Source organism: Stenotrophomonas sp. 1278 (assembly GCF_029892765.1).
GTDB lineage: Bacteria > Pseudomonadota > Gammaproteobacteria > Xanthomonadales > Xanthomonadaceae > Stenotrophomonas > Stenotrophomonas indicatrix.
On record NZ_JARXWD010000032.1, the window covers coordinates 1 to 44,693 of the forward strand.

Annotated in this window: 35 protein-coding genes; 27 read left to right on the top strand and 8 right to left on the bottom strand. The window is 66.1% G+C overall.

Annotated features, from left to right (window positions below; genetic code table 11):
- Positions 1–197: 197 nt before the first annotated feature.
- The 4 genes from M2299_RS18740 to M2299_RS18755 all read left to right on the top strand — a co-directional run bounded on the left by M2299_RS18740 (position 198) and on the right by M2299_RS18755 (position 4,410).
- Positions 198–1,136 carry a nucleoside hydrolase gene (locus M2299_RS18740; RefSeq protein WP_280884809.1) on the top strand — a complete coding sequence of 313 codons (939 nt, stop codon included), beginning with the start codon at positions 198–200 and terminating at the stop codon, positions 1,134–1,136.
- Positions 1,137–1,223: 87 nt separating this feature from the next.
- Entirely contained in the window at positions 1,224–1,466 is a 243-nt protein-coding gene (locus M2299_RS18745; RefSeq protein WP_006389217.1) for a type B 50S ribosomal protein L31, read from the top strand.
- 296 nt (positions 1,467–1,762) lie between these two features.
- A complete protein-coding gene (locus M2299_RS18750) occupies positions 1,763–3,040 on the top strand; it encodes a citrate synthase (protein ID WP_223486568.1) in 1,278 nt (425 codons plus the stop codon).
- A 269-nt stretch (positions 3,041–3,309) separates the two neighbouring features.
- Positions 3,310–4,410 carry a hypothetical protein gene (locus M2299_RS18755; RefSeq protein ID WP_223486566.1) on the top strand — a complete coding sequence of 367 codons (1,101 nt, stop codon included), beginning with the start codon at positions 3,310–3,312 and terminating at the stop codon, positions 4,408–4,410.
- Between the two features lie 237 nt (positions 4,411–4,647).
- Here the strand turns inward: M2299_RS18755 and M2299_RS18760 are convergent, their stop codons facing one another.
- Positions 4,648–5,421, bottom strand: coding sequence for a helix-turn-helix transcriptional regulator (locus M2299_RS18760; RefSeq protein ID WP_140226626.1), 774 nt, complete (start codon positions 5,419–5,421; stop codon positions 4,648–4,650).
- Between the two features lie 92 nt (positions 5,422–5,513).
- Here M2299_RS18760 and M2299_RS18765 point away from each other — a divergent pair, with 92 nt between their 5' ends.
- The 7 genes from M2299_RS18765 (at position 5,514) to M2299_RS18795 (ending at position 17,524) form a co-directional block, all read left to right on the top strand.
- On the top strand, positions 5,514–6,281 hold the full coding sequence (locus M2299_RS18765; RefSeq protein WP_280884810.1) for an alpha/beta hydrolase: 768 nt from the start codon (positions 5,514–5,516) through the stop codon (positions 6,279–6,281).
- Positions 6,282–6,674: 393 nt separating this feature from the next.
- Complete coding sequence (locus tag M2299_RS18770; protein ID WP_025874221.1) at positions 6,675–7,181, top strand: CS1 type fimbrial major subunit; 507 nt, start codon at positions 6,675–6,677, stop codon at positions 7,179–7,181.
- Positions 7,182–7,230: 49 nt separating this feature from the next.
- A complete protein-coding gene (locus M2299_RS18775; RefSeq protein WP_280884811.1) occupies positions 7,231–9,954 on the top strand; it encodes a TcfC E-set like domain-containing protein in 2,724 nt (907 codons plus the stop codon).
- A 299-nt stretch (positions 9,955–10,253) separates the two neighbouring features.
- The gene (locus M2299_RS18780) at positions 10,254–11,084 is read left to right on the top strand and encodes a CfaE/CblD family pilus tip adhesin (RefSeq protein WP_345782466.1); all 831 of its coding nucleotides are present in this window, start codon (positions 10,254–10,256) and stop codon (positions 11,082–11,084) included.
- Positions 11,085–11,103: 19 nt separating this feature from the next.
- The gene (locus M2299_RS18785) at positions 11,104–11,802 is read left to right on the top strand and encodes a pilus assembly protein (RefSeq protein ID WP_280884813.1); all 699 of its coding nucleotides are present in this window, start codon (positions 11,104–11,106) and stop codon (positions 11,800–11,802) included.
- Positions 11,803–11,869: 67 nt separating this feature from the next.
- On the top strand, positions 11,870–16,717 hold the full coding sequence (locus M2299_RS18790) for an ESPR-type extended signal peptide-containing protein (protein WP_280884814.1): 4,848 nt from the start codon (positions 11,870–11,872) through the stop codon (positions 16,715–16,717).
- Between the two features lie 69 nt (positions 16,718–16,786).
- Positions 16,787–17,524, top strand: coding sequence for a hypothetical protein (locus M2299_RS18795; protein ID WP_025874226.1), 738 nt, complete (start codon positions 16,787–16,789; stop codon positions 17,522–17,524).
- Positions 17,525–17,585: 61 nt separating this feature from the next.
- Here M2299_RS18795 and M2299_RS18800 read toward each other — a convergent pair whose 3' ends face one another.
- On the bottom strand, positions 17,586–18,230 hold the full coding sequence (locus M2299_RS18800; protein ID WP_140227853.1) for a hypothetical protein: 645 nt from the start codon (positions 18,228–18,230) through the stop codon (positions 17,586–17,588).
- A 431-nt stretch (positions 18,231–18,661) separates the two neighbouring features.
- Positions 18,662–21,088 carry a penicillin-binding protein 1A gene (locus M2299_RS18805; RefSeq protein WP_099785260.1) on the bottom strand — a complete coding sequence of 809 codons (2,427 nt, stop codon included), beginning with the start codon at positions 21,086–21,088 and terminating at the stop codon, positions 18,662–18,664.
- 217 nt (positions 21,089–21,305) lie between these two features.
- On the opposite strand from M2299_RS18805, the gene M2299_RS18810 reads away from it, so the two are divergent.
- The 13 genes from M2299_RS18810 (at position 21,306) to tkt (ending at position 37,302) form a co-directional block, all read left to right on the top strand.
- Complete coding sequence (locus M2299_RS18810; protein ID WP_032951624.1) at positions 21,306–22,364, top strand: pilus assembly protein PilM; 1,059 nt, start codon at positions 21,306–21,308, stop codon at positions 22,362–22,364.
- Positions 22,364–23,260, top strand: a complete 897-nt coding sequence (locus M2299_RS18815) for a PilN domain-containing protein (RefSeq protein WP_280884815.1) — start codon at positions 22,364–22,366, stop codon at positions 23,258–23,260. Before M2299_RS18810 ends, M2299_RS18815 begins: the two co-directional genes overlap by 1 nt.
- Positions 23,257–23,913: a type 4a pilus biogenesis protein PilO gene (gene pilO / locus M2299_RS18820; protein WP_099785256.1), complete on the top strand. Its 657-nt coding sequence runs from the start codon at positions 23,257–23,259 to the stop codon at positions 23,911–23,913. Before M2299_RS18815 ends, pilO begins: the two co-directional genes overlap by 4 nt.
- 26 nt (positions 23,914–23,939) lie before the next feature.
- The gene (locus M2299_RS18825; protein WP_051501657.1) at positions 23,940–24,446 is read left to right on the top strand and encodes a pilus assembly protein PilP; all 507 of its coding nucleotides are present in this window, start codon (positions 23,940–23,942) and stop codon (positions 24,444–24,446) included.
- A 21-nt stretch (positions 24,447–24,467) separates the two neighbouring features.
- On the top strand, positions 24,468–26,447 hold the full coding sequence (locus M2299_RS18830) for a type IV pilus secretin PilQ family protein (RefSeq protein ID WP_105164580.1): 1,980 nt from the start codon (positions 24,468–24,470) through the stop codon (positions 26,445–26,447).
- A 275-nt stretch (positions 26,448–26,722) separates the two neighbouring features.
- Entirely contained in the window at positions 26,723–27,748 is a 1,026-nt protein-coding gene (locus M2299_RS18835; RefSeq protein WP_280884816.1) for a MoxR family ATPase, read from the top strand.
- An 8-nt stretch (positions 27,749–27,756) separates the two neighbouring features.
- Positions 27,757–28,686: a DUF58 domain-containing protein gene (locus M2299_RS18840; protein WP_025874235.1), complete on the top strand. Its 930-nt coding sequence runs from the start codon at positions 27,757–27,759 to the stop codon at positions 28,684–28,686.
- Positions 28,683–29,132 carry a DUF4381 family protein gene (locus M2299_RS18845; protein WP_099843503.1) on the top strand — a complete coding sequence of 150 codons (450 nt, stop codon included), beginning with the start codon at positions 28,683–28,685 and terminating at the stop codon, positions 29,130–29,132. Before M2299_RS18840 ends, M2299_RS18845 begins: the two co-directional genes overlap by 4 nt.
- Positions 29,129–30,133 (top strand): VWA domain-containing protein, encoded by a 1,005-nt coding sequence (locus tag M2299_RS18850; RefSeq protein ID WP_080150603.1) that lies wholly within the window; start codon positions 29,129–29,131, stop codon positions 30,131–30,133. The genes M2299_RS18845 and M2299_RS18850 overlap by 4 nt, the downstream gene beginning before the upstream one ends.
- Complete coding sequence (locus M2299_RS18855) at positions 30,130–32,013, top strand: tetratricopeptide repeat protein (RefSeq protein ID WP_280884817.1); 1,884 nt, start codon at positions 30,130–30,132, stop codon at positions 32,011–32,013. Before M2299_RS18850 ends, M2299_RS18855 begins: the two co-directional genes overlap by 4 nt.
- Positions 32,010–33,710 (top strand): BatD family protein, encoded by a 1,701-nt coding sequence (locus tag M2299_RS18860; RefSeq protein ID WP_280884818.1) that lies wholly within the window; start codon positions 32,010–32,012, stop codon positions 33,708–33,710. The genes M2299_RS18855 and M2299_RS18860 overlap by 4 nt, the downstream gene beginning before the upstream one ends.
- Before the next feature lie 57 nt (positions 33,711–33,767).
- Positions 33,768–35,102, top strand: coding sequence for a dicarboxylate/amino acid:cation symporter (locus M2299_RS18865; RefSeq protein WP_280884819.1), 1,335 nt, complete (start codon positions 33,768–33,770; stop codon positions 35,100–35,102).
- 202 nt (positions 35,103–35,304) lie between these two features.
- Positions 35,305–37,302, top strand: coding sequence for a transketolase (gene tkt / locus M2299_RS18870; RefSeq protein WP_032977193.1), 1,998 nt, complete (start codon positions 35,305–35,307; stop codon positions 37,300–37,302).
- Positions 37,303–37,412: 110 nt separating this feature from the next.
- Here the strand turns inward: tkt and M2299_RS18875 are convergent, their stop codons facing one another.
- The 3 genes from M2299_RS18875 to M2299_RS18885 all read right to left on the bottom strand — a co-directional run bounded on the left by M2299_RS18875 (position 37,413) and on the right by M2299_RS18885 (position 40,603).
- Positions 37,413–37,961: an NADAR family protein gene (locus M2299_RS18875; RefSeq protein WP_280884820.1), complete on the bottom strand. Its 549-nt coding sequence runs from the start codon at positions 37,959–37,961 to the stop codon at positions 37,413–37,415.
- Positions 37,962–38,060: 99 nt separating this feature from the next.
- Positions 38,061–40,013 (bottom strand): acetyl-CoA hydrolase/transferase C-terminal domain-containing protein, encoded by a 1,953-nt coding sequence (locus M2299_RS18880; protein ID WP_280884821.1) that lies wholly within the window; start codon positions 40,011–40,013, stop codon positions 38,061–38,063.
- A gap of 32 nt (positions 40,014–40,045) precedes the next feature.
- Positions 40,046–40,603 (bottom strand): flavin reductase family protein, encoded by a 558-nt coding sequence (locus tag M2299_RS18885; protein ID WP_223486546.1) that lies wholly within the window; start codon positions 40,601–40,603, stop codon positions 40,046–40,048.
- A gap of 117 nt (positions 40,604–40,720) precedes the next feature.
- On the opposite strand from M2299_RS18885, the gene M2299_RS18890 reads away from it, so the two are divergent.
- Genes M2299_RS18890 through M2299_RS18900 form a run of 3 tightly spaced genes read left to right on the top strand, consistent with a single transcriptional unit; the run spans position 40,721 to position 42,853 of the window.
- Positions 40,721–41,086, top strand: a complete 366-nt coding sequence (locus tag M2299_RS18890; RefSeq protein WP_032977188.1) for a BlaI/MecI/CopY family transcriptional regulator — start codon at positions 40,721–40,723, stop codon at positions 41,084–41,086.
- Complete coding sequence (locus tag M2299_RS18895) at positions 41,079–42,293, top strand: TonB family protein (protein WP_280884822.1); 1,215 nt, start codon at positions 41,079–41,081, stop codon at positions 42,291–42,293. Before M2299_RS18890 ends, M2299_RS18895 begins: the two co-directional genes overlap by 8 nt.
- Complete coding sequence (locus M2299_RS18900; protein ID WP_099843487.1) at positions 42,293–42,853, top strand: hypothetical protein; 561 nt, start codon at positions 42,293–42,295, stop codon at positions 42,851–42,853. Before M2299_RS18895 ends, M2299_RS18900 begins: the two co-directional genes overlap by 1 nt.
- A 41-nt stretch (positions 42,854–42,894) precedes the next feature.
- Here the strand turns inward: M2299_RS18900 and M2299_RS18905 are convergent, their stop codons facing one another.
- Positions 42,895–43,695 carry an MBL fold metallo-hydrolase gene (locus tag M2299_RS18905; RefSeq protein WP_033831871.1) on the bottom strand — a complete coding sequence of 267 codons (801 nt, stop codon included), beginning with the start codon at positions 43,693–43,695 and terminating at the stop codon, positions 42,895–42,897.
- Positions 43,696–43,705: 10 nt separating this feature from the next.
- Positions 43,706–44,524, bottom strand: coding sequence for a S1/P1 nuclease (locus M2299_RS18910; RefSeq protein WP_280884823.1), 819 nt, complete (start codon positions 44,522–44,524; stop codon positions 43,706–43,708).
- Positions 44,525–44,693 lie beyond the last annotated feature (169 nt).

Sequence of the window (44,693 nt, forward strand, 5' to 3'; positions counted from 1 at the left end):
CCGAGCTTACATGGACGTACTTGCAGCGTCCCCCGCAACCGGACCCACCCCGCCATCCCACGGAATGCCCGCTTTTGCCGTTGCCGTTGCCGTTGATTCGGCGGGTGCCGGGCGCAGCCCGGCCGAACCCGAACCCCCGTACTTGCAACGGTCATCATCCCGGTCCACACTTCGTTGCCGATCTGAAGACGGCAACGATGACCAAGAAGATCCCGCTGTTGATCGATACCGACCCCGGTGTCGACGACGCACTGGCCCTGCTGATGGCCTTCGCCGATGAACGGCATGACGTGGTCGCCCTGACCATCGCCGCCGGCAACGTAGGCCTGCAGTACACCGTCCGCAACGCCCTCAAGCTCTGCGACATCGTCGACCGCACCGACGTGCCGGTGTTCGCCGGCAGCCCCGATCCGCTGCTGCATCCATCCGTCGACGCCGCCCACGTGCATGGCCGCGATGGCTATGGCGATGTGGACCTGCCGCCGCCGAGCCGCCAGGCCGACGCCGAGCACGCCGCGCTGGCCATCCTGCGCCTGTCGCACCAGCATGCCGGCGAACTGATGCTGGTGATGCTCGGCCCGCTGACCAACCTGGCGCTGGCGCTGAAGCTCGATCCGACCCTGCCCCAGCGCATCAAGCGCATCGTGGTGATGGGCGGCGCAGTCACCTGCCACGGCAACATCACCCCCGCCGCCGAATTCAACATCGCCTTCGATCCGGAAGCCGCGCATGTGGTGTTCACCGCGTTCCCGCACTTGCTGGTGTCGGACTGGGAGGCCACCGTTGCCCACGGCCTGCCGTTGGCCGAAGCCGAGCAGTGGCTGGGTGCCGATTCCGATCGCGCGCGCTTCTACGAGCTGATCTCGCGCAAGACCCGTGGCCTGTCCGAAGACAGCAAGGGCGGCCGCTGGTATACCGCCGACGCGCTGGCCATGGCCTGGGCGCTGAACCCGGAAGGGCAGCTGCAGGTTGAATCGCGGCCGCTGAATGTGGAACTGAACGGCACGTTCAGCCGCGGCGCGACCATCGTCGACTGGAACCGCCAGACCGGCCAGCCGGACAACTGCGATCTGCTGATGGCCTACGATCAAGGGCGTTTCGAGGCCCTGGTACGCCAGGCCCTGGGTGCGGACTGAGGTCAGCCCCCTGCACTGGTTGCCCCGGGCGGCAACCAGTGCTTATAATGCCGCTCTTGACCACCAGCCCATTTACGGTGTGAGCCCATGAAGGCCGATATCCATCCGAACTACCGCGACGTCGTCTTCCATGACGTCACCTCCGATTTCAAGATCCTGACCCGCTCGACCATGAGCACGAAGGAAACCATCAAGTGGGAAGACGGCAACGACTACCCGCTGGTGAAGGTTGAAATTTCCTCGGCTTCGCATCCGTTCTACACGGGCAAGCACAAGGTCATCGACACCTCGGGCCGTATCGACAAGTTCCAGAAGCGCTACGCGCGCTGATACGTCGTACCCGGTTCGAACCGACGGCCGCGCTCTGCGCGGCCGTTTGTTTTTGTCCAGCGCCTACCCAACGGGCGTTTGGATGGACGGAACACTGCGTCCTTGTGACAACGCTTTTGCCGATCCCGGCCGCTCGCTGGCAGGGTGCCGGCTGCCTGTCGTCTACGACTTCTGTCTAGCGCCCGGCAAATGCTGCTGTGCGATAATGACCTGATCCCCGGCACAGGCCGAGGACGTCATTCACGTGCCTGACCAATGCGCTTGGGCAGGCGCCTTCCCATGAAGGAGCGCACACAGTGTCCGATCTTGATCAGGTCACGCTCAACGCCGGCGATAAGTCGGTCGTTCTGCCCGTCATCAAACCCACCCTCGGCAACGACTGCGTCGACATCGCGAAGCTGACCAAGGAAACGGGGTATTTCACCTACGATTCCGGTTTCACCGCGACGGCCAGCTGCAAGTCCGCCATCACCTACATCGACGGCGACAAGGGCGTGCTGCTGTATCGCGGCTACCCGATCGAGCAGCTGTCGGAAAAGTCGAGCTACGTCGAAGTGGCCTACCTGCTGATCAACGGCGAGCGCCCGAGCGCCGAGCAGCTGAAGGCCTTCACCGACGAGCTGGCTGCCGAAGCCAACGTCGATGAGTCGATCAACGCCCTGATCGGCAGCTTCGCCAAGGATGCCCATCCGATGGCCATCCTGACCGCCGCCATCGCGCAGCTGTCGGGCATCTACCACGCCTCGCTGGACCTGTCCGACGCCGAACAGCGCCGCCAGGCTGCCGTGCGCCTGATCGCCAAGGTGCCGACCCTGTCGGCGCTGATCTACCGCCACGGCAAGGGCCTGCCGGCCAACAAGCCGGACACCTCGCTGGACTACGTCAGCCGATTCCTGAAGCAGACCTTCGAGTCGGCTGATGGCAAGTACGAGCTGAACCAGGACGTGGTCAAGGCACTGGACCTGTTGTTCATCCTGCACGCCGACCACGAGCAGAACGCGTCGACCTCGACCGTGCGTCTGGTTGGTTCGACCGGTGCCAACCCGTATGCGTCGGTCGCCGCTGGCGTCACCGCGCTGTGGGGTCCGGCCCACGGCGGTGCCAACGAAGCCGTGCTGAAGATGCTGGAAGAGATCGGTTCGGCCGACAACGTCGAATCGGCAGTGCTCAAGGCCAAGGACAAGACCTCCGGCTTCCGCCTGATGGGCTTCGGCCACCGCGTGTACAAGAACTTCGACCCGCGCGCCAAGGTCATCGGCGAGATGACCGGCAAGGTGCTCAAGCAGCTGGGCGTGCAGGATCCGCTGCTGGACGTGGCCGTGAAGCTGGAGCAGGCCGCGCTGCAGGACGAGTACTTCGTCGCGCGCAAGCTGTACCCGAACGTCGATTTCTACAGCGGCATCATCTACAAGGCGCTGCAGATCCCGACCGAGATGTTCACCGTCATGTTCGCCCTGGGCCGTACCTCCGGCTGGGTCTCGCATTGGCTGGAACAGCAGGTCGACCCGGAAATGAAGATCGGCCGTCCGCGCCAGGTCTACACCGGCCACGACGTGCGCGACTACCAGGGCTGATCGCCTGCGGTAGGTTGTGCTGAAGACGCCCCGCGGTTGCGGGGCGTTTTTTTTGCTTCGCTTTTGGCAGATGCCAACCTTGGTTGGCAAGCTTTCGGCGCCCGCGACACATCATCCACGCATGGCGTGGATCTACTGCGCCCCGGCGCTTGGCACGATGTTCGCTGCGGCAAGACCGCGTGATTCAAGGGTCTCACCAGCTTCACAAGCGCTCGCGCAGCCTCAGGACGCCAGCTGCACCTGCAGCACTGATACGGAGCGTCCAACCCATGAGTACCCGTTTCGACCTGCCCGAGCGCGATCCACTCGGTCCTGACATCGCCACCGTGGTGGCCACTCCCGTCGTGCCACCGCCCAGCGAAAGCGCGGTGTCCTGGGGCGCCATTTTCGCCGGCGCCGTTGCGGCCGCCGCACTGTCGCTGATCCTGCTGATCCTGGGTGTTGGCCTCGGCTTGTCCTCGGTTTCGCCCTGGTCGTTCGAAGGGGTGTCCAAGGAAACCTTCGGCTGGACCAGCGTCGCGTGGCTGACCTTCACCGCGCTGGCCGCTTCCGGTCTGGGCGGCTACCTGGCCGGTCGCCTGCGCACCAAGTGGACGCAGCTGCACGGTGATGAAACCTACTTCCGCGACACCGCGCACGGCTTCGTGTCCTGGGCTGTGGCGACCCTGCTCACTGCTGGCCTGTTGACCTCGGCCATCGGTGGCGTGCTGGGCGCCGGCGCAAAGGTTGCCGGCGCGACCGCAGGCGCCGCTGCCACCACTGCCGGTGCTGCCGTGGCCGGAGTTGGCAGCGCTGCTGCAGGCGCACCGGAGAGCGACCTCAACTACTGGGTGGATTCGCTGTTCCGCGGGGCCACCACGGCGGGCCCGGACGCTGCCGGTGCACCTCCGGTTGCGCCGGCAGCGGGCGCAGCGCCGGGTACCAGCCCAATGGACCCTGCCGCATCGCCGCCGCCCCCGGCCGCCGCCAGCGTTGGCCCACGTGACGCCCGCACGGCCCCGCCGCCGCCGCGCCCGATGCCGGGCAATGGCCCGATGGGCGACCGCCGCGAAGTCCGTGCCGAAGTGAACCGCATCATCGTCAACAGCCTGCAGGGGGACGGCCTGGACCCGGCCGATACCCAGTACCTGTCGCAGCTGATCGCGCGCGAGACGGGCATGAGCCCGGCTGAAGCGCAGGCCCGTGTGACCGACGTGCAGACCCGCATGCGTGCTGCGCTGGAAAAGGCCAAGAACACCGCCAAGCAAGCTGCCGACGATGCGCGCAAGGCAACGGCCTATGCCGCACTGTGGCTGTTCATCACCCTGCTGATCGGCGCGTTCTTCGCCAGCCTCAGCGCCACCTGGGGCGGCCGTCGCCGCGACCTGTAACCCGCATCTGATGCAAGGAGACCTGCCATGAAAACGCTTCTGCTCTGGTTCTTGGGCGTGCCGATTCCGCTGTTGATCCTGTACGCGATCTTCTTCTGAGATCGTGTCGTTGAGTGAGATCCATCAGGCCGCCGCGAGGCGGCCTGATGCCATCCAGTTGCGCATGGACATTTACAGCGTCGAGCCACGCTCGACCCACGCGCGCAGCGCGCATGACAACCAAGCATCGGCCGAGTACTACGCTTCTGCGTACCGGCTCGGCGAACATCCCAGCACACGCCGGAAGGCAGCAGAAAACGCGCTCGGGCTTGCATAGCCCAGGTCCAATGCCACGCGCGTCACCGCCTGGCCCTGCCCCAGCCGCTCGATGGCCACCAGCAGGCACACCTGCTGCCGCCACTCGGCAAAACCCACCCCCGTATCGGCGCGGAACAGGCGCGTGAACGTGCGCCGGCTCATGCCTGCTTCGGCGGCAACGTCATCGAGGCGCACTGCCAGCGAAGGACTGTCGAGCAATGCGCGGCAGACACGTGCGAGGCGTGCATCGGCGGGCAGCGGTGCATGCAGGGAAAGTGTCGGCATCGATGCGATTTCCGCCACCAGCAGCTGCATAAGTTTGCCTGCGCGCCCGTCCTCGTCGTACAGCGGGGGCAGGTCCACCGCCGCCTCCAGCAGCTGCTGCAACAGCGCAGAGACCGCGTACACCCGGCAGTGCGCCGGCAGCGCTACTGCGTCGGCCGCCTCGGCGGAGAGAAAGGCGTTGAGCATCGTCACTGGCCCGCGCATGGTCATCTCATGCGCCAGGCCTGCAGGCACCCAGCAGGCGCGCTGCGGGGGAACCAGCCACCGCCCCTGCGGCGTAGCCACACTGATGGTGCCGCGCGCAGCGAACGCGAACTGCCCGCGCCGGTGGGCATGGCGGGGAAACGCAAATTCGGCGGCGTAGTCGTTCGAGGTGACCACGACATCGCGTGGCAGGTCTTCGTAGGGATCAAGCAGCGAATTGCGCATGGCCCGGATTCTATAGCGATTGACCCGTCATCGACGGTGGGCCGGATCCGCGCTGTCTAGCATCAACGCTCCCTCGGCTGTAATGGAACCACATGACCAATACTTTCCATCGCGTGGGACACGGACCCCATGCTGTCCTGGTGCTGCACGGCTGGTTCGGCGACGCGCACGCGTTCGAGCCCATCGAGCCATGGCTGTCGCGCGACGACTTCAGCTACATCTTCATGGACTGCCGGGGCTACGGCGGCATGCGCGATGCACGGGGGGCCTATACCATCGGCGAGATTGCATCCGATGCATTGGATCTGATGGCGGTCCTGGGCCACGAACGCTTCAGCGTGGCAGGTCATTCGATGGGCGGCATGGCCATTGAACGTATGGCGGTGCTTGCGCCGGAACGGGTACACGGCATGGTGGCCATTGCGCCGGTGCCCTGCGGCGGCATTGCCTACGACGCCGCGACGCGAAGCCTGCTTGAAGCGGCAGCCGGGGACGTAGGCGTGCGTCGGACCATCATCGATCGCAGTACCGGCGGGCGGCTGCCAGCGCAATGGCTCGACTGGAAGGCCGCGTATTCGGCGGCACACGCTTCACCTGCAGCATTTGCTGCCTATCTTCCAGCATGGGCGGATACCGATTTCAGCAATGAGATCGTCGGCAAGCATCGGTTGAAGGTGCTGGTGGGTAGGCACGATCCCACCTTCAACCGCGCACTGATGGAGCGCACCTATCTGCGCCGCTACCGGCAGGTCACGATGGAGGTCCTGGAGGATGCCGGGCATTACCCGATGAACGAAACGCCGCTGGCCCTGGTGGCGGCCATGGAATCGTTCCTGAAAGAGGCGTCGGTTCCGGGATGAATGGTTTCTGGCACGGGAGGTCGTTTCCACATCTTTTCGGATCATCACATCCGCGACCAGCGTGACGACCAGCCTGTGGTGCTGCCGGGCACGCTGGTGGCCAGGATTGACCACCAGCGCTCAGCACGAGCACCCGTGCGTCGATCATGGCTCGACTCTGCAAAGTGCATGTCTCGCAATGAGGTTTGTTGCAAAGACCGGATGAGGAAATTTGCATAACCCTCAAACATTGAACGCCTTCAAAGAATTTCCTTAACGTTCAGCTATTTAGGAATGGTTGAATGGCCGTCGCAGGGTAGGCGTACCTACCATTCTCTCCGTCGCCCGCCCCCACGCAGGCGGGTGATGCCTCCGCACTGGAGGCCTCATATCCCACCGTCCGAGAGAGACACCATGAACTCCATCCTGAAGAAGGCCGCGCTCGCTGCAGCGCTGGCTACCGTTTCGCTGTCCGCCAATGCATTCGATGCCGACATCAAGGTCTGGGCCAACGTCGATCCGACCCTGGCCCTGCTCAAGGCCGATGGCACTGCGCTGGATTCGGTGGTCAACATGGTCCACAACCCGGTCAGCGGCCTGGTGCCCTGGTCGCAGCAGGTGCGCATCTACTCCAACGATGAAAGCAAGGACATCGAAGTGCGTGTTGGCAGCACCCCGCAGCTGCTCAACACCGATGGTGGCGGCGCGCCGGTGCCGCTGACCGTCAGCCTCAATGGCAGGGCGCTGACCGTGGCGGCGCAGGACTTCTCCGCAACCGACCTGTTCGACGGCGCACTGCCGGGCGCATCGATCCCGCTGGCGCTGCGTATTGCACAGACCGTCCAGGCGCCGATCGCCCGCGGCGGCAGCTACGAAGGCATCGTCACCATCGCCATGCAGCAGAAGACCACCAGCCCGTAAGGCACCCGCGCCGGCCCGCTTGCCGGGCCGGCTGCTTCCGGTAATCCCCATGAATGCTCCCGCACCCGCCGTCACCCGGCTGGCGGTCGCGCTCGCCCTGTCGCTGGCCACACCCCTGGTCGCGGCGCGCGGCGTTCCCGCCGGTTTCGAGGATCTGGTCGAAGGCCAGACCGAACAACTGGAGATCCGTCTGTTCGGTCGTTCGACCGGGCTGGTGCCGGTGCGCGTGACCCTGGAACACGTGCAGCTGGAAACCCCGGCCGAGGCGCTGCAGGCATTGCAGCTGTCCGCCGAAGCGCAGGCAGCGCTGCTGCCGGCGTTGTCGCAGCCGCTGCCGCGCAACAGCCACCTGGCATGCCGTTACGGCGGTGCCAGTGCCGGTTGCGGGTACATCGATCCTCCCCAGGAGCCCACTGCCGTGCGCGCGCTGTATGACGAAGGCGAGGGCGCTGTGCGCCTGTTTGTCGCCCGCCAATGGATCCCCGGCGAGCCGGCCGCCGAGCGCTACCACCAGGTCAGCGCCAATGCCGAGAATGCCTTCCTGCACCAGCACACCTTCAATGTCAGCGGTGGCCGGGGCTACCAGGCGCTGGCCGCGCAGGGCATGGGCGCACTGGGCGTGTTCCAGCGCGGGCACCTGTCCGCCGACTGGACCTTCAGCCAGCAGCACTACCGCGGCGGTCTTGCCAGCCGCCGTTTCCAGCTCGACAACGCCTACTACCGCCATGACCTGGGCCAGCAGCACTACCTGCAGGCCGGGCGCATGGACCGCCGCAACCTGAGCAGCCCGCAGGGCGGCACCTTCAGTTTCAGCATGCTGCCGATGGATCGCTTCCAGGGCCTGCGGCTGGGCACCACGCAGGCCTACGTGGACTCCGCCGCCGCCGTGCAGGCCACGCCGCTCACCGTGCTGCTGGCGCGCGATGCGCGTGTGGATGCGTTCGATGGCGAGCGCCTGTTGCAGACCTTCTACCTGCAGGCAGGCATCAACCAGCTCGATACGCGCCGGTTCCCCATGGGCAACTACACCGTCAGCCTGCGCATCTACGAAGACGGCGTGCTGGTACGCAACGAGGACGCGCCGTTCGACAAGGGCGGTGACTGGACCGACAGCAGCGTGCAGTGGTTCCTGCAGGGCGGCCGCCGCAACGAGCGCCGCAGCGACCGCTTCGACGACGAACTGGCGGCCATGGGCGGCCTGCGCGTGCCGATGGGGCGCAACGTCGCCATGACCGCTGGCATCGCCGATCTGGGCGGTTTCAGCTACGGCGAACTGCGGCTGGACCTGCGCCATGTGTTTGCCACCCAGGAAGTCCGCGCCACCTTCAGTGGCATGCACGGCAGCGATGGCAGCCGTGGCCAGCAGCATCAGCTTTCCTACCGTCGCCGTGCTTCGTGGAATGTGTACCACCAGCGCATGCGCGGCCGTGCCTGCCAGTTCGAGGATGACGCGCGCGACCGGCTGGGCTGCGCCGATTCGCTCAGCGCCTCGATGGCGCTGCCGGTGGCCGGCGGCAACGCCTACGTGGCCTATACGCGCCGCCAGACCTGGCGTGCAGGCACCGTGCGGCCGGGGCTGGATGATGATCCGCTGGCCGGGCTTGACCCGCTGCTGCCGCCGTGGATGCCACAGCCCGCGCGCATACCGCAGCTCAGCCGCACCTGGCAGGCCAGCTACAGCCGCAGCCAGCGCTGGGGCGAGTTCAGTGTCTCCAGCCGCATCGGCGTGTGGCAGCAGACCAGCGGCGGTGGGCTGCGCGACGGCCGTGACCGCGGCATCTACCTCAATTTCAGCCTCAACCGCCTGCAGCACGATGACCGCGGCAGTTCGCAGCGACGCTATGGCGTGGACGTACGGCAACCACAGCATGCGCGCCCGGACATCAACTACAGCGCCGGGCAGACGCTGCGCCAGGAATACGAGGATCAGTACCGCGAGGTATCGGGCGAACTGCGCGGCAACAACAACGAGCGCTACAGCGCCACGCTGAGTACCCAGCTGCAGAACCGCATCGGCCAGACCGGTGCCACGGTGTCGCGCTACCAGCACCAGGGTGGCAACGAAGTGGCGTACAGCGCCACGCACAGTTCCGGCCTGGCCATCGGCAAGCGCGGCGTGTACTGGGGCGCTGGCGTTGGCGCCGACGCGGGGCTGGCGGTGCAGGTGGATCACACCGACGACCTGGACCTGAGCGGCGTTGCCGCCGAGCTGCAGGTGGGCGGGCTGCGTCGACAGCGACTGAAGCTGGGCGAGCGCCGGCTGCTGCCGATTTCCGCCTACCAGTCGCACCGCGCTGAAGTGCAGGACGCCAGCGCCCTGGACAGCATCGCCGCCGTGCGCGTGAGCGGTGTGGGCGGCGCGCGTCCGTTGTTCCTGCCACCGGGCCGGCTGGTGCGCATGCCGGTGCCGATTGAAGTGACCTACACCTTCATCGGCAACGCCCAGGACATCGCCGGCGCACCGCTGCGCGGTGCCCGCATTCTCAACGCGCCGGTGCCCGGCACCGGCAGCAACGGAGGTTTCGTGGCCGACTTCCCACGACGCGAGAAGACCCTGTACCTGCTGCAGGACGACCGGTTGCTGCACTGCCCGCTGCAGGTGCGAGAGCGCCGCAGCGTGGTGATGCTGGTAGGCGCCGTGCAGTGCGAGCCGCTGGCCGTGGCCCAGCTGCCCGCCGACATCCGCCACCAGGCACGGGTGACGCGGTTGCTGCAGGAGCAGGCGCTGATCGCCGCCACGCCACAGACCGCAGCAGCGGGAGGTGCGAAGTGAGCCGTCGGTTGTGGTGGGTGATGGCGGTGTTGTGTGGGCTGGTGCTGTTGGTGCCGCGGGCGAAGGCGCAGAGGCCGCCGGAAACGCATCCGTCGAGTGAACACCGCGACATCGTGATGAGCTGGGATCGCTCTGCGATGCCGGGAGATATCGAGTTGTGGGCGCCGAGGACTGTGCTTGGTTACAGCAGAGATGAGGGTCTGCAATACGGTCGAATTCATCTGACATGCGAATCGGAATCGAATTCAAGCACGGGCCTGTGCCCGGTAGTTGGAACTGAGCGCTTGGCAAGCGGTTCGATGCCAATCTTGTTGCGAGTAGTGGAGAAGCGTAGCGGTCTTGCTACAGACGTGCGCGTCATGGCATCGCTGAGTCGCGCGTTGGGGGAGAGAGCATGCGGGCTCGATTTCTGGCTAAGTGAGAAGAGACCTGTCTGGACCTCACGACAGGAGGAATGTGGAGGTGAGAAAGCGATAGGAACATCGGTGGAGCTGCTGCTTCCCGTGAAGGAACTCGATCAACTTGTCGCTGGCAATTGGAGCGGTAAGTTGATCCTGAACTTGAGGACGGATCCCGCATCGTTAGTCGTTGCGGTCAACACTTTCACATTCGACTTCACCATCACCGACCACAACGCGGTCTCCATCTACTTCCCGCTTTTCGACCAGGTCGCCCCGCACGTCGGCCTGAACCTGCAGTACGACCCGATCGCGCAGACCATCGGTGGCCGTACCCAGCTCGACATGTGCCTGTACGACGGGCTTGGCTCGCAGAGCAGCTACCTGGGCGTCACCGTGCGTGACAGCGGCGCGCAACCTCCCGGGCCCTCGGGCTACTCGGTATGGCACGTCGATGGCGGCAGTGATACCACCCAGCGCGTGGACTACACCGTCACCCTGGATCACAACGGCAGTGCAGTGCCCATGCGCAACGGCGTGGAGCAGCTGCTGCATGGCATCGATACCGCAAGGTTGCGCCTGGTGCTGCTGCCCGGCATGACGCAGCCGGTGTTCTGCGTGCCTACACCATTGACGCTGGAAACACCGCGCGTGCCGGTCAGCACCAAGCGCCCCGGCTACTACAGCGGCGATCTCAAGGTGGAACTGCGTGTTCCCACTGTCACGCCCTGAACCCCACATGGAGTCCCCGATGAAACCCCTAGTCCGCTGCCTGCTGCCGCTGTCGCTGCTGATGGCGTTGCCTGCCCATGCCAATCTCACCGTGCACCCCATGCGTACGTCGGTAGACGCGAAGAAAGGCGCACAGATACGCATCTACTCGCAGTCCACCCAACCGCAGTACGTGCAGGCATCTATCAAGCGCATCGTCGACCCGGCGGGGGCAGGTGAACAGGAGGTCGAGGTGGAGCTGAATGAGGCCGCCATCGCCATCACGCCGGGAAAGTTCGCCCTCGCCGGTGGCGGCAACCGGCTGATCCGTGTGATTCCGCTGCAGCCGGTCGAAAAGGAAACGGCATACCGCGTGTACTTCGAGGGCGTGCGCGGCCCCGAACGTGCAGACCCGGCAGGCGAGGGTGAGAGTGCCCAGGCCAATGTCGGCGTCAGCCTGGTCTGGGGCGCACTGGTCAATGTGCTGCCCGCGCAATCGACGATGGACGTGCAGGTGGAGGGAAACCAGCTGCGCAACACCGGCACGGTACGCGTGGGCATCACCAGTATCGCTGACTGCGATGGCGCGCGCTGCACCGCGCATGACGTCTCGCGCAGCCTGTATCCCGGCAGCGCGCTGGAACTGCCATTTGCCCTGCAGCCGGGCCACACGCTGCAGCTGCGCTACCGGCTGACCCGCGATGGCTATCGCGAGCACGTGCACAACATCGCGCTCTGAGTGCATCTCGCCGCTGTGGCTTGGTGCCACAGCGGTTCCTTCTGTTCCGTTTGTTAAGGAAAATCCCATGAACAAGATCTATCGACGACTCTGGTCCGCCGCCCGCCAATGCTGGGTGGTTGCAAGCGAACTGGCGGCAGCGCGCGGCACGCGCAGGCACACATCGCGTGGTCCTGGACTGGCGCTGATGCTGGCCATGCTGCCGGCATCGGTCATGGCAGCCACAGCGGGCCATCTCGAAACAGGCGCTGATGAGTGGACGGAAGATGCCCTGTACACTGCCTTTGGCCCGTTCAACACAAGCGCCATGCTTGTGCACGAGGATGCCGTCACCGCTCCCAGCGGGCGAGCGTTCTCCCGCGCGAACTTGCTTCCGCTGGCCTACAGCGATTTCGTCCAGCTCGGTTCGTACGCCGGTGCCCGTGACAGGGCGGTCGCGGTCGGTGTATCGGCATTCTCCAACAGCTACGGCGTGGCACTTGGCTATCGGGCCGATGCCAATGGGCAATACGCGACCGCGCTGGGGCACAAGGCGGTTGCCTGGGAGCTCGGTAGCGTCGCGGTGGGCAATGATGCGAAGTCATATGCGCATAACGCGGTCGTACTGGGGAGTGGCGCGCTCGCAGCCGGGCGCAACTCAGTCGTGCTGGGGGCGGATTCCAACGACTACGGCGACAATCAGGTGTCGGTCGGTAACGGCGGCATGCGGCGCAAAATCGTATACGTTGCCGACGGTGCAGTCGACGCAAACAGCAGCGAGGTTGTGACCGGCAGGCAGCTGCACGCTACGCAGCAGGCGCTGGCCAGCGTGAGCCAGAGTCAGAAGTTGCTGGCGACCGGGACTGCGGCGACCAATGCCAACGCTGCCCAGGCAGTGGGTAGCCGTGCGCTAGCGATGGGCGTTGGCTCAACAGCTGATGGCGACGATACCATTGCGCTGGGCGGGGGTGCACGCACAGCGTCCGGCCCGGGTATCTCCCGCATCGCCATCGGTGCAGGCGCCTCCGCGGGCACCAGCGGCTGGACGGGTGCCGTCGCCTTGGGCGGGGGCGCCAGTTCCACGCATGACGGCGTTGCCATCGGCTATCAGGCCAAGACAAGCAGCAGCGGTACGACCGCGCTTGGCCGCGGGGCAACGGCAACGCACGGAAATTCGGTTGCACTGGGCGCCAACTCGGTGACCTCCAGCGCCAATACGGTGTCGGTGGGCAACAGCAGCAATAAGCGCAGGATCCAATACCTTGCCGATGGCGTGATTGCGGCGGGCAGTACCGACGCGATCACCGGCAACCAGTTGCATACGACCAATGCATCGGTGGCGACCGCGGCGGCAACGGCGACTGAGGCAAAGGCCGGTGTTGATGCAGTCAACCGGCGACTCAATGCAGAAGCGCTGGCGTTGGGTGGCGGTGCTCTTGCAGAGTCCAATGCTTATGGCATCAGCACTGCAGTGGGGCGCAACGCCAAGAGCTACAACGGCAAGAGCGTCGCGCTGGGTGATGACGCAAGGTCTGGCGTGGACAAGGACGGGAACCGTGTTGCCAACGCCAATGCGGGTGTGTCGGTGGGGGCAATGTCGCGCAGCGGCAACGGTGCTGTTGCGGTAGGCCTTGAATCCCAAGCGGAGGGCGACCGCGGCATTGCCATTGGCAATGGGGCAAAGGGCAATGCGGTGCATGCCACCGCTGTCGGGTACCAGAGCAACGCCAGTGCTGGTCAGTCCACTGCACTGGGGCGTGGTACCCAAGCAAGCGCTCCCTTCTCGACTGCGATGGGCAATCTGGCCAGAGCGTCGGCCGAGAGTGCCGTGGCCATTGGTGATCGCTCCCTGGCTCAGCACAATGGTTCGGTGGCGTTGGGCAATGGTTCGCAGACCAGCGCTGCCAATCAGATTTCCGTTGGCAACAGCGCCATCAAGCGCAAGCTGGTCAATCTGGCTGACGGTGCGCTCAGTACGTCCAGCACCGAGGCCGTGACCGGCAAGCAGCTCAACGCCACCAATGCCAGTGTGACCACCGCGCAGAATGCGGCCAATGCCGCGCAGACGGCGGCAACCGGCGCCAAGACCGCCGCAGACAACGCGCTGGGCAGGGCCACAGCGTTGAGTGGTCTGGTCAGCCAGGTATCGGCCACGGGCAATGTGCGCCTGGGCGCAGACAATGCGGGCACCGTGGTGGATGTGGCCAACAAGGACGGCGCGAAGCGGCGCGTCAAAAACGTCGCCAATGGCGTGCTGAGCAGCACCAGTACCGACGTCGTGACCGGACAGCAGCTTCATGCCACCAACCAGGCTGTTTCCACTCAGGCCCAGTCGCTGGTGCTGCACGGCCAGCAGCTGGCAACGCATACCCAGGCCCTGGCGGCACAGGACCAGCGCGTCGCGGCCAACCGCGCCGACATCGACCAGCTTCGTACGGACGTGGACAACTTCGATCCGGATCTGGATGGGGTGGTGAAGTTCAGTCCCGATCGCCTGCTTGTGGACATGGAAGGTGCACGAGTATCGGGAGTCGCGGCGGGTGATGTCAGCTCGGCGGCCAGTACCGATGCGGTGAATGGTGGGCAGTTGTTTAGCACCAATGAGCGAGTGACAGCAATCGAGACTGCCAAGGGTTTCGTGCAAGTTGGTGTTGATGGCGAAAGTCAATTCGCGCAGGCGGGCTTGTTAGGGGTTGCCATTGGTGACTCTGCAGAAGCTGCAATTGATTCTGACGGAGCTACTGCAATTGGTGCATTCGCACGAGCGCGTGGGCAGGGGTCAGTGGCCCTCGGCAGAGGCGCACTTGTTGTCGCTGCGGCCCAGAACGGATTTTCACTTGGGACCGGTTCGAATGTCTATGCCGCAGGCGGAACGGCTCTAGGTTCTTTTAGTCAGGTTGAATCGGGAGCGGAGAATTCAGTGGCATTGGGCAACAGTTCGATAGCTGAGGATTCAGATGTCGTTTCAGTCGGCAACTCTCATCTCACGCGGCGTGTTGTCAACGTAGGGCGTGGTGTGAACTCCAGCGATGCAACCACTGTTGCTCAACTACGTGATGCGGTGACCGTTTTTGGCGGAGGCGCAAATCTGGGGCCAGACGGCAACATTGTTTCACCATCGTATGGAGTGCAGGGGGGTGTTCAGCATACGGTTGGCGATGCTTTGGATGTACTCGATGGCGCGGTTCTCCGGTCCGGCGGCCGCATCGATGGTGTCGAGAACCAGCTGCGGGCAACGTTCCAACAGTCGCCTTCAACCAATGAGAATGGAATCGGCCAACTGAACCTGGCTGGTGCGCAGGGCATGGTTCTGTCGAATCTCGCCGATGGGCATATTGCCGCGGGTAGTCGTGATGCGGTGACCGGGAGTCAGTTGTACGCGGCCAAGCAGGAAATCGCTAGGAACGGAGATGAGATCGAGCGTATGAAGGGCATGTCAGATAGAGGCGTGAGGCATGTTCTTCAGCAAGCACATGATGAACGAGGAGGGCCGATTGATTTCGCTGGATCGCGACTGACTGGGATTGATTCGGGGGACATCTCATCTGCCTTCAGTACTGATGCAGTTAACGGCAGTCAGCTGTATGTAACCAACGAGCGAATAGCGAGCGTGGAATCGACTCATCGATTCTTCAAAATCGGTCGGGACGATTTGAGTGAGGACGCCAAGGCTGGATCGTTTGGTGTTGCGATTGGTGAATCCGCGCAAGCCACACCTCAGCATGGCGGTGAAGGGGGAACAGCCGTTGGCGCTTTTGCGATTGCTTTGGGTATGAATTCCGTTGCTCTGGGGAGAGGGGCCTTGGTCGAAGAGGGAGCAGATAGCGCATTCGCTCTCGGTGTAGGGTCACGTGCGGCTGGTTCTGATAGCGTGGCGCTAGGCGCAGTCACTAGAACAGAAGTCGGTGCGGTCAGGTCCGCCGCCATTGGCATGGGATCCGTTGCCACAGAGGCAGACACGGCATCCTTCGGAAATAGCAGATACCAGCGCCGCCTCGTCAACGTAGCCAACGGCCGCAACGCCAACGACGCCGCCACCGTCGGCCAGCTCCGTGGCGCACTGTCCACCCTCGGCGGCAACATAGACGCCAACGGCAACGTCACCACCCCCGGCTTCAACGTCCAGGACCAGCAGCAGAACACCATCAACGAAGCCCTCGCCACGCTCGACTCGGCCGTAGTCACCACCGGCTCCCGTGTCGACCGCGTGGAAACCCAGCTCCGCTCGGTGTTCCATGAATCTCCGTCCATCCGCAGCGACGGCACCGCCCAGCTCACCCTGGCGGGTGCCAACGGCATGGTCATCTCCAACGTCGCCAACGGCTTGATCGCCGCCGGCAGCCGCGAGGCGGTCAACGGTGGCCAGTTGCATGCCGCGCAGCAGCAGCTCAACGGTCGCATCGATGGCCTGGAGCAGCGCGTGGACGGCCAGCCGCAGGCGCGTGCAATGGCCACGGCATCGGCGGCACCGACCGAAGAGATCATGCCAAGCCCGGAAGCCAGCGGTTCGCCGCAGGTCGCTTCGGCAGGCGAGGGCGCTTCGCCTGCATCGCAGCCGAAGGCGAAAAAGGATGACTCGCCCGCGCCCACGCCGCAGGTTGATACCGCCGAGCTGGAAAAGATGCTGGCCCGCGCCAACGAGTACACCGATGGTGCGATCAGCAACTTCGAGCGCCGCCTGGACAAGATGGACAAGCGCTTCAACCGCATGGCGGCGATGAGCAGCGCGCAGACGGCCATGGCCATGAACACCGCCGGCCTGGCGACCTACAACCGCCTTGGCGCGGGCGTGGGCTACGCCGAGGGCGAGTCGGCCATGGCGGTGGGTTACCAGCGCGTGCTCAACGACAAGGGCTCAGCCACCTTCAGCCTCAATGGTGCCTTCACCAACAGCGGTGAACGCAGCATGGGCGTGGGTGTGGGCATCGGCTGGTAAGCCATGGCGCCCCGGTGTGGTGCGCGTAACGAGCCCCGCCGCGCCGGGGCCATTGCAGAGGAGGTTGCAATGTATCGCTTCATGAGCCGCTTCATGACCTATCGGCGCTACTACCTGTGGCGCGCCCGCATCCGCTACTTCACCCACGACATGGATACGTGGACGCTGGCCTGCCTGGTGCTTATGGTCTGCATGGGGTTGATGGTGTGGGGGTTCTGGCGCGTGGTGAACGTGCCGCAGCCCCGAATCCACCCGGAGGCCGCAGCCGTGCGGGTGGAAGTGCTGACCGACGAAGCGATCCATCGCATCGTGCTGGTGCGCCACGGCGGCACCACGCCGGGTGATCCCTTCTACAGCGCTGCAGAGATCCGCGGCAGCACCCAGCGCACGTTGCGGGTCCGGCAGACTCTGCAGGACCCGGTGGCGATGAAGCTGCAGGCGGACATGTACGCCGACATCGCCGACTACATCAACGCTACCGGTGCCTGCATGCCCTTTCCCTGCCGCCGCGTGAGTTTCCGCATCGAACAGCTGCAGCGGTCGGGGCACGAGAGTGCGGTACGCAACAAGGCGCTTGCCGAGATCCTGCAGGTGCCGTGGTACCTGGTGCCGAACCTTGATGGCGAACGCACGCGCGTGCGCAGTGGCTGGGCGGATGACTTCCAGGATGTGTATGCGCACGCCTGGAACCTGCATGACCTGCAGAAGATGCATGCGCGCATGATGGCCGAGTATCCGTACCGTGCGGCGGTGCCGTGGCTGGCACGATTGGCAACCCCTGCCCAGGAACAGCTGATCTTCCAGTAGCGCCGGGCCATGCTCGGCTGCTCTTGGCGCAGAGCCGGGCACAGGCCCGGCTCTACCAGGATCAACCGCCGATGTAGGCGGTGATTTCCATCTCGGTCAGCAGCTGCCGCAACTGCGTGGCCGACGCCCGCCGCATGGGTTTCTCGTCCACCGGCGACAGCGGGGCCTGGCGCAACGCATCGTAGGGCAGGACGGCCAGGTCGAAGGTCAGGTCTTCGGCACTGAACACCCACACCGGTACATCCAGGTTGCGCTCACGGTCCATCCGCAGGCGCCGCGTACGCGATTCGGCGGGGATGCGATGTTCGTCCAGGAAGCGATGCACGGCCTCCGGGTCGTCACTGTGCAGGTGCAACTGCACGGGGCTGTTGGCATCGGCGGTGCCGTCCAGCACCGGTCCGGCCAGGCGCGGCGAAAACCCGTGCAGGAACTCCAGCGCCCGCAAGGCGGACTCGCGCCGCCGCTGTAGTTCGCTGCCGTGCTGCGGGCCGGAGAACAGCCGCTGGTACTCGCGCAGCGCCTGTTCGATCTCGACGTTGCGGGGCAGGGAAGCATCGTCGTGGATGCCAAGGCGGCTGGCAGCCTTGAGTTTGGCCTGGTGGAAGTCGCGGATTCCGCCTTCGGCCATCAGCCGGGCGGCTTCGTGGGCGAGGCGATGACGCCGTTCGCGGGTCTGGCTGACAGCATGCTGGTGAGCGCGGTGCATGCGATGACTCCCTGTTGCGACCTGGCCACAGACTAGCGCAGGCGTGTGACATCTGCGTGGGCGAAGGCAACGGCGCCGCTCCGCTCGCCGGGCATGGCCCGGCGCTACCGGAAGAGAGTGCCCGACGCGTGCGGCATGGTAGCGCCGGGCCATGCCCGGCGGATGCATCGGCGCCAACCAAGGTTGGCATCTACCGGGGTAGCGCCGGGCCATGCCCGGCGAATGCATCGGCGCCAACCGAGGTTGGCATCTACCGGGGTAGCGCCGGGCCATGCCCGGCGAATGCATCGGCGCCAACCGAGGTTGGCATCTACCGGGGTAGCCCCGGGCCATGCCCGGCGGATGCATCGGCGCCAACCGAGGTTGGCGACTACCAGGGCAACGTCGGGCCATGGTGCCAACCAACGGTTGGCACCCCACCCCCCCTGGCTTCAGAAGATATCGAACGCGGCCGCGTCAGCCTGCGGGGTGCTCTGCAGGTTGAGGTCGTAGTCGGTCAGGCGGTCCATGTCTTCCACCTTCACCCACTCCACCGCACCGTTGAGGGTGGCCTGGACCATGCCGCTCGGCGGTTCGTTCTGTGCGATCGGGGTGTCCTTCAGCGCGGTGCGCATGTAGTCGATCCAGATCGGCAGGGCGGCCTTGCCACCGTATTCGCGGTAGCCCAGCGAGCGGAAGTCGTCGCGGCCCACCCACACGGTGGTCACGTACGGGCCGCCGAAGCCGGAGAACCAGGCGTCACGGTGATCATTGGTGGAGCCGGTCTTGCCGCCCACGTCTTCGCGGCCGAGTACCTTGGCCTGCGCGCCGGTGCCGCGCTGGACCACGTCGCGCATCATCGACACCAGCTGGTAGGCGGTACGGGCGTCGATCGCACGCGGTGCGGTACGCGCGTCCGGGTTGGCGGGTGCGGCCGGCGTTTCGGTTTTGGCTTCCGGCTTGGTGGCGGCGGTGGCATCGACCTTGGGTGCCGGGGCGCCGAAGTTGAAGCCGTCCACGACCTGGTTCACCGGCTGGTCGCTGCTGCCGGCGCAGTCGCGGCAGGCCATCGCCGGGTTTTCCTTGAACACCAGGTTGCCATCGCGGTCGTTGACCTGGTCGATCAGCCAGGTGTCCACGCGTGAGCCGCCGTTGGCGAACACGGCGTAGCCGCGGGCCACCGACAGCGGGGTCAGCGAGGCGGTACCCAGCGACATCGACAGGTTCGGCGGCAGCTCGGATTCGGCAAAGCCGAACTGGCTGATGTACTTGCGCGCGTAGTCCACGCCCATGCCATCAAGCAGGCGCACCGAGACCAGGTTGCGTGACTGCACCAGCGCTTCACGCAGGCGCATCGGGCCGCGGAAGCCGCCGCCGTCGTTCTGCGGTGCCCAGGTCTTGCCGCGGCGGTCGCGGAACACGACCGGGGCGTCGAGCACGATCGAGGCCGGGTTGTAACCCTTGTCGAAGGCGGCCGCATAGACGAACGGCTTGAAGCTCGAACCGGGCTGGCGACGGGCCTGGGTGGCACGGTTGAACTTGTTGCCGGAGAAGCTGAAGCCGCCGACCAGCGCCTTCAGGGCGCCGCTGTGGGCGTCCAGCGAAACCAGGGCGGACTGGCCGCGCGGGAGCTGGTCGAGCAGCCATTCGCCCTCCTTGGCACCGGCGCGCACGCGCACGATGTCGCCGCGCTGCACCAGCTTGGCCGGGCTCTTGTTGGTCCACTTGGCGGCACCGGCCGGCAGCACGATCTCGCTGCGGTTGGCCAGCACCACGGTGGCACTGCCGTCGGCGCCGGTGCTGGCGACGATGGCCGGCAGCAGGCCGGCCTGGCCGAACATGCCGCGCAGGTGCTCGGCCAGGGCCGCGGCGTCGTCGCCGGCGCCCAGCTGTACCTGCTTCTCCACGCCGTGCCAGCCGTGGCGATGGTCGTACAGCAGCAGGCCGTCGCGCACTGACAGGTTGGCGGCGGTCTGCAGGGTCGAATCGATGGTGGTGGTGACGTGGTAGCCCTTGTTGACCACGTCGCCGCCAAAGCGGGCGATCATTTCCTGGCGCACCAGCTCGGCCACGTACGGGGCATCGACCTGCACCGGCGGCTCGTGGGCGGTGGCGTGCATCGGCACGGCCTTGGCCGCATCGGCCTCGGCCTGGCTGACGAACTTCAGGTCGGCCATGCGCTGCAGCACATAGTTGTCACGACGCTGGCGGGCGCGCTCCGGGTTGGAGATCGGGTTGCCCGAGGACGGGAACTTGGGGATGCCGGCCAGCGAGGCCATCTCGTCCAGGTCCAGCTCGCCCAGCTTCTTGCCGTAGTAGAACTCGGCGGCGGCGGCCACGCCGTAGGCGCGGTTGCCGAAGAAACTCTTGTTCAGGTACAGCTCGAAGATCTCGTCCTTGCTCAGCTCGGACTCGATCTTGCGCGCCAGCAGGATCTCGGCCAGCTTGCGGGTATAGCTGTACTCGGAGCTGAGGAAGAACTGGCGGGCCACCTGCTGGGTGATGGTGGAGCCACCGGGCACGCGCTTGTCGTTGGTGGTGGCCAGCAGCCACACCGCGCGACCGATGCCCTTGTAGTCCACGCCGCCGTGCTCGTAGAAGCGGGCATCCTCGGTGGCCAGGAACGCCTGCTTCAGCTTCTCCGGCACGTCCTTCATGGTGATGGGGGTACGCCGGGTCTCACCGAATACCGCCATCAGCTTGCCGTCGGCAGCGTAGACGTACATCGGCTCCTGCATTTCCACGTCGCGCAGGGTCTGCACGTCGGGAAGCTTGGAAGAAACGGCGTAGTACAGGCCGCCAACGGCGGCCGCTCCGACCAGCGCCAGGACCAGGACAACAAGAAAGATCCAGCGCAGCCAGCGGCGGAGACGGGTCATCGGTGTCAGATTCCGATTGCGAATTTCGTGGTCGCAGAGTATAGATTACGCAAGGTGGCGGCTGGGGCCGGCACTGGGGAGTGCAAGGGGACGCCAGGGGCTGCGTGTTCATCCTGTGAGGGATGTCACAGCAGGGCGGTTGCCATTTGCTAAGAATACGTTATTAATGCGCGGACGCAGCTCTTGCGTCCAAGTGCCCGTCGGCAGGGGAGAAACCGTGGGGCTCATCCCAAAAAGTCAGTCGCCGCTCATTGGCGTCGACATCAGTTCGACTGCGGTAAAGCTGTTGCAGCTTTCCCGCAGCGGCAACCGTTTCCGTGTGGAACATTATGCCGTGGAACCGCTGCCGCCGAATGCGGTGGTGGAGAAGAACATCGTTGAAGTGGAGGCCGTGGGAGAGGCCATCCGCCGGGCGATGAACCGTTCCGGCAGCAAGGCCAAGCTGGCTGCTGCGGCCGTGGCTGGTTCGGCGGTGATCACCAAGGTGATCCCGATGCCGGCCGACCTGGACGAGAACGACATGGAAGCCCAGATCGAGCTGGAAGCGGTCAACTACATTCCGTATCCGATCGAGGAAGTGAACCTGGACTTCGAGGTGATCGGGGCGATCCCGAACAACCCGGAAATGGTCCAGGTGCTGCTGGCTGCCTCGCGTTCGGAAAATGTGGAACTGCGTCAGTCCGCACTGGAACTGGGTGGCCTGCAGGCCAAGGTGATGGACGTGGAGGCCTTCGCGGTCGAGAACGCCTTCGCCCTGGTGGCCAGCGAGCTGCCGGTGTCGGCCGAGGGCGTGGTTGCGCTGGTCGATATCGGCGCCACCATGACCACCCTCAACGTGCTGCGTGGTGGCCGTAGCCTGTATAGCCGCGAACAGGTGTTCGGCGGCAAGCAGCTGACCGACGAGATCATGCGCCGCTATGGCCTGAGCTACGAGGAAGCCGGTCTGGCCAAGCGCCAGGGCGGGCTGCCGGAAAGCTACGAGATGGAAGTGCTGGAACCGTTCAAGGAAGCCACGGTCCAGCAGATCAGCCGCCTGCTGCAGTTCTTCTACGCCGGCAGCGAGTTCAACCGCGTCGATCACATCGTGCTGGCTGGCGGCTGTGCTGCCCTTGCAGGCCTGCCGGAGATGGTTGAGGAACAGCTGGGCGTGCCGACCGTGGTCGCCAACCCGCTGGCACAGATGACCCTGGGGCCGAAGGTGCAGGCGCACGCGCTGGCCCAGGATGCCCCCGCGCTGATGATCGCGACCGGTCTGGCGCTGAGGAGCTTTGACTGATGGCACGCATCAATCTATTGCCCTGGCGCGCCGAACGGCGCAAGCAACGCCAGCGCGAGTTCGGCATCATGCTGGGCATGGCTGCCCTGGGTGGCCTGCTGTTGTCGCTGTTGATCTGGTTCTACTACGACATGCAGGTCAGCGGGCAGAATGACCGCAATGCCTACCTGCAGACCGAGATCGACAAGGTCAAGGAGCAGAACAAGGAAATCGACCGCCTCGACGAGCAGAAGAATCGACTGCTGGCCCGCAAGGCGGTGATCGAACAGCTGCAGGCCAAGCGTTCGCAGATGGTCCACCTGTTCGATGCGCTGGTCCGCACCATCCCCGATGGCGTGGTGCTCACCGCTCTGCAGCAGGAAGGCGACGTGCTGACCCTGGAGGGCCGCACCCAGTCCAACGCCCGTGTCTCGGCGTACATGCGCAATCTCGAAGTTTCCGGCTGGATGACCAATCCGGAGCTGGCGATCATCGAGGCGCGTGAGCCTGACAAGGACAAGGACGGGCGCGCGACCGGCCCGGTGGCTGACATCAAGGCCTTGCCGTACGTGTTCAAGGTCAAGGTCAAGCTGCCTGCGCAGAGCGAGGAAGCAGGCGCCACGCCGGGCCTGAACCCGGATGGCAGTGTGGCCGGCACCACGCCGGCGGCACCGACGGTCGCACCGCTCAGCGCCGGGCCGGACGCCGCCGCGCCGGCTGCTGCCGCACCGGCGTCGGGATCGACTCCGGCACCGGCAGCCACGCCTGCAACTGCTCCGGCACAGGCCCCAGCACCGGCGGCAACGCCTGCGCCGGCCGCGCCTGCACCAGCCGCACCCGCACCCAAGTCTGAGGGCAGCCGCCTGGCGCAGCCTCCGCAGGCCTTCCACGCCCCGCTGCAGGGGGATCGCGCATGAGCAAGAAAGTCGACATCAAGAACCTGGACTTCAACGACATCGGCAATTGGCCGAGGAACGCGAAGATCGTGTTCTGCTCGCTGATCGCTCTGGTGATCATGTTCGTGCTCTGGATGCTGCTGATCAGCGGCAAGCGCGAGGAGCTGGCGGGCCTGGAATCGCGGGAAACCGAGCTGCGTGCCGAGTTCACCAAGGAACAGGAACGCGCGGTCAACCTGGAGCCGTTGAAGCAGCAGCTGGCACAGATGGAGCAGGTGCTGCAGCAGATGCTGCGGCAGCTGCCCAGCAAGACCGAAATGCCGGACCTGATCATCGACATCTCGCAGACCGCGTTGTCCAGCGGCCTGGCCAACGAGCTGTTCGAGCCCGAACAGGAGCAGATCAAGGAGTTCTACGCCGAGAAGCCGATCAAGCTGCGGATGGTGGGCAGTTACCACCAGTTCGGCGCCTTCGTCAGCGGCGTGGCCTCGTTGCCGCGGGTGGTGATCCTGACCATGCACGACATCAACCTCAAGCCGAAGGACAAGACCGGCGGCAACATCCGCGCCGGTGCGCTGGAACTGTCAGGTACGGTCAAGACCTACCGTTACCTGGATGAGACCGAGGTTGCCGAACAGCAGAAGGCTGAAGCGGGCAAGGAGGAAAAGAAGTGATCGGTTCCTTCATTGCACGTGGCGGGATGGTGCTGACGGTGCTGCTGCTGGCCGCCTGCGGCCGCGGCGTAAGCAGCACGCCGGGTGATGCACCCAATCTGGAAAAGTGGGTCGAGAGCGAGCGTGCGCGACCGGCGCAGCCGCTGGAACCGCTGCCGGTGATGCAGCAGTTCGAGACCTTCGAATACTCCGCGCAGGGCATGCGCGATCCGTTTACCGATGCCTGGACCAACCCGCAGCAGGGGAATGGGGGACTGCGGCCAGATCCGAACCGGCGCAAGGAGCCGATGGAAGGCTTCCCGCTGGACGCGCTGGACATGGTCGGCACCATCGGAACAGGCGCCGGCACCGTGGCGCTGGTGATGGGGCCGGACAAGGTGACCTATCGGGTGCGTCCCGGCGGTTACCTGGGGCAGAGCGACGGGCGGGTCACCGCGGTCTTTGAAGACCGCGTGGAGCTGATCGAACTGGTGCCGGATGGCGCGGGTGGCTGGCTGGAACGTCCAGCAACGCTCGCGCTGGAAGATCAATGATCGTTTACTGGGGATAGCACGATGACCTTTCACCAAGCCAAGGGGCTGCGTCCCATCCGGCGCTCTACCTTGAACCGCATCAGCGCGCTGGGAGTCGCGTTGATGCTGGCCTGCGCTCCGGCGCTGGCCGCCGCACCGTCGGAAAAGCCGACCGGCACGGCGCTGGCGGCCACGCCGGCCGCTGCACCGGCAGGCCTGTCGGTCGCACGCATCGATTTCAAGCGTGGCGATGACGGCGCGGGCCGCCTGATCCTGCAGTTCGACGGCCAGGGCGCCATGCCCGACCTGCGCAGCCAGGGCAACAGCGTGGTTGTCGATGTCGGCAACGCACGCCTGCCGGCCAACCTGCAGAAGCCGATGAACGTCACCGACTTCGCCACCCCGGTGCAGCGCATCGACGCCAAGCCGTCCGGGGCCGGCACCCAGCTGGTGCTGAGCACGGGCGGTCCGGTCGAGTCGCTGGCCTACCAGAGTGGCAACGAGTATGTGGTGGAGATCAGCCCGCGGCAGGCCCAGGCCGCCGTTGGCGCAGTCACTGCCGGCAGCGTGACCCAGGCCGCCAAGGGCGTGCCGCAGCGCGGCTACGCCGGCAAGCCGGTGACCTTCAACTTCCAGGACGTGCCGGTGCGCACCGTGCTGCAGTTGATCGCAGAAGAGTCGAATCTGAACGTGGTGGCCTCCGACTCGGTGCAGGGCAATGTGACCCTGCGTCTGGTCAACGTGCCGTGGGACCAGGCGCTGGATATCGTGCTGCGTGCCAAGGGCCTGGACAAGCGTCGTGACGGCAGCGTGGTGTGGGTTGCGCCGCAGTCCGAGCTGGCCAAGTTCGAGCAGGAGAAGGAAGACGCGCGCATCGCCATCGAGAACCGCGAAGACCTGGTGACCGACTACGTACAGATCAACTACCACAGTGCCACGCAGATCTTCAAAGCGCTGACCGAGGCCAAGGGTATCGGCGGCAACAACGCCGGTGGCGGTGGCCAGGGTGGCAGTGGCTCGATGTCGCAGGAAGACAGTGGGTTCCTGTCCTCGCGTGGCCGCATCGTGGCAGATGAACGCACCAACACGCTGATGATCAGCGATATCCCGAAGAAGATCGCGCGGATGCGTGAGCTGATCAACGTGATCGATCGCCCGGTCGACCAGGTGCTGATCGAAAGCCGCATCGTCATTGCCACCGATACATTTGCCCGTGAACTGGGCGCCAAGTTCGGTGTCAGCGGCAGCCGCGACAACGTGTACTTCAGTGGCAACCTGGACGCCAACGCCAAGACCCGCCAGTCGCAGGTGGACGCCGACAACACCAACGCCAAAGCCGAGCGCGATTGGATTGCCGGTGGTCGCGTAGGCCCGCCGCCGGTATCGGTCGGGTCGGCCATCACCCGCGGCCTGAACTGGAACCTGCCGGTGGCTGCGACCAGCAACCCGGGCTCGCTTGCACTGTCCATCCTCAACGCTGGCTACCTGCTGGATGTCGAGCTGTCGGCCATGCAGGAAGAGTCGCGTGGCGAAGTGATCTCCAACCCGCGCGTGGTCACCACCAACCAGCGCGAAGCGTTGATCAAGCAGGGTAAGGAAATCGGCTACGTCACCATCAGTGCCAGTGGTTCGGGTGGCGTGGCCACCCCGAACGTGCAGTTCAAGGAAGTGGTGCTGGAACTGAAAGTCACCCCGACCATCACCAACGACAACCGTGTGTTCCTCAACATGGCGGTGAAAAAGGATGAGGTCGAAAGCTATATCGTGCTGGAAGGCTACGGCCAGGTGCCGAACATCAATCGTCGCGAGGTCAATACCGCCGTGCTGGTGGAAGATGGCCAGACCGTGGTGATCGGTGGCGTGTATGAGTTCACCGACCGAAACAGCGTCAGCAAGGTGCCGTTCCTGGGCGACGTGCCGTTCCTGGGCAATCTGTTCAAGAAGCGTGGTCGCAACAAGGACAAGGCCGAACTGCTGGTGTTCGTGACCCCGAAGGTCCTGCGCGTGGCCCGCCAGAACTGAGGCATCACATCTGTTGTATCCGACCGGGGCCGCCACGTGCGGCCCCGCGTCGTTTGCGCGGGAGGCCCGACGATGGATTCACCGCAGGCCTGCTAGATCCACGCCGCGCCTCGCCAGTAGATCCACGCCATGCGTGGATAAGGCATGGGGGATCCACGCCATGCCCAGTGGACGGGACATGTGCGGACGCTGTTCAGCCGTTCTTGATGCCAGCAGCCGGACGGCCTGCGATGATGTGGGGAACCCGAGCCATCCCGCGCCGGTCAAAGGCCCCCATGAACCTGCCTCCGCCGATGCCCGAATCCATTTCTCCGCCGCCTGCCCCCACCATCTCGCGCCTGCATGCGGCCTTCAGCAACCTGCGAGATGCACTGTCGGCCGAGATCGTCGGCCAGGCGGCGCTGGTCGAACGCCTGCTCATTGCCTTGCTGGCCGATGGCCACCTGCTGGTGGAAGGTGCCCCGGGCCTGGCCAAGACCACGGCCATCCGGGCCTTGGCGGCGCGGCTGGAAGCAGACTTCGCACGTGTGCAGTTCACCCCGGACCTGCTGCCTTCGGACCTGACCGGTACCGAGATCTGGCGCCCGCAGGAAGGCCGTTTCGAGTTCGTGCCGGGGCCGATCTTCCACCCGATCCTGCTGGCCGATGAAATCAACCGTGCGCCGGCCAAAGTGCAGTCCGCGCTGCTGGAAGCGATGGGCGAGCGTCAGGTCACCGTCGGTCGCCACACCTATGCGCTGCCGTCGCTGTTTTTGGTGATGGCCACGCAGAATCCGATCGAGCAGGAAGGCACCTTCCCGCTGCCGGAAGCGCAGCTGGATCGTTTCCTGATGCACGTACGCATCGGTTATCCGGACCAGGCGGCCGAGTCGGAGATCCTGCGGCTGGCCCGCGAGCGCGCCCGCGGCGCGCTTGGCGAGGCCGCAGCGACGCCGGAAAAACTGCCGATGCAGGATGTCTTCGATGCGCGCCGCGAGGTGCTGGAGCTGCACATGGCCCCCGCGCTGGAGCGCTATCTGATCGAGCTGGTACTGGCATCGCGTGATCCCTCGCGCTACGACGCCTCGCTGGCGCGCCGCATCGCGTGGGGCGCCAGCCCGCGTGGCTCCATCGCACTGGAGCGGTGCGCACGGGCGCGTGCGTGGTTGGCCGGGCGTGATTTCGTCACTCCCGACGACGTGCGTGCCGTGGCCGCCGATGTGCTGCGCCACCGGGTTCTGCCCAGTTATGAAGCCATCGCCGAAGGCTGGGATGGTGAGCGCTTGGTGCAGGAACTGCTGGCCCGGGTACCGGCGCCCTGAGCGCGCGCATGACCGGCACGACCAACGGACCTGCTCCGGTTACCAGCGAAGGCGATGGCCTGCGACCGCAACTGGCCGAGCTGGTGGCATTGCGCCGCCTGGCACAGCGTCCGCCGCCGCCTCGTCGTGGGCGCGCGGGCAGCGCCGGGCAAGCGCCTTCGCCGCTGCGCGGACGCGGCATGGAATACGCAGAATCGCGCGAATACGTGGCGGGCGACGACGCGCGCCACATCGACTGGCGCGTCACCGCGCGCACCGGGCGCACGCACACCAAATTGTTCCAGGCAGAACGCGAACGGGTCACCCTGATCGTTGCCGATACTTCACCTGCGCTGTACTTCGGTACCCGCGTGCGCTTCAAGTCGGTGCAGGCAGCACGCGCTGGCGCGGTTGCGGCATGGTCCGCACAGCGCCGCGGCGACCGCATCGGTGCATTGCGCGGTAGTGATCGCGAGGCGCCGATCGCGCCGGCCGGCGGTGCCCGCGGCGTACTGCGTGTACTCGATGCACTCACGCGCTGGTACGCGCAGCCACCTGCCGATGACCTTGGCCTGGAACGCGCGCTGGACCATGCCGGTCGGGTGCTGCGCCCCGGCGCCCGGATGCTGGTACTGGCCGATCCGCAGCAGGCGATCCGGATTCCGCCGGCGCGCTGGAGCGCGTTGGCCCAGCACCATGACCTGAGTCTGCTGCTGCTGGTCGATCCGCTTGAGTTGCAGCCGCCAACGGCGCCCCTGCAGTTTCTCGCCGCGCAGCAGCGCATCGGCCTGGACCTGCGCCGCAGCGATGTGCAGGCGCACTGGCAGGCGCATTTCGTTGAACCGCTGCAGCAGCTGCGCAGCCAGCTTGCCGCGCGTCGCGTCGATGTGCAGGTGCTGTCCACCGATGCGGCAAGCGATGCCTGGCTGGCGCCGGCACCGACGGAGGTGCCGGCATGAGTGCCTCCCTGCCACTGCGCGACGTGCAGTTGCCGCCCTCGCCAGCGTGGTGGCCCCCCGCACCTGGCTGGCTGATACTGATCGCATTGGTTCTGCTGTTGCTGGCCATCGTTGCTGCGGTGGCATGGCGTCGTCGTCGCCGCCGCCAGCAGTGGATGCGCGTGTTCGATCAGGAGATTGCGGCAGTGAACGGCGCGCCGTCGGAACTTGCGGCCATCGCCAGCCTGCTGCGGCGTGCGGCGCGTCAGGCACGCCCCGGTAGCGAAGCCCTGCGCGATGACGCGTGGTGGCAGTACGTCGATCCCAAGGACACCCTGTCGCTCGCGCAGCGCAACCTGCTGGCCGAGGGGGCGTATCGTCCAAGCGTGGATGCCGCTGCCGTGGCCGGCGTGCGCGCGTGGGCGCGGGCACGCTACCTGGCGTTGCTGCAGGAGCGCCGCCGATGAGCGCGCTTGCAGCTTACTGGCCGTGGCCGGATCTGCAGCTGGCCTGGCCGCTGGCACTGCTGGCACTGCCGTTGCCGATCCTGATGCTGGCATGGAAGCGGCGGGCCGATCCGGGCGCTGCGTTGCGCGTGCCCTACGCCGCTGCCGAACTGGAAGCACTGGCTGGCGGCGGTCGTGTCGGCGTTTCCTGGCTGCGCAGCGGCTTGCTGTGGCTGGGCTGGCTGGCGCTGTGCCTGGCGATGGCGCGACCACAGCAACTGGGTGAGGCGATCACCCCGCCGCAGGAGGGCCGGCAGATGATGCTGGCGATGGACGTGTCCGGCAGCATGAGCGAGCCGGACATGGTGCTCGGTGCGCAGGCGGTGGAGCGCTTGACCGCAGCCAAGGCGGTGCTGGCCGATTTCCTGGACCGTCGTGCCGGCGATCGCGTCGGCCTGCTGGTGTTCGGTGATCGTGCCTACACACTCACACCGTTGACTGCGGATCTGTCCAGCGTGCGCGATCAACTGCGCGACAGCGTGGTTGGCCTTGCCGGGCGCGAGACGGCCATTGGTGACGCCATCGCGCTGGCGGTCAAACGCCTGCGCAATCAGCCCGAAGGGCAGCGTGTACTCATCCTGCTGACCGACGGCGTCAGCAACGCCGGTGTGCTGGAACCCCTGCGCGCAGCCGAGCTGGCACGTGCCGAAGGGGTGCGCGTGCACACCGTGGCGTTTGGCAGCGACGGTAGTGCGCGGTTCTTCGGCATTCCCGTGGCCGCCGACCGCGATCCGGTGGATGAGGCAACGCTGCGCAGGATCGCCGAGATGACCGGCGGCCGCTTCTTCCGTGCGCGTGACACCGACCAGCTGGCTGGCATCTATGCCGAACTGGACAGGCTGGAGCCAATCGCAGCGAAGGGACCGACACTGCGTCCGCGCAACGAGCGCTATGCATGGCCACTGGCCGTCGCCTTGCTGCTGGGCGCATTGGCGTGGGCCTGGCCGGAACGTCGCCGATGAACGCCACTTTCCTGAAGATGCCCGACTGGAGCGCGTTCGACTGGAGTGCATTGCATTTCCTGCGGCCGGACGGCTTGTGGTTGCTGGCGGCACTGCCGTTGATCGTCGCGGTGGCCATCTACCGGCAACGGCGCAGCGACGCGTGGCGGCAGGCGGTCGACGCCCATCTGCTGTCGCAGCTCCTGGCGGGCGAGGGCAAGCGACGCACGCGCCTGCCATGGGCATTGCTGTTGGGCTGGACCCTGGCGGCACTGGCGATGGCTGGCCCCAGCTGGAGGCAGCAGGCGCAGCCGATCTATCAGGCCAGTGCGCCGTTGGTGGTGGTGCTGGATCTCTCCAGCCGCATCACCGCGACCGACCTGCCACCCTCGCGCCTGCTGCAGGCGCGGGCAAAGATCGGTGCTCTGCTGCGCGCCCGTCAAGGCGGACAGGTGGGCCTGGTGGTGTATGCCGAAGATGCCTATACCGTGGCGCCGTTGACCGACGACGCTGCCAACGTGGCGCTGTACCTGGACGCGCTGTCGCCGGAGGTGATGCCGCGTGATGGACAGCGCGCCGACCGTGGCATCGACTGGGCGGTCAGGTTGCTGCGGCAGACCGGTGCCCTGCGCGGCCAGATCCTCCTGGTCAGCGACCAGGCTGACAGCGAAGCGGCGCTTGCCGCAACGCAGGCGCGTGGCCTCGGCCTGCAGGTGTCGGTGCTGGGCCTGGGCACACCATCCGGCGCCGCTTATCGCGATGGTCAAGGCCAGATCGCACAGGCCGCGCTGGATGAAACCAGCCTGCGCGCCGTCGCCACCGCAGGCGGTGGGCGTTACCAGCGCATCGCCAGCGATGATCGCGACCTGAAGGCATTGGACGTACTTGATGCCAGCGAAGGTGGCGCACTGGAGCGGCCCGGGCAGGCCCGGCAATGGCAGGACGAAGGCTATTGGTTGTTGCCGCCGGTGATGCTGCTGGCACTGCTGGCGTTCCGCCGCCGCGCGGTGCTGGCGGCGGTGCTGGCCGTGGGTCTTCTGCCCTTGAGCGGGCAGTTGCAGGCACAGCCGCGCGCGCCCATGGCTGCGCCGACAGCGGGCACGATGTGGGAACGTGCCGACCAGCGTGAGCATGCACGCCTGGCCGAGGGTGTGCAGGCGTACCGTCAAGGTGATTTCGCCACCGCCCGCAAGCAGTTCGAAGGCATCGACAGCGATGCGGGCTGGTACAACCTCGGCAATGTGCTTGCTCGCCAGGGCGACTACGACGGTGCCATCGCCGCCTACGACAAGGCCTTGGCGCGCCACCCGCAGATGGCCGACGCCGTCGCCAACCGTGCGGTGGTCGACGCCGCGCGCAAGCGCAAGTCGTCGTCGAACAACAGCCAGGGGCAGGGCAAGGGGCAGCAGAAGCCGCAGCAGGGACAGCAGCAGAACCAGCAGGGCCAGCAAGGCCAACAAGGTCAGCAGAATCAGCAGCAGGGCCAGCAAGGCCAGCAAGGCCAGCAAGGTCAGCAGAATCAGCAGAATCAGCAGCAGGGCCAGCAAGGCCAACAAGGCCAACAAGGCCAGCAGCAATCGCAGGGCCAGCAGGGCCAGCAGAACCCGGCGTCTGCAGGTTCCGGCCAGCAGGGGGCGAAGCAGGAGCCGCAGGCAGCCGACGCGCAGGCCCAGGCGCAGGCCGATGCCCAGCAGCGCCAGCGCATGCAGCAGGCCCTGCAGCAGGCGCGTGCCGGCGAAGCCGGCAAGGCAGCAGTGCGCGGCGATGGCGGCACGCCGCAACAGCGTGAGGAACAGCAGGCCGTAGAGGCGTGGATGCGGCGCGTGCCGGATGATCCGGGGGCACTGCTGCGGGCCAAGTTCCAGTTGGAAAACGAACGTAGAAAGAGGGAAGGGCGATGACAGGCATGGCGAGCAGGCAATTCCGGTGGCCTCTGCCTGTGCTGGCGATGCTGCTGCTGTGGCTGCCGATGGTGGCCATGGCGCAGACGCGCGCCTGGCTGGAGCAGGACAGCATCGCCGCCGGTGACGCCGTCACCCTGCACATCGAGACCGACCAGGGCGCGCCAGACTATGCACCGTTGAATGCCGATTTCGTGCTCAGTGCGCAGAGCAGCAACCGCCAGGTGCAGTGGAGCAATGGCGGCGTCCAGCAGCGCAACCTCTACACGGTTGCGTTGACGCCGCGCCGCACCGGTACGCTGCAGGTGCCTTCATTGCAAGTAGGCGCAGCACGCACGGTGCCCTTGGTGCTGCAGGTAAGTGATGCGGTGGTGGCCACCCCGCAGAGCAATGCCACCGCCTTCATCGAAACCGAGGTGGATGACCCGACGCCCTACGTGCAGCAGAGCGTGGGCGTGGTGGTCAGGCTGTACTTCGCCTCGCAGCTGGCGTCGGGCGAACTGGTGCTCGACACACCCAGTGGCGCTTCGCTGCAGCGGGTGGGGGAGGATCGCAGCGACGTGCGCCAGGTCAACGGCCGTCGCTACAACGTGGTCGAACGTCGCTTCCTGCTGATCCCCGAGCGCAGCGGGGCGTTGCGCCTGCCGGGCGCGCGCTTCACCGGCCGCAGTGCAGGTGGATTCTTCGATGACTTCTTCGGGAGCGGTGGCGATGGCCGCATGAATGCCGTCGGTGCCGAACGCACGCTGCAGGTGCAGGCGCAACCGGCTCAGGCCGTGCAGCCGTGGCTGCCCCTGCACAGCCTGCAGTTGCGCTACACCGCTGCACCCAGCAGTGCGCGCACGGGCGAAGCGGCCACCGTGATGGTCGAAGCGATCGCCAACGGCGCTACCCGGGCCCAGTTCACCGATCTGCCCGTGCCCGACCTCGGCGACGCCGCACAGGTGTTCGCCGAACCTGCCCAGTACGAGGAGACCTTCAACGGCAGCACGCCACGCCTGAAGATCACCCGTCGCTACTCGATCGTGCCGCGGCAGGTTGGATCCCTGCGTGTGCCGGGGCCGCGCGCGGCCTGGTGGAACGTGGACAGTGGCAGTGCCCAGCAGGCCAGCCTGCCGGATCTGGAACTGGCCGTGGCCGCAGGCCGGGCCGGCGCGCCGGTGGCACAACCGATCGATACCGATGCCGCGTTGCCGGGAGACGCCGCACCCGCCGCTGCATCCTCTCTTGCACCCACCGCAGCAGGTCCCCGGCCGTGGCCGTGGATGGCGGCCGCCGCAGGCCTGGCGCTGCTATGGCTGTTGACCCTGGCATGGGGATGGCGACGTGGCCGCCGTGCCGTCGTCCACACCCGTCCGGTTCCCCGGCCAGGAGCCAGTGCCCCTGCAACGTCCTCGCGTGCCAGCGTGGCCGAGTTGCGCCGGGCGATCGATGGCGAGGGCTTTGACCAGGTAGAGGCGCTGCTGTGTTCGATGGCCGGCGTGGAACGCCTGGAACAGGTGATCGAGCGCCTGGCCGATCCGGCCCAGCGGCAGACCCTGCAGGCGTTGCAGCAGGCGCGCTGGGGCGGGATGGGGGATGTCAGTGCGCTACGGGCCCGCCTGCGCGAAAGCTTCCGTGACGGACCGCACTGGTCGGCCGCCACCGCCGCCGTCGACACTGGGCTGCCGCCGCTGTATCCGCCGCGGCAACCCTGAACCGGCGCGGCTTGCGCGCTTTGTTAGAGTAGATTCATTTTTCGAGGAATCCCGCGCATGACAGCAGCTGTTGCCGACAAGAAGAAGTTGCCCCTGCATTGGAAGATGGGCATCGGCTTTGCGATCGGCCTGGTCCTGGGACTGATCGTGCATGCCCTGGGCGGCAGCGTCGACGGCCTGCAGACCGGTGCCAAGTGGGTAATGGACTACGTCACCACCCCGGCGTCGGGCCTGTTCCTCAACCTGATCTTCATGCTGATCGTGCCGCTGATCTTCTCGGCGCTGATCATGGGTGTGTCGGAGATGGGCGACATCCGCGCCCTTGGCCGCATCGGCTGGAAGACGCTGGCCTACACCGTGCTGCTGTCCGGCATCGCGGTGGGTATCGGCCTGGTGCTGGTCAACCTGCTCAAGCCCGGTGCCGGCGTCGACCCGCAGGTGGCCGCGCTGATGCTGTCGGAGAACGCCGAGCGCAGCAAGGAAATCGTTGCTGGCATCCATGGCACGCCGAAGGGCATGGACATGCTGCTGTCGATCGTGCCGAGCAACGTGCTGCAGGCCGCCTCCGACAATGGCGCGATCCTGTCGCTGATGTTCTTCGCGCTGATGTTCGGCATCGGCATGGTGCTGACCGACGAGGCCAAGGTCGCCCCGCTGCGTCGCGCCATCGAAGGCGTGTTTGAGATCTCGATGACCCTGATCAACCTGGTCATCCGCCTGGCGCCGTATGCAGTGGCCTGCTTCATGTTCAATCTGGCCGCGCTGTTCGGTTTCGATCTGATCATCCGCCTGGGTGCGTATGTGGGCGTGGTGGTGCTGGCGTTGGGCCTGCACATGGTGGTGACCTACGGCACCGCGGTGTGGCTGTCGGGCCGTTCACCGCTGGCGTTCTTCCGCCAGACCCAGGAGGCCACGGTGATGGCCTTCTCCACCGCCTCCAGCAACGCCACCCTGCCGACCGCGCTGCGCGTGGCCGACCAGATGGGCCTGCCGCAGCGCGTGTCGCGCTTCGTGCTGACCGTGGGCGCCACCGCCAATCAGAACGGCACCGCGCTGTTCGAGGGCGTGACGGTGATCTTCCTGGCCCAGTTCTTCGGTGTCGACCTGAGCATCGGCCAGCAGGTCATGGTGATGGCGGTCTGCATCCTCGGTGGTATCGGTACGGCCGGTGTGCCGTCCGGCTCGCTGCCGGTGGTGGCGATGATCTGTGCGATGGTCGGCGTCAATCCGCTGGGCATCGGCCTGATCCTGGGCGTGAACCACTTCCTGGACATGTGCCGCACCGCGCTGAACGTGACCGGCGACCTGGCCCTGACCACGCTGGTGGCCAAGGGCGAAGCGCCGGACACTCCGGCCGAGGCCGCTGCCGCCGCGGCCCGTCTGGACAACTGACCCAGGCAATGCCTGATCGGGGTCGGATCCCTTTCCGCAGGAAGGGGCTCCGACCCCTCTTCATATGCGGAATCCAGCGCAGATCACGACGTTGCCGGCCAACGGCCGGCACTAATGCCCTGGTCGACCTGACCCTGCCGGGCGTCTGTGGGACAATAGGCCGCCCGCAGTTCCGCGGCCGCCTCCCGATTCCGACAGAACCATGACGCAGCCTACCCGTCGCCAGTTGGCCAACGCCATCCGCTTCCTCGCCGCCGATGCGGTTGAAACCGCAAAGTCCGGCCATCCCGGCATGCCCATGGGCATGGCCGACATCGCCGAAGTCCTCTGGAACGACTACCACCGTCACAACCCGAACAACCCGCAGTGGTTCAACCGCGACCGCTTCGTGCTGTCCAACGGCCACGGCTCGATGCTGCAGTACGCGCTGCTGCACCTGAGCGGGTATGACCTGCCGATCGAGCAGCTGAAGGCATTCCGCCAGCTGGGCAGCCACACCGCTGGTCATCCGGAGCGTCACGAGACCCCGGGCGTGGAGACCACCACCGGTCCGCTGGGCCAGGGTTTCGCCAACGCCGTCGGTTTTGCCTTGGCCGAGAAGCTGCTGGCACAGCGCTTCAACCGCCCGGAGCTGGAAATCGTCGATCACCGCACCTGGGTGTTCATGGGCGATGGCTGCCTGATGGAAGGCATTTCCCACGAAGCCGCCTCGCTGGCCGGCACCTGGGGCCTGCACAAGCTGGTCTGCTTCTGGGATGACAACCACATCTCCATCGACGGCAACACCGAAGGCTGGTTCACCGACAACACCCCGGAGCGTTTCGAGGCCTATGGCTGGAACGTGGTCCGTGGCGTCGATGGCCACGATCCGGAGAGCATCAAGGCCGGTATCGAAGCGGCCCTGTCGCAGGACGGCAAGCCGACCCTGATCTGCTGCCGCACCACCATTGGTTTCGGTTCGCCGAACAAGTCCGGCAAGGAATCCAGCCACGGCGCACCGCTGGGCAAGGACGAACTGGAAGCCACCCGCAAGGCGCTGGACTGGAACTACGGCCCGTTCGAGATTCCCGAAGAGATCTACGCCGGCTGGCGTGCCGGCGGTACCGGCACCCTGCGCCAGGCCGAGTGGGAGCAGCAGTTCGACAAGTACGCTGCGCAGTACCCGGCCGAAGCTGCTGAACTGACCCGCCGCTCGCATGGCGATCTGCCGGCCGACTTCATCGCCAAGGCCGACGCCTACATCGCCCAGGTTGCCGCCGAAGGCCAGACCATTGCGTCGCGCAAGGCGTCGCAGCTGGCCATCGAGGCGTTCGCGCCGCTGCTGCCGGAAATCGTGGGCGGATCGGCCGATCTGGCGCACTCCAACTTGACCCTGTGGAAGGGCAGCAAGTCCGTCGCCACCGACGATGCCAATGCCAACTACGTGTACTACGGTGTGCGCGAGTTCGGCATGACCGCGATCGCCAATGGCCTGGCCCTGCACGGTGGTTTCATCCCGTTCGACGCCACCTTCCTGGTGTTCAGCGATTACGCACGCAATGCCGTGCGCATGAGCGCGCTGATCCCGGCCCACGCCATCCACGTCTACACCCACGACTCGATCGGCCTGGGCGAAGACGGCCCGACCCACCAGCCGGTGGAGCATCTGGCCTCGCTGCGCTACATCCCGAACAATGACGTGTGGCGCCCGTGCGATGCCGTCGAGTCGGCCGTGAGCTGGAAGGCTGCGATCACCCGCCAGGACGGCCCGAGCTGCCTGGTGTTCAGCCGCCAGAACCTGCCGCACCAGCCGCGCGACGCTGAGCAGATCGCACAGATCGAGCGCGGTGGTTACGTGCTGGCCGATGCTGCCGGCACTCCGGACGTGATCCTGATCGCCACCGGTTCGGAAGTCTCGCTGGCGACCGAAGCGAAGGCTCAGCTGGATGCGGCCGGCCTGAAGACCCGCGTGGTCTCGATGCCGTCCACCGATGTGTTCCTGCGCCAGGATGCGGCCTACCGCGAATCGGTGCTGCCGAACGCCGTGCGCAAGCGCGTGGCCATCGAAGCTGGCGTCACCGGCTTCTGGCGCCAGTTCGTCGGCCTGGACGGTGCAGTGATCGGTATCGACACCTTCGGTGCCTCGGCCCCGGCCGACAAGCTGTACCAGCACTTCGGCATCACCACCGCGCACGTGGTGGAAGCAGCCAAGGCGCTGTAAGTCCCGCTGCAATGGAATAGGGAAAAGGCCGGCGAAAGCCGGCCTTTTCTTTTCCGGGCGAAACGGATCGCCCGCCGTGCCCGTAGATCCACGCCACGCGTGGACGCGCGTTACATCGTGTCCCGCACGTCCATCAGCGCAAACCCCAGCAGATTCAATCCGCGCCACCGCGCCGGGTTGTGTGCGTCGGCGTGATCCTTGGCCAGGCCGATTCCCCAGATAAAATCCACCGGGCTGGCTTCCACCAGAACCTGGTCTGCCGTAGCGCGCAGAAAATCACCCAGCGCCGCATTCTGCGAGAACTTGGCCCGATTGCCTTCGACCACCAGGGCGTAGCGCGCCTGCGCCCATTTGGCATCGTCAAAGTCTTCGATCCTGCGGCCTAGTGCCTTGGCGCTCTCCGGCGTCGCACTGGCCAGTATCTGGTCGAGAATCTTCGTGTCGGCGAACAGGTGCGCTTTGCCGGCCATCATGTAGTGTTCTGCGGTGCGGTAGTGCACGCCATCGATGCTGAAACCTGCGTCATACCACTGGCTGAAACACGACGCCGACACGCCGGTGCGCGGCGGCTGGTGGCCCCAGAAGCAGAGATAACGCAGGTGTTCGCCATCGGCTTGGCGGCGTTGCAGATCTTGCAGAAAACGGGAATCGTCGTTCATCGGTACAGGATATCGCGCCGCGCTACTGTGGTAGGTGCCAACCTTGGTTGGCACTGATCGTTGTCCGCCGGGCATGGCCCGGCGCTACCCTCCGCGCGATCACGCGGTGCGCGCCAGGGCCAGCCTCAACAACCGTGCATTGAGCCGTTCGCCGAAGTCCTTGGGCGACTGCAGTTCCATCCGCTGCAGATACACCGCGTCACCATCACCTGCAGGCTGCCACAGCGCGTCCCACACGGTACGCAGCTTGCTGCCGCGCGTCTGTGTATTGGCTTTCAGCCAGCCCAGTGCCTTCACCAGTACCTGTTCGATCTCGGTGAAGTCGCTGCCCAACGGGTAATCGGGCAGGGTGCCATCGTTGCGGAACGGCGCCAGCGCCGCCGCCAGGGCCTGGGGTGTGTTGCGCTGCTGCCGCTGCGCATCAGGTTGCGCCGTAGCGGCCAGCTTGCGTGCCGAAAAGGCCTGCTGCAGCAGGGCGCCCTGGAACGGCGCTTCGGTGATGGCCGCCATCGCGTGCACACAGTCGTCGTCGGTCAGGCCACGCACGTCGGCGATGCCGTACTCGTTGAGATAGACGTCACGCAGGTGGCGCGGAATGGTCGTGTGCCCGTAGTTCCAGCGCACGTTGGATTCGCGCTGGCCGCGGTCATCACGGGCAGCGCGGAACATCAGCACACTGCGCGCTTCCGGCAGCGCGTGCGCCATCGCCACGAAGTTGTACTGGCCGCCCACGCCGGAGACCACACGGCCATCCTCCAGCGCGTCGGATACCGCCGCGCCCAGCGCGGTGGCCATCATGCAGGAATTGAAGAAGCGGGCGTGACGCCGCTGCAGGCGCTCAAGCGTTTCGTTGCCACCGTACAGCTGGTTGATCTCGCTGATGCGGCGCATGCCGATCGCCCGGCATTCGTCCTCGGGCAGGGTGCGCAGCCACTCATAGAATTCGGATGAGCCCAGGTAGAACGCGCCGTGCAGGTATTCGCCCTCGGCCTCCAACGTGGCATGGTCGATGGACAGCGTGCTGCCGTTTTCGATGCGCTGCATCAGTGCCAGGTCGTCATGCACCTTGCGCTTGATCACACCGGTCTGCACCAGCCGGCGGAAACCCTCGTTGAGCATTTCGCTGCAGCCGTACAGGCCGATCTCGAACGGGTCCAGTCCGCCGATCTCCTGTACCAGCGGATGGCTGGCCAGTTGCGGATCCAGCGCGTTCAACACGCGGCGGTAGCGTGCGTTGTCGGTGTGGCGCAGTACCAATGCGTGGCTGAGTGCATCGGCCAGGGTGCCGATGCCGATCTGCAGGGTGCCACCGTCGCGCACCAGGGTGCTGGCATACAGGCCGATGGCGTAGTCGGCGTCGGCCACCGGTTGCCGTGGCAGGCCGAACAACACCGGATACGGCGCTGGCGGGGTGATGACCAGATCGAAGAAGGACACGTCCACCGTGGCCGTGCCGCCAAGATAGGGCAGCTGCGGATCGATCTCGGCGACCAGCAGCGGGCGCGGCAGGCCGCGTGCGGTCATCGCGTCCAGCGTGTCCTGGGTGATGTCGTTGTTGCAGGACAGCGAAAGGCGTCGGTCGTCCGGGCGCATCGCCACTTTCTGCACGATCACCTGCGGCGCGCGCTGCGCTACCGCGTCGGCAGCGAGGGTGTAGTTGAGGCTGGTGTAGCTGGATTGCGCCTGTCGCGAACCGAGCAGGGCACCGGACTGCATGTAGAACTCTTCCACCTGCACGTGTGCCGGCAGCGCGTCGCGGGCGATTGCATCGGCGTAGGCCAGGCGCGGGAAGTCTTCACCGAAATGGCGGGCCGCGAACGGCGCCAGGAAACGCGCTTCCAGGCCGTTGCCCTTTGCCTGCGGCGGGTTCAGTGACAGCGCGGTATACAGCTGCAGCGGCCGCGACGGGTCCTGTTCGACGCGCGCATACAGGGCGTTGAGCAGGCGGTGTGGTTTACCCAGCGCCAGCGGCGCACCGATCCGCAGCGGCCCATCCACGCGCGCAAACAGCCAGTCAACGGCGGCGTCGAGGTCGGTGAGGTGTTCGGTCATCCGGGGCGGTCCTGCTTGGGGGAGTGCTGGCATTACAGCATGTCGGGCTTGAACCGCCGTCGACGCGAGACTTCGGCACCGGACACCATGAACTGCCCATCGCCCCGGTAATGCACCGTGCGTGGCAGCTTTGGGCGAGGCGCAACATGGGCGCGCACGATTTCCCAGATGAACAGGTTGCTCGATTCGACCTGGCTGTCGTCATGCAGGCGGCACTCGAAGCTGGAATGGCACTGGCCCACCAGCGGTGCCCCCACCTCCCGCGCTGGCACCGCATCCAGGCCGAATCGCTCGAACTTGTCCACGTCACGGCCGCTGCAGTTGCCGATATCGACCACCGTGTCCAGCAGCTCCACGCCCGGGATGTTGATCACGCATTCGCCGCTGCTGCGGGCCAGGCTGAAGCTATGGTTCTCGTTCCACAGGTAGGTGGCCACCAGCGAGGGCGAGAAGCCCATCACCATGTGCCAGCCCATCGTCATCAGGTTGCGCTGGCCTTGCCAGGCGGTGCTGACCAGCACGATGGGGCCGGGCTCGAGGAAGCGCCGGGCCTGCTCGACCGGGAAATCACGTTTGCGCAAGGGCTTCATGCCGGTACCTGCGGTGGAGGCCCCCATGCTGGCGCAGGCGCGATGAATTACCGGTCGAGGGGTTGACAGCTGATTCGATTACGCGCGTAATCAAATAGTCGATTACGGATGTAAACCATGACCCCGATCAGCGAAGCCGAAGCCGTTGTGATGGAGGTGCTGTGGCAGCAGGCACCGCGCAGCGCCGACGAGGTGGTGGCCGCACTGGCGCACCGCGACTGGGCTGAGCCGACCATCAAGACCCTGCTCAACCGCCTGCTGACCAAGGGCGCGATCGCCGCCGAGCGCGATGGCCGGCGCTACCTGTACCGGCCGCTGCTGCAACGCCAGGCCTGGGTGGAGGCGCAGAGCCAGGACTTCATCGGCCGTGTCTTCGAAGGGCGCGTGGCACCGCTGGTCGCGCACTTCAGCGAACGCGGCCAGCTCAGCGCACAGGACATCGCCGAACTGAAGAAGCTGATCCAGGAGCTGGACCATGAATGAGCTGCTCGACGGACTGTGGCAGGCCAGCTTGTGGTTGGCGGTGGGCGTGATCCTGCTGGCGGTGACGCGGCCGTTGCTGGTGCGATTGGGCGGCGCCGGGCTGGCCTACCGTAGCTGGTGGCTGCTGCCCCTGATGTTGGCCACGCTGTTGATTCCCCTGCCACAGGTCGCGCTGTTGCAGCATGTGCCGACCTTGCCGCTGAAGGTCGTGCCGGAAGCCGTGGACAGCCTGCCAACGGCGTCGCTGCAATGGCCCTTGCTTCTGTTGGTGGTGTGGGCGCTGGGCGCGGGCGTCTGCCTGTTGCGCGACCTGCGCGCACAGCGCCGCTTCGAACGCGGCATGGGCGGCCTGCAGGCACGCGCCGATGGCAGCTGGCAGGCCAGTGGCGATCCCGGGCTGCCGGCGCTGGTGGGCCTGTGGCGGCCGCGCATCGTGGTCGGCCCCGATTTCGACCAGCAGTTCACTGCACAGGAGCAGGCGCTGATCCTGCAGCACGAGCACAGCCATCGTCGCAATGGCGATCACTGGGCCAACGGCGGACTGCTGCTGATGCGCGCGGTGTTCTGGTTCCATCCGCTGCTGCCATGGGCCGCACGCCGCTTCCTGCGTGACCAGGAACTGGCCTGCGACGCCCGCACCATTGCCCCGCAGCCTGCGCTGCGCGGCCTCTACGCCAGCACGCTGCTGAAGGCGCAGCTGGTCCATCCGGTTGCGCCGGCGGTATGCCACTGGCGCAGCCAGCCTGTGTTGAAGGAGCGTATCGCCATGTTGAAGCAGTCCAAGCGGAAGGCATTGCCGTGGGTGTCGGGGCAGGTGCTGGTGGTCGGGTTGTGCCTGGGCGTGGGGGCGGTGGCGTGGGCCAGCCAGGGTGGAGCAATGGCGGCCGGCCCAACCGTGGCCGTCATGGATCGCGAGATCCGGGTCGACAAGATGCCACCACCGAGCTACCCGAAGAGCGCGTTCGAGCAGAGCCAGACAGGCGTGGTGGTGCTCCGCGTCGACGTTGATGCGCAAGGTGCTGTCAGTGATGTGCGTGTAGTGAGTGCCACCAATCCGGGCGTGTTTGAAGCGGTATCGATTGCAGCAGCACGAAGCTGGACCTATCGCCCGGCGCTGAAGAACGGCAAGCCGGTGGCGGGCGCTGTACGCATTCCGATCACCTTCGCCATGGATGAGAGCGACGACGTGACGGAGACCGCCAGGTGATGCGCATCGCGCTGCTGTTGGCAGTGGGGATGCTGGCAGGCTGCGCCACCCAGGAACGGTTGACCACCGTCGATACCCGCAATGAGAGTGTCGGCCATCAGCGCCTGCATGCGGAAGGGAAAGGCGGCAGCGGCCAAGTGCAGGCGTACACGCTGGGAGCGACCGAAGGCTATCGGATGCCGCAGCTGTATGCGGCGCCGGATCCGCAGATCGGTGATCGTGACCCGCGCACCGAGCTGGCGCCGACCACGATCTGCCTGCAGGTGGTGGTCGATGCCGAAGGCGCTGTCGAGCGAAGCCTGGCGCTGGTCGACCGCAGCGAATGCGCGGCAGGCGCGGCGAGCGAGAATGCGCCGCTGTTGCAGGCTGCGCAGGAGGCGGTGGCGATGTGGAAGTATTCGCCCGCCGCGGTCTGCCACTTCGCCCCCGGCAAGGTGCCGAGCGACCGTGGCGACTGCGAAGGCGCCGAGCGCGTCGAACCGGTGCCGGTGAGCCTGCTGTATGCCTTCACCTTCGAGATCGTGAAGGGCCAGCATGTGGTGCGCACGCAGGGCAAATGACGCGGTGTCATTGCTGGCGCGATGAGGCGACCGTGCGGGCCCTACGCGCCGCCCTGGATGTTGGCCTTCACCGCTGGCTGCATCAGCTGCGGCTCTGCCAGGGTCGCATCACGCGCCTGACGCACGCTGACGAACTCCGCCTCGGCCACGCCTTCATGCACGTGGATATTGTGCGCGCGCTGTTCACCAATGGTGGTTTCGTTGGCGAAATCGCGTCCGCCCGGGCCGTAGTCGTGGCAGACGAATACGCGGGTGGCATCGGGCAGGGCCAGCAGGCGCTGGATCGAGCGGTACAGCTGCGCAGCATCGCCGCCGGGAAAATCGCAGCGCGCGGTGCCGCCATCGGGCATGAACAACGAATCGCCGGTGAACAGCGCATCGTCGATCAGATAGGCGATGCTGTCGCTGGTGTGGCCGGGTACGGCGATGATGCGCCCCTGCAGTTCACCCAGTGCGAAGGTCTCGCCATCAGCGAACAGGTGATCGAAGACGGCATGTTCCTCGGGCAGCTGCAGGCCATAGCGCGGTGCAAACGTGGCCTGCACCGCACGGATGCCTTCGCCGATGGCCAGCGTCGCATCCGGGAACCGTTGCTTGAGCCGACGTCCTGCCGACACGTGGTCGGCATGGGCGTGGGTTTCCAGCAGCCAGCGCACGTGCAGCTGCTGTTGCGCGATGGCATCGAGCATCGCGCGCACCGGCGATTCGCTGCTGGCGTCGGTATCCGGGTCGTAATCCAGTACCGGGTCGATCAGCGCGGCCTCGCTGCTGGCCGGGTCGCTGACCAGGTAGCTGAAGGTGTTGCTGTCACGGTGGAAGAACGATTGCACCTGGACCGACATCGGGCACTCCTCAGCGTGTGGCGAGCACGCGGTTCAGCAACTGCGCCAGGTTTTCACCGGCCAGTCGCAGCTGCGCTTCGGCCACCGGCCGGTAGCGCGTGGTGTAGTCGTCGCCGATCTTACGCGAGGCAGGGTAAACGCCAAGTTGCACCGAAATGCGGCAGCTGGCTTCAGCCCAGCTGACCGGATCGCGCTGCGGGTTGGACTGGCGTGCCAGCTTCGGCGCCGGCAGTGCGCGCAGCACCGGCAGGTAACCGGCATCGTCGACCTTGCGGGTATTGAGCATGCCGCTGTCCCACAGCGAGTGCAGGTTGGTACCGCGGTTGCCGAACTGCAGCTGGAAATCGTTGCCGCCCTTGTCGTGGCCGTAGCCGGCGTGCATCGGCTGGTGGATGTCACCGACCAGATGCACGACGAATTTCAGTGCCTGCAGGCGCTCGCCATCGGTCAGGCTGCGGTCGCCGAGGATCGCGCTCTGCGCCTTCAGCGCTTCGACGATGCAGTTGCCGCTCTTGCAGTGCTTCGGCGCCTCGTAGTAGCAGCCATCTTCGGCGATGTTGACGTAGTGCCAACCGGCCGAGCGACGGCCCAGGCCCGGGTCCTTGGCGCGCAGCTGGTCGGCCCAGGGCGCGATGCTGGCAAGGGTGGCGCCGGGTTCGGTGGCCAGCAGGCGGTCGACTTCAGCGCGCGTGGTCGGGTTGAGGCGGCTGTCGGCGACTTCGGCGACCAGGCGGTGGCCTTGCGCGCCCCAGGCATGGGCGGGTGCGGACAGGGTCAGCAGGGCCGGCGCGAGGGCGGCGGCGAGGAACAGGGAGTGCAGTGCTTTCATCCGCTCATTCTAGCCAGCGGGGGAGAAGGGTGGTTGATGGAAAGCGGCGCGTTCATTGTCGTCGGGGTGTGTGCGGCCGGGGCAGGTAGTGCGGGACACGCCGTAAACCCATCCATGGGGGCTCGATGGCGCCATCCATGGCGCCAACGGTCCCGCGCTACCTGCCCCG

Bases quoted from the DNA above. Each gene is read 5' to 3' on its own strand.
- M2299_RS18740 (WP_280884809.1), top strand. From the start codon at position 198: ATGACCAAGAAGATCCCGCTGTTGATCGATACCGACCCCGGTGTCGAC.
- M2299_RS18745 (WP_006389217.1), top strand. From the start codon at position 1,224: ATGAAGGCCGATATCCATCCGAACTACCGCGACGTCGTCTTCCATGAC.
- M2299_RS18755 (WP_223486566.1), top strand. From the start codon at position 3,310: ATGAGTACCCGTTTCGACCTGCCCGAGCGCGATCCACTCGGTCCTGAC.
- M2299_RS18760 (WP_140226626.1), bottom strand. From the start codon at position 5,421: ATGCGCAATTCGCTGCTTGATCCCTACGAAGACCTGCCACGCGATGTC.
- M2299_RS18765 (WP_280884810.1), top strand. From the start codon at position 5,514: ATGACCAATACTTTCCATCGCGTGGGACACGGACCCCATGCTGTCCTG.
- M2299_RS18770 (WP_025874221.1), top strand. From the start codon at position 6,675: ATGAACTCCATCCTGAAGAAGGCCGCGCTCGCTGCAGCGCTGGCTACC.
- M2299_RS18775 (WP_280884811.1), top strand. From the start codon at position 7,231: ATGAATGCTCCCGCACCCGCCGTCACCCGGCTGGCGGTCGCGCTCGCC.
- M2299_RS18780 (WP_345782466.1), top strand. From the start codon at position 10,254: ATGCCAATCTTGTTGCGAGTAGTGGAGAAGCGTAGCGGTCTTGCTACA.
- M2299_RS18785 (WP_280884813.1), top strand. From the start codon at position 11,104: ATGAAACCCCTAGTCCGCTGCCTGCTGCCGCTGTCGCTGCTGATGGCG.
- M2299_RS18790 (WP_280884814.1), top strand. From the start codon at position 11,870: ATGAACAAGATCTATCGACGACTCTGGTCCGCCGCCCGCCAATGCTGG.
- M2299_RS18795 (WP_025874226.1), top strand. From the start codon at position 16,787: ATGTATCGCTTCATGAGCCGCTTCATGACCTATCGGCGCTACTACCTG.
- M2299_RS18800 (WP_140227853.1), bottom strand. From the start codon at position 18,230: ATGCACCGCGCTCACCAGCATGCTGTCAGCCAGACCCGCGAACGGCGT.
- M2299_RS18805 (WP_099785260.1), bottom strand. From the start codon at position 21,088: ATGACCCGTCTCCGCCGCTGGCTGCGCTGGATCTTTCTTGTTGTCCTG.
- M2299_RS18815 (WP_280884815.1), top strand. From the start codon at position 22,364: ATGGCACGCATCAATCTATTGCCCTGGCGCGCCGAACGGCGCAAGCAA.
- pilO (WP_099785256.1), top strand. From the start codon at position 23,257: ATGAGCAAGAAAGTCGACATCAAGAACCTGGACTTCAACGACATCGGC.
- M2299_RS18825 (WP_051501657.1), top strand. From the start codon at position 23,940: ATGGTGCTGACGGTGCTGCTGCTGGCCGCCTGCGGCCGCGGCGTAAGC.
- M2299_RS18830 (WP_105164580.1), top strand. From the start codon at position 24,468: ATGACCTTTCACCAAGCCAAGGGGCTGCGTCCCATCCGGCGCTCTACC.
- M2299_RS18835 (WP_280884816.1), top strand. From the start codon at position 26,723: ATGAACCTGCCTCCGCCGATGCCCGAATCCATTTCTCCGCCGCCTGCC.
- M2299_RS18840 (WP_025874235.1), top strand. From the start codon at position 27,757: ATGACCGGCACGACCAACGGACCTGCTCCGGTTACCAGCGAAGGCGAT.
- M2299_RS18845 (WP_099843503.1), top strand. From the start codon at position 28,683: ATGAGTGCCTCCCTGCCACTGCGCGACGTGCAGTTGCCGCCCTCGCCA.
- M2299_RS18850 (WP_080150603.1), top strand. From the start codon at position 29,129: ATGAGCGCGCTTGCAGCTTACTGGCCGTGGCCGGATCTGCAGCTGGCC.
- M2299_RS18855 (WP_280884817.1), top strand. From the start codon at position 30,130: ATGAACGCCACTTTCCTGAAGATGCCCGACTGGAGCGCGTTCGACTGG.
- M2299_RS18860 (WP_280884818.1), top strand. From the start codon at position 32,010: ATGACAGGCATGGCGAGCAGGCAATTCCGGTGGCCTCTGCCTGTGCTG.
- M2299_RS18865 (WP_280884819.1), top strand. From the start codon at position 33,768: ATGACAGCAGCTGTTGCCGACAAGAAGAAGTTGCCCCTGCATTGGAAG.
- tkt (WP_032977193.1), top strand. From the start codon at position 35,305: ATGACGCAGCCTACCCGTCGCCAGTTGGCCAACGCCATCCGCTTCCTC.
- M2299_RS18875 (WP_280884820.1), bottom strand. From the start codon at position 37,961: ATGAACGACGATTCCCGTTTTCTGCAAGATCTGCAACGCCGCCAAGCC.
- M2299_RS18880 (WP_280884821.1), bottom strand. From the start codon at position 40,013: ATGACCGAACACCTCACCGACCTCGACGCCGCCGTTGACTGGCTGTTT.
- M2299_RS18885 (WP_223486546.1), bottom strand. From the start codon at position 40,603: ATGAAGCCCTTGCGCAAACGTGATTTCCCGGTCGAGCAGGCCCGGCGC.
- M2299_RS18890 (WP_032977188.1), top strand. From the start codon at position 40,721: ATGACCCCGATCAGCGAAGCCGAAGCCGTTGTGATGGAGGTGCTGTGG.
- M2299_RS18895 (WP_280884822.1), top strand. From the start codon at position 41,079: ATGAATGAGCTGCTCGACGGACTGTGGCAGGCCAGCTTGTGGTTGGCG.
- M2299_RS18900 (WP_099843487.1), top strand. From the start codon at position 42,293: ATGCGCATCGCGCTGCTGTTGGCAGTGGGGATGCTGGCAGGCTGCGCC.
- M2299_RS18905 (WP_033831871.1), bottom strand. From the start codon at position 43,695: ATGTCGGTCCAGGTGCAATCGTTCTTCCACCGTGACAGCAACACCTTC.
- M2299_RS18910 (WP_280884823.1), bottom strand. From the start codon at position 44,524: ATGAAAGCACTGCACTCCCTGTTCCTCGCCGCCGCCCTCGCGCCGGCC.